General features: G+C 68.6%; 52 protein-coding genes (1 of these 52 running past the window's edge). 20 read left to right on the forward strand and 32 right to left on the reverse strand.

What is annotated here, in order from left to right:
- The 4 genes from ABC304_RS00645 to ABC304_RS00660 all read left to right on the forward strand — a co-directional run.
- Positions 1-1,862 (forward strand): SbcC/MukB-like Walker B domain-containing protein (locus ABC304_RS00645; protein WP_412928414.1); only part of this gene is annotated, 1,862 nt, incomplete at its 5' end.
- Positions 1,859-3,064, forward strand: a complete 1,206-nt coding sequence (locus ABC304_RS00650) for a Wadjet anti-phage system protein JetD domain-containing protein (RefSeq protein WP_274636626.1) — start codon at positions 1,859-1,861, stop codon at positions 3,062-3,064. The genes ABC304_RS00645 and ABC304_RS00650, both read left to right, overlap by 4 nt.
- A 128-nt stretch (positions 3,065-3,192) precedes the next feature.
- On the forward strand, positions 3,193-3,654 hold the full coding sequence (locus tag ABC304_RS00655; RefSeq protein ID WP_138174597.1) for a zinc ABC transporter ATPase: 462 nt from the start codon (positions 3,193-3,195) through the stop codon (positions 3,652-3,654).
- Positions 3,655-3,734: 80 nt separating this feature from the next.
- Positions 3,735-4,535: a metallophosphoesterase gene (locus ABC304_RS00660; protein ID WP_274636627.1), complete on the forward strand. Its 801-nt coding sequence runs from the start codon at positions 3,735-3,737 to the stop codon at positions 4,533-4,535.
- Here the strand turns inward: ABC304_RS00660 and ABC304_RS00665 are convergent.
- From ABC304_RS00665 to ABC304_RS00690, 6 genes are all read right to left on the reverse strand, one after another.
- On the reverse strand, positions 4,532-4,921 hold the full coding sequence (locus tag ABC304_RS00665) for a hypothetical protein (RefSeq protein WP_175987719.1): 390 nt from the start codon (positions 4,919-4,921) through the stop codon (positions 4,532-4,534). The genes ABC304_RS00660 and ABC304_RS00665 overlap by 4 nt on opposite strands.
- Before the next feature lie 252 nt (positions 4,922-5,173).
- Positions 5,174-7,264: a TniQ family protein gene (locus ABC304_RS00670; protein ID WP_412928411.1), complete on the reverse strand. Its 2,091-nt coding sequence runs from the start codon at positions 7,262-7,264 to the stop codon at positions 5,174-5,176.
- Positions 7,261-8,418 (reverse strand): AAA family ATPase, encoded by a 1,158-nt coding sequence (locus ABC304_RS00675; RefSeq protein WP_138174604.1) that lies wholly within the window; start codon positions 8,416-8,418, stop codon positions 7,261-7,263. Before ABC304_RS00675 ends, ABC304_RS00670 begins: the two co-directional genes overlap by 4 nt.
- Positions 8,415-10,550 (reverse strand): DDE-type integrase/transposase/recombinase, encoded by a 2,136-nt coding sequence (locus tag ABC304_RS00680; RefSeq protein WP_171024260.1) that lies wholly within the window; start codon positions 10,548-10,550, stop codon positions 8,415-8,417. The genes ABC304_RS00675 and ABC304_RS00680 overlap by 4 nt, the downstream gene beginning before the upstream one ends.
- Before the next feature lie 60 nt (positions 10,551-10,610).
- Positions 10,611-10,922, reverse strand: a complete 312-nt coding sequence (locus ABC304_RS00685; protein WP_138174608.1) for a hypothetical protein — start codon at positions 10,920-10,922, stop codon at positions 10,611-10,613.
- Positions 10,919-11,641 (reverse strand): TnsA-like heteromeric transposase endonuclease subunit, encoded by a 723-nt coding sequence (locus ABC304_RS00690; protein WP_363344458.1) that lies wholly within the window; start codon positions 11,639-11,641, stop codon positions 10,919-10,921. The genes ABC304_RS00685 and ABC304_RS00690 overlap by 4 nt, the downstream gene beginning before the upstream one ends.
- Before the next feature lie 281 nt (positions 11,642-11,922).
- Between ABC304_RS00690 and ABC304_RS00695 the strand changes: the two genes are divergently transcribed.
- The 3 genes from ABC304_RS00695 to ABC304_RS00705 all read left to right on the forward strand — a co-directional run bounded on the left by ABC304_RS00695 (position 11,923) and on the right by ABC304_RS00705 (position 13,379).
- Positions 11,923-12,246, forward strand: coding sequence for a hypothetical protein (locus tag ABC304_RS00695; RefSeq protein WP_138174610.1), 324 nt, complete (start codon positions 11,923-11,925; stop codon positions 12,244-12,246).
- A 178-nt stretch (positions 12,247-12,424) separates the two neighbouring features.
- Positions 12,425-12,751, forward strand: coding sequence for a MarR family transcriptional regulator (locus ABC304_RS00700; protein WP_138174612.1), 327 nt, complete (start codon positions 12,425-12,427; stop codon positions 12,749-12,751).
- A 31-nt stretch (positions 12,752-12,782) separates the two neighbouring features.
- Positions 12,783-13,379 carry a hypothetical protein gene (locus tag ABC304_RS00705; RefSeq protein WP_138174614.1) on the forward strand — a complete coding sequence of 199 codons (597 nt, stop codon included), beginning with the start codon at positions 12,783-12,785 and terminating at the stop codon, positions 13,377-13,379.
- On the opposite strand, the gene ABC304_RS00710 is transcribed toward ABC304_RS00705, so the two are convergent.
- The 3 genes from ABC304_RS00710 to dnaB form a co-directional block, all read right to left on the reverse strand.
- A complete protein-coding gene (locus ABC304_RS00710; RefSeq protein ID WP_412928412.1) occupies positions 13,330-14,475 on the reverse strand; it encodes a hypothetical protein in 1,146 nt (381 codons plus the stop codon). The two genes, ABC304_RS00705 and ABC304_RS00710, sit on opposite strands and share 50 nt — an antisense overlap.
- Complete coding sequence (locus tag ABC304_RS00715) at positions 14,472-15,515, reverse strand: helix-turn-helix domain-containing protein (protein WP_171024262.1); 1,044 nt, start codon at positions 15,513-15,515, stop codon at positions 14,472-14,474. Before ABC304_RS00715 ends, ABC304_RS00710 begins: the two co-directional genes overlap by 4 nt.
- 223 nt (positions 15,516-15,738) lie before the next feature.
- Positions 15,739-17,118, reverse strand: coding sequence for a replicative DNA helicase (gene dnaB / locus ABC304_RS00720; RefSeq protein ID WP_412928415.1), 1,380 nt, complete (start codon positions 17,116-17,118; stop codon positions 15,739-15,741).
- Positions 17,119-17,905: 787 nt separating this feature from the next.
- Here dnaB and ABC304_RS00725 point away from each other — a divergent pair.
- Both ABC304_RS00725 and ABC304_RS00730 read left to right on the forward strand, forming a co-directional pair.
- Positions 17,906-19,039, forward strand: a complete 1,134-nt coding sequence (locus tag ABC304_RS00725) for a hypothetical protein (protein ID WP_412928416.1) — start codon at positions 17,906-17,908, stop codon at positions 19,037-19,039.
- An 84-nt stretch (positions 19,040-19,123) separates the two neighbouring features.
- Positions 19,124-20,761, forward strand: a complete 1,638-nt coding sequence (locus tag ABC304_RS00730) for a chaplin family protein (protein ID WP_412928417.1) — start codon at positions 19,124-19,126, stop codon at positions 20,759-20,761.
- 131 nt (positions 20,762-20,892) lie between these two features.
- On the opposite strand, the gene rplI is transcribed toward ABC304_RS00730, so the two are convergent.
- From rplI to rpsF, 4 genes are all read right to left on the reverse strand, one after another.
- Positions 20,893-21,345, reverse strand: coding sequence for a 50S ribosomal protein L9 (rplI, locus tag ABC304_RS00735; RefSeq protein WP_127097070.1), 453 nt, complete (start codon positions 21,343-21,345; stop codon positions 20,893-20,895).
- A 9-nt stretch (positions 21,346-21,354) separates the two neighbouring features.
- Positions 21,355-21,609, reverse strand: a complete 255-nt coding sequence (gene rpsR, locus ABC304_RS00740) for a 30S ribosomal protein S18 (RefSeq protein ID WP_127097071.1) — start codon at positions 21,607-21,609, stop codon at positions 21,355-21,357.
- 74 nt (positions 21,610-21,683) lie between these two features.
- Positions 21,684-22,196, reverse strand: coding sequence for a single-stranded DNA-binding protein (locus tag ABC304_RS00745; protein ID WP_412928418.1), 513 nt, complete (start codon positions 22,194-22,196; stop codon positions 21,684-21,686).
- Between the two features lie 5 nt (positions 22,197-22,201).
- Complete coding sequence (gene rpsF / locus ABC304_RS00750; protein WP_127097073.1) at positions 22,202-22,588, reverse strand: 30S ribosomal protein S6; 387 nt, start codon at positions 22,586-22,588, stop codon at positions 22,202-22,204.
- Between the two features lie 203 nt (positions 22,589-22,791).
- Between rpsF and ABC304_RS00755 the strand changes: the two genes are divergently transcribed.
- Together ABC304_RS00755 and ABC304_RS00760 are read left to right on the forward strand one after the other, a co-directional pair.
- Positions 22,792-23,784 carry a hypothetical protein gene (locus ABC304_RS00755; RefSeq protein ID WP_412928419.1) on the forward strand — a complete coding sequence of 331 codons (993 nt, stop codon included), beginning with the start codon at positions 22,792-22,794 and terminating at the stop codon, positions 23,782-23,784.
- The gene (locus ABC304_RS00760) at positions 23,781-24,995 is read left to right on the forward strand and encodes a hypothetical protein (protein WP_412928420.1); all 1,215 of its coding nucleotides are present in this window, start codon (positions 23,781-23,783) and stop codon (positions 24,993-24,995) included. Before ABC304_RS00755 ends, ABC304_RS00760 begins: the two co-directional genes overlap by 4 nt.
- A gap of 15 nt (positions 24,996-25,010) precedes the next feature.
- Here ABC304_RS00760 and ABC304_RS00765 read toward each other — a convergent pair whose 3' ends face one another.
- The 10 genes from ABC304_RS00765 to ABC304_RS00810 form a co-directional block, all read right to left on the reverse strand.
- Complete coding sequence (locus ABC304_RS00765) at positions 25,011-25,673, reverse strand: TMEM175 family protein (RefSeq protein ID WP_412928421.1); 663 nt, start codon at positions 25,671-25,673, stop codon at positions 25,011-25,013.
- A gap of 9 nt (positions 25,674-25,682) precedes the next feature.
- Positions 25,683-27,392, reverse strand: coding sequence for a dipeptide ABC transporter ATP-binding protein (locus ABC304_RS00770; RefSeq protein ID WP_412928422.1), 1,710 nt, complete (start codon positions 27,390-27,392; stop codon positions 25,683-25,685).
- On the reverse strand, positions 27,389-28,513 hold the full coding sequence (locus ABC304_RS00775; protein WP_412928423.1) for an ABC transporter permease: 1,125 nt from the start codon (positions 28,511-28,513) through the stop codon (positions 27,389-27,391). Before ABC304_RS00775 ends, ABC304_RS00770 begins: the two co-directional genes overlap by 4 nt.
- Position 28,514: 1 nt before the next feature.
- Complete coding sequence (locus ABC304_RS00780) at positions 28,515-29,588, reverse strand: ABC transporter permease (protein WP_412928424.1); 1,074 nt, start codon at positions 29,586-29,588, stop codon at positions 28,515-28,517.
- A 75-nt stretch (positions 29,589-29,663) separates the two neighbouring features.
- Entirely contained in the window at positions 29,664-31,301 is a 1,638-nt protein-coding gene (locus tag ABC304_RS00785) for an ABC transporter substrate-binding protein (protein ID WP_412928425.1), read from the reverse strand.
- Positions 31,302-31,695: 394 nt separating this feature from the next.
- A complete protein-coding gene (locus ABC304_RS00790; protein ID WP_412928426.1) occupies positions 31,696-32,097 on the reverse strand; it encodes a DUF779 domain-containing protein in 402 nt (133 codons plus the stop codon).
- Between the two features lie 85 nt (positions 32,098-32,182).
- Positions 32,183-33,730, reverse strand: a complete 1,548-nt coding sequence (gene exaC / locus ABC304_RS00795; protein ID WP_412928427.1) for an acetaldehyde dehydrogenase ExaC — start codon at positions 33,728-33,730, stop codon at positions 32,183-32,185.
- A gap of 209 nt (positions 33,731-33,939) precedes the next feature.
- Complete coding sequence (locus ABC304_RS00800; RefSeq protein ID WP_412928428.1) at positions 33,940-35,262, reverse strand: sigma-54-dependent transcriptional regulator family protein; 1,323 nt, start codon at positions 35,260-35,262, stop codon at positions 33,940-33,942.
- Positions 35,263-35,342: 80 nt separating this feature from the next.
- On the reverse strand, positions 35,343-36,770 hold the full coding sequence (locus ABC304_RS00805; RefSeq protein WP_412928429.1) for a CCA tRNA nucleotidyltransferase: 1,428 nt from the start codon (positions 36,768-36,770) through the stop codon (positions 35,343-35,345).
- Positions 36,771-36,887: 117 nt separating this feature from the next.
- The gene (locus tag ABC304_RS00810; RefSeq protein WP_412928430.1) at positions 36,888-38,438 is read right to left on the reverse strand and encodes a DUF7059 domain-containing protein; all 1,551 of its coding nucleotides are present in this window, start codon (positions 38,436-38,438) and stop codon (positions 36,888-36,890) included.
- 153 nt (positions 38,439-38,591) lie between these two features.
- Here ABC304_RS00810 and ABC304_RS00815 point away from each other — a divergent pair, with 153 nt between their 5' ends.
- The 3 genes from ABC304_RS00815 (at position 38,592) to trxA (ending at position 42,198) form a co-directional block, all read left to right on the forward strand.
- The gene (locus ABC304_RS00815; RefSeq protein WP_412928431.1) at positions 38,592-40,751 is read left to right on the forward strand and encodes a DUF6049 family protein; all 2,160 of its coding nucleotides are present in this window, start codon (positions 38,592-38,594) and stop codon (positions 40,749-40,751) included.
- A 53-nt stretch (positions 40,752-40,804) separates the two neighbouring features.
- Positions 40,805-41,782 carry a thioredoxin-disulfide reductase gene (gene trxB, locus ABC304_RS00820; protein WP_412928432.1) on the forward strand — a complete coding sequence of 326 codons (978 nt, stop codon included), beginning with the start codon at positions 40,805-40,807 and terminating at the stop codon, positions 41,780-41,782.
- Between the two features lie 92 nt (positions 41,783-41,874).
- The gene (gene trxA / locus ABC304_RS00825) at positions 41,875-42,198 is read left to right on the forward strand and encodes a thioredoxin (protein ID WP_127097090.1); all 324 of its coding nucleotides are present in this window, start codon (positions 41,875-41,877) and stop codon (positions 42,196-42,198) included.
- 111 nt (positions 42,199-42,309) lie between these two features.
- On the opposite strand, the gene ABC304_RS00830 is transcribed toward trxA, so the two are convergent.
- The 9 genes from ABC304_RS00830 to rpmH form a co-directional block, all read right to left on the reverse strand.
- Positions 42,310-42,657, reverse strand: a complete 348-nt coding sequence (locus tag ABC304_RS00830; RefSeq protein WP_412928433.1) for a tryptophan synthase subunit alpha — start codon at positions 42,655-42,657, stop codon at positions 42,310-42,312.
- A 103-nt stretch (positions 42,658-42,760) separates the two neighbouring features.
- A complete protein-coding gene (locus ABC304_RS00835; protein WP_412928434.1) occupies positions 42,761-43,774 on the reverse strand; it encodes a ParB/RepB/Spo0J family partition protein in 1,014 nt (337 codons plus the stop codon).
- Positions 43,774-44,721, reverse strand: coding sequence for a ParA family protein (locus ABC304_RS00840; protein ID WP_412928435.1), 948 nt, complete (start codon positions 44,719-44,721; stop codon positions 43,774-43,776). The genes ABC304_RS00835 and ABC304_RS00840 overlap by 1 nt, the downstream gene beginning before the upstream one ends.
- Positions 44,722-46,777: 2,056 nt before the next feature.
- Positions 46,778-47,413, reverse strand: coding sequence for a 16S rRNA (guanine(527)-N(7))-methyltransferase RsmG (rsmG, locus tag ABC304_RS00845; protein ID WP_412928436.1), 636 nt, complete (start codon positions 47,411-47,413; stop codon positions 46,778-46,780).
- A 13-nt stretch (positions 47,414-47,426) separates the two neighbouring features.
- Positions 47,427-47,936, reverse strand: coding sequence for a Jag family protein (locus ABC304_RS00850; RefSeq protein ID WP_412928437.1), 510 nt, complete (start codon positions 47,934-47,936; stop codon positions 47,427-47,429).
- Between the two features lie 80 nt (positions 47,937-48,016).
- Entirely contained in the window at positions 48,017-49,114 is a 1,098-nt protein-coding gene (gene yidC, locus ABC304_RS00855) for a membrane protein insertase YidC (RefSeq protein ID WP_412928438.1), read from the reverse strand.
- Positions 49,115-49,117: 3 nt separating this feature from the next.
- Positions 49,118-49,474 (reverse strand): membrane protein insertion efficiency factor YidD, encoded by a 357-nt coding sequence (yidD, locus tag ABC304_RS00860; RefSeq protein WP_412928439.1) that lies wholly within the window; start codon positions 49,472-49,474, stop codon positions 49,118-49,120.
- The gene (gene rnpA / locus ABC304_RS00865; RefSeq protein ID WP_412928440.1) at positions 49,471-49,809 is read right to left on the reverse strand and encodes a ribonuclease P protein component; all 339 of its coding nucleotides are present in this window, start codon (positions 49,807-49,809) and stop codon (positions 49,471-49,473) included. Before rnpA ends, yidD begins: the two co-directional genes overlap by 4 nt.
- A gap of 8 nt (positions 49,810-49,817) precedes the next feature.
- Complete coding sequence (rpmH, locus tag ABC304_RS00870) at positions 49,818-49,955, reverse strand: 50S ribosomal protein L34 (RefSeq protein ID WP_013584598.1); 138 nt, start codon at positions 49,953-49,955, stop codon at positions 49,818-49,820.
- 306 nt (positions 49,956-50,261) lie between these two features.
- Here rpmH and dnaA point away from each other — a divergent pair, with 306 nt between their 5' ends.
- The 6 genes from dnaA to gyrA all read left to right on the forward strand — a co-directional run.
- The gene (gene dnaA, locus ABC304_RS00875) at positions 50,262-51,686 is read left to right on the forward strand and encodes a chromosomal replication initiator protein DnaA (RefSeq protein WP_412928441.1); all 1,425 of its coding nucleotides are present in this window, start codon (positions 50,262-50,264) and stop codon (positions 51,684-51,686) included.
- A 447-nt stretch (positions 51,687-52,133) separates the two neighbouring features.
- Positions 52,134-53,285, forward strand: a complete 1,152-nt coding sequence (dnaN, locus tag ABC304_RS00880) for a DNA polymerase III subunit beta (RefSeq protein WP_412928442.1) — start codon at positions 52,134-52,136, stop codon at positions 53,283-53,285.
- Positions 53,286-53,337: 52 nt separating this feature from the next.
- Positions 53,338-54,498, forward strand: coding sequence for a DNA replication/repair protein RecF (gene recF, locus ABC304_RS00885; protein WP_412928443.1), 1,161 nt, complete (start codon positions 53,338-53,340; stop codon positions 54,496-54,498).
- Positions 54,491-55,021: a DciA family protein gene (locus tag ABC304_RS00890; protein WP_412928444.1), complete on the forward strand. Its 531-nt coding sequence runs from the start codon at positions 54,491-54,493 to the stop codon at positions 55,019-55,021. The genes recF and ABC304_RS00890 overlap by 8 nt, the downstream gene beginning before the upstream one ends.
- Positions 55,022-55,141: 120 nt before the next feature.
- Positions 55,142-57,181, forward strand: a complete 2,040-nt coding sequence (gyrB, locus tag ABC304_RS00895; protein WP_412928445.1) for a DNA topoisomerase (ATP-hydrolyzing) subunit B — start codon at positions 55,142-55,144, stop codon at positions 57,179-57,181.
- 42 nt (positions 57,182-57,223) lie between these two features.
- Positions 57,224-57,671, forward strand: partial view of a DNA gyrase subunit A gene (gene gyrA, locus ABC304_RS00900; protein ID WP_412928446.1) — the start only. Its footprint extends 2,153 nt past the window's final position; 448 of the gene's 2,601 nt are visible here — the first part of the coding sequence; it begins with the start codon at positions 57,224-57,226; its stop codon lies beyond the right edge, outside the window.

The raw sequence follows: 57,671 nt of genomic DNA on the forward strand, positions 1-57,671 counted from the left end.
TGCGCGGCGTCGCCAAGGATCTCGTCGTCGATCAGGAACACTTCATCACCGTTCGGCGATTCATCAATGAGCATGACACCCGGATGCACGTGTCGCTCGTTCCCGTTCGCGAACAGGGCTCTCAGCGCGAGCCGGTACCCGGCACCGTACCGGCGATTGTCGAACTGGCGGACTCACCGTTCGCCCCGTGGGTACTCAACGAGCTCGTCGACCGATTCTCCTACCAGCTCGTGGAACGCGACTCGGATCTGGACACCAAACGTGCGTCACACCTCAACGGCGCCGTCACCCGCGCAGGGATGCGCACCGCAGCATTCGGACGGTTCGTGAAGGACGACTCGGTACAGAGGTACTCGTTCATCGGCTGGGACACCGCCGATCTACGCCGCGACCTTGAGCAGAACCTCGCGTCGCTTACCGCGGAACTGGCACCCGCTGACGCCGCGTCCAACACCGCTCAAGCCACACGCGACGACGCACGCGATCGGGCACAGCGCCTCACGACACTCCTCGAAGAACTCGACTGGTCATCCATCGATACGGCACCTGCAGCCGACCAGGTGCGACAGCTCCAAGAGGAGATCGCCGAGGCCAACACCCCCGAAGTCACCGAACTCCAGAAGCAACTGGACGACGCGCGAACAGAAATGACCGAGTCGGAGCTGCACGCACGCGAGATCGAGACGAAGCTCACGACTCTGAACGCAGCGTGGGGAGTGCTGGTCGACCTGGAAGACGAGTCATCTCTTCTCATCGACGACTCCGCCGTGTTGGACGCCGACGAACGCGAGGCCACCGGCACACTCGGATTCCTCGCACCTCCCGTCGATGTCACGACGGCGACGGGTCGCGCGCTCCGTGCGGCAATCGAAGCCAGCTACGGGCAAGCGGCCACGGATCTGCAGAACCAGCTCGTCTCACTCAGGAAGGAACGCGAAGCACTCGAGACCGCTGTCCTCGCCACCATCCGTGCATTCCGCGGCCTGGAGGATCGAAACCAGAGGGAAATCGACGAGAGCATCGACAGCCTGCCGGCGCTGCTCTCCATTCACGACCAGCTGCTCACCGATGACCTCCCCCGCACCAAGCAACGCTGGCTCGAGCAGGTCGACCAGGACATGAACACACAGCTGCGAGGACTTCTCGTCCAGATCGATGACGATCGCCGCTCAATCGTCCGAGGCCTCGCCCCCATCGATAGGGTTCTCGAGCGTGTGGCGTTCCGCGTCGACTCCACCCTCACGATCGACGTCTCCGACAAACCCAGCGGTGAGCTCAACGAGTTCCGCTCCACGATCTCGGAGTACACCAGCAACACCCTCCACCAATCCATCGAACGCGACGCGGAGAAGATCGAACGCGACTTCAACCGGCTGCGCCGCAAACTGGCCCTCCTCGACGACCTCACCCGAACCGGCGAGAGCTGGCGTCGCCGCGTATTCGACGCGCGCGAACACGTCGAGTTCAAGGCAATCGAGAAGAGAGCCGACGGCGTCGAAATCGTGCACGACGGTGTCTCCGGGATGAGCGGCGGGGAGGGGCAGGAACTCATCGCATTCATCCTCGGCGCAGCCCTGAGATATCGGCTGGGCGAAGGAACGGACGCCCCTCCCACCTACGCGTCGATCGTGCTCGATGAAGGATTTGTCAAAGCCGATAGCGACTACACCGGACGGGCCCTCGCCGCCTTGTCCGCGCTCGGGTTCCAGCTCATCATCGGCGCGCCGCGTGAGAAGGCAACGGCGTTCGAGTCCCACGTGGAAACCGTCGCATACATCAACTCCGACCCAGCCAACCCGCAGGGCGTGCGCATCTTCGAGATGACGATCAGCGAAGCGCTCAGTATCGAGGAAGCCGCGTGAGGAGCCCCGCAGACGTTGAACGTCTTATCACCACCCGCTACAAGTCGTCCTGGCGCGCCTGGCTCACACAATCCTCCCCTGAACAGATCACCTTCCCCCTGCAGCCACCCACCGCGTCAACCATCCCCGCACAAGAAGAGGCCGTCCGGACGTGGCTACATGCGTGGCGTGCCTGGCACGACCTGCACCCCGCTACCAGCCTGCGAACCGCGACCGTCCGCACGGCCGCTGGCGCTCAGGTCGTCTACACACACATCGACATCCCTGGGCCAACAGCGCTCGCTGGACTCGACCCCGCGACCGCTAACCACTGGCAGACCGCGATTTCCCGCTACCCCCAACTGGCAGACCTCGACGTCTCCACCGACCAGCTGCGGCCGATCCTGCCCCGCATTGTCGACCTCGACGATTACGACTTCGAACTGCTCCTGCGCGTCGTGGAATGGTTCCGCAACAACCCCGCATCCGGGCTCACCGCCCGCCAAGTCCCTGTCACAGGTCTCCACACCAAGTGGCTGGGACGGCACAAGGCGATCGTCATCTGCCTGCTTCGAACCGACATCCCCAACCGGGTGGCTGATCTTGGCGCAGAAGCCGTCGACCCTGAACTCGACATCAACGACCTCGATCTACTCGGACTGCGGCGACTGCCGAACCACGTCGACGTCATCCTCGCCGACCCCGCCGACCGCCGACTCGTGGGCGGCATCCGCCAACTCCGAGCACCCGTCGAAGAAGTCGCCGGCCTCCCCCTCACCCCCGATGACGTCCTGATCATCGAGAACAAGGAGGCCGCGACGCCAATAGAGGACCGAGCAGGGCTTGTAGTGATTCATTCGCTTGGCAACTTTCTCGACGTGCTCGACGCGCTCCCATGGCTGCGGTCCGCACGCACCTGGTACTGGGGAGACCTCGATCGAGCCGGGATCACACTGCTGTCGCGTGCCCGGGCTAGGGTGCCCGAGATCGCCTCCCTACTCATGCACGCCGACACTCTCCGGGAGTTCGAACCACTCGCGAACGCCGACCCGAGCGGTCGCGTAGACCCACCCGAACCAGTCCTCACGCAAGATGAACGTGCCGCGCTGGAATATCTCGACGCTGGACAGCCGCCGCTCCGCCTCGAACAAGAACGCATTCCATGGCACACAGCGCAAACCACCATCAACCTGGCGATCGACCAGGCCGCTGTCCTCGATTAGCGCTCGTGTGGCACCATCCCAGACCACCTCGAGGACACCCCGACGTGGACGGGCTCTGATCCCCGATGCCGTGGACACCGCGTCATCGGCATGACAGACTGCTCTGTTCTGCTGGAAGGGGAACCACCGTGCCGCACACAGACGACCACACCGACTGGGAACAGATCATCCGCGACATGATCGCGCGGAGCAGCGAATCCGCACCTACCGAGCCAGGCGTGTACCGGATGCCGTGCGGGAACTGCTACGTCGACTTCTTCCGCACCTCGGACGGCACCGAAAGTTGGCTCGTCCCCGGCGACGAGCGCAGCTACACTCGCGACACTGTCGCCATCGACCGGCACGGCGACCACCCGTGGGAGCGGATGTACACCCTCGGCCACGCCGCCGCCGAGATCCGACGCCGCGCGACCGCCGACGATACGCCCGTCGAGGTGCTGGTCGAGCAGCTGGCGGCGATCGCCGCGGTGGAGGACGCGGCCGAGGCGGAGGAGATCGCCCGCATCGCCCGGGAACGTCCCGCCGACAGCCCGGACGTCCCGCTCGCCGATGTCGCTCGGAAGTTCGGGATCGATCTCGACGAGCTCTAGCGATACCTGTCGTCGCCTACTGGCACGCTAGAGACACCAGATCATGCGAGACACCGATCACCTGCGAGAGGGGCGTCGTCGTGAACCTGTATCCGCGGTTCGACTTCGACCAGGTCGACTTCGTCACCGCGGACACCCACTTCAGCCACGCGCGGATCAGCGAACTCGCGGATCGCCCGTTCGCAACGGTCGACGAGATGAACGCTGAACTCATCCGCCGCTGGAACGAAACGGTCAGTCCGACAGAGGTGGTGCTCCACCTCGGAGATGTCGCGCTCGGCCCGATCGAGGAATCGATCGGTATCACCGCGCAACTGCACGGCCGCCGATTCCTGGTCCCCGGAAACCACGACCGGGTGTCACCGGCGACGCAGTCGAAGAAGGCGATCGAACGGTTCGCGGCGCTCTACGAAGCGGCCGGTTGGACGATTCTGCCGGAGGTCATCGAAGGCACCCGACGCGGGTATCGGATCCTCGCTTCTCACTACCCATACAAGGGCGACTCGCAGGAGTCGGATCGGCACACCACCCATCGACCGCGCTGGGACGACGGGATCCCACTCCTACACGGCCACACCCACGCCCGCGACCACGGACCGAACGGGCACCAGTTCCACGTCGGCGTCGACGCCCACGGCTACACGCCCGTCCCCTTCACCGAAATCGACGCGTGGATCCGCGGCCTCCCAGACGCCGAACCATGGCTCGACATCGCAATCCGTGAGGCCCGCCAGACCATTACCGACCTCGACGGCAGCGAAACCTCAAACTCCGACGCGCTGTTCTACACGATGGGCTACAACGAGCTACGGGTCGCGCTGGAAGAACTCCTCGGCGCGTTCGACTCCGCCCACCCCGACTCGCCCCCGGGGACTGTCTAGGCGCGGGACTTCCGCGTCGGCGTATACCGCGTGGGCCCGAGTGTAAACAGTTCGCCTGCCGCGGGACCTGATCGGAGGGTACGCGGTTCCCGTCGGAAGCGGATCCATCCGCGACGCCGCCAGTGCACCATCGTCAGGTACCGCACCGACGCCGAAGACCACGCCTCCTGACGCTCCGCGGCGTCGGGGTCGTGGGCGGCGAGCTCCGCGAACACCTCACGGAAGGTCGGCGGCTGACCACGCTCGCGGGTGTGGCGGTGGATGAACCTCACGGCGCGGCGCGCCCACACCGGCGCTGTCTCATCAGCGGTGAGTTCAGTGAACAGCGGCACGAGGTGCGGTGCCGACCACGGCTTCTCGTACACTTCACCGTCGTTCGACACCACCCTGCAGCTCCCCTCAGCGGTCATCCCAGATATACCGCCGCCGAGCCCAGCCAGGGGCGCGGGCGTCGTCAGAAGGATGATCCTCGCCAGGGGAGGATGTCAGTGTCTCGCGTGGGGCGGTCGGCGAGGATGTGCTCGGCAACGGCGCCGCATCGATGAGTGCTTGCAGTGCCGTGGTGTACTTCTCTCCGGTCGCCTTCATGCGTTCCCTGGCGGCTTGCTGCAGCCGACGGGAGGTTCGCTTCTCAGTTGTCATGACGTCCCTGCTTTCCCGCGGGGGCGGACGGTGATGCCGGCGGCGTGCAGGTGCCGGTTGATGGTCATCTCGCTGCATCCGGCAAGGTGCGCGATCTGTGCCATAGTCCTCCCTTGCGTCTCATAGTGGTCGCGTAGCCAATCGGAATCGAGGGTGAAGGTGGGGGGTCGTCCGCGACGCGACTTGGTGCCCGTGTCGGCGAGGATGCGGCCCACGGTCTGCCGGGACACGTTCACGTCCGCGGCGATCTCGTACGTCGACTCCCCCGCCGCATACGCCCGCGCTAACACATCGGGAGGCATCACGTCCGCGGCCGTTGATCGTGCTGGGCGGCTCCGCGCCCACGCCGCAGGCGCGTCCGGGACACCGTCCGAAGGCTCGGGTGTCCATGTGACGGGCTCATCGATGCCGTTGACGAGAAGGAAGTCCGCGGCGAGCTGGTCGAGTCCCGTCCGCACCGCTGACGGCAGTCCATCGGCGAAGCGGGCGACGGCCGGCGCGGTCACCCCTGCCTGATCCCACTCCGGCGGGATCGAATGGATCGGATTCCCCGACAGTGTCCGGTGCAGGAGCGCCCGGGCCAAACGCCATCGTCGTCCACCCCCAGCCAATACCCCCGCCACCCGGCACACCTCCTGCCACTGGGATTCGAGGAGGATCCCGCTGTAGTCGAGGGCGCGACGTCGGGCGTAGTCAACGGGCACGTCATGCGTATCGAGGAACGCGGCCAGCCGGAGGATCGCGTGCAGGGTGCCCACGTCATGAGAGCTGCGACCGAGGTCACGCATCACATGGGTCACCTGGCGGGCCGGCGCCTGCGGATCGAGCAATGCAAGAGCGGCGGAGTGTGTGAGCCTCGTGCCCGTGAACACCACCGCCGCCGCCAACGCCGACGCCACCACCTCACTGCCGACCCGTTGCGGCGCGTACCGGGTGATCCACTCGCCCCACAACTGTGCCGGTACCTTTCGCGCTCGTTCGACCGGGCTGACCCCTGACGGTGGTGCGGACTGCAGGAACACCGTCGGCCGGCGACGACGCCCCAGCGCGGCCGCGATCAGGGTCTGCAGTTGCGGCGTGTGCGCCGTGTACGACGAACTCTGAGCCAGCCGCCCCTGCAGCAGCGCGGCGACACTGCCCGGCTTCGCCAGTGCGGTGACGGCGAGGGTGGTGCCGACGGCGGCCCCGACGGCAGAATCCGGTCGTGCCCGTACTGCCGTCGTCCAATCCTCGCTCGCCCTAAACAGCGCCACGAGCTCCTCACCAAGCGGACTGATGTCGAGGCGATCGCCGGCGGCAATCGCGTGCCGGGCGGTACGGGACAGCAACCGAGTGTCTTCCAGCACCGCGACCGCCGGCTGCGGCGCCTCCGCATAGATCCCGAACCCTGCCCCGCCGGTGGAAACGATCCGCATCAACGCCCGCTGCGCATCCAGGACCGCCCGCGACACTGGAGTGCGGGTCGGGTCGGCCGTGAGGTCGGCCCGACACCGGTTCGCTTGCGGGCCCCGTCCCGGCCCTTGGACGGGATTGTGGCACCGGCCAGGAACGGGAACAAGCGCGAGCGGGTGGGCACGGTACCGGGCAGGACGATCACACACGGGGCACCGGTCCACGAGCAGGCGGCGGTGGCGAAAACAGGCGAACCCGAACGGGAACTGCCACGACATCCGCCACCGGCCACCCGAATCGACCAGGCACTCCGGGCAGTAGCGTCCCGCGGTCCCCGCCGCCGGGCATTGCGAACTGATCCGCCCCCGCCGGGTGTACCGGATCGCATGGTGCGCGAACCGCATTCTCGTCATCTCCTGGAACTGATCCGCCGGAATGCCCGTCGACGCCTCGAGCCGCGACGCCTGCTCATCAGTCAGCGCGGTGGCCCAACTGTCCGCCATCCACGCGGTCGCCGACACCGCCACACCCTCCTGCTGCTCGATGAGGCCGAGCGCGCAGGCCATCTCGTTCATCGTCGCCCCATAGGTGGCCGCCATCTTCTCCAGCCAAGAGTCGAACGGCTCATCAGGCAGCGGCCGCACCCGAAACGGCAGCACCCGCACCTCATAGGAAATCGTCGACGTCGTGGTCATGCGGCGGCCGCCTCGCCGTCCTGGTTCTTGCGGCGGCGTGCCTGGTGGTTTCGCAGCTGCTGATCCAGCTTCGCCTCAAGCTCGCGGCGCTCCGTCTCCGCGCCCTCATCGATGCGGATGTCGTCGAGCAGTTCCCGATCGATGACCTCCCGCCCTGTGCGGATCGCGCGGGACGCGCCGCGACGGATCAGGTCCATGAGGGATCCGATGTTGCCGGTGGTGCGGGCGAACAGGTACCGGGACAGGTCGACCAGCATCCCGGGGCGAGCACCGGTGAGGACGAGAGCTTGTTCGACGCCGAATAGCAGCCGGTCCCACTCCTCCCTGCCCCTCTTGTGGGTAAGCGTGAAGGGGCTGAGCCCGAGGACGGTCCATCGGCGGAAGGTCTGCGCCATCGCCGCCTCCCGGCCGGTCTCCCCTTCACCCACCAGGCCGCGGGCGCGGAGGGCGACGCCGGCGAACAAGAACGTCGCGTTGTATTCGTTTGCGAGCCACTTCAGCTGGTTGGCGACTTCGACCCCGTCGCGGGTGCGCATGTTCAAGAAGTGCAGGTCGTCAACGATCACCAGCCGGGTGTCATGCCGTTCGATGCACTCCGCCGCCGCCCGGGCCAGGTCCCGGCCGGCCATGGAGCGGTGCAGGATGCCGGCGGTGGCGGGGTGGGCGTAGAAGCCGAGGATCATCATGTGCAGGCCCTTGATCGTCAGCCGCCCCGTCAGCGTCACATGACACACCGGCAGGTGCCGCACGTCCCTGTCCGCGTCCAGCCATCCCCCGGCCTCCGCGATCCGCTGCTGGTGGAACACGCGGCCGAAGTTGTTCACCACGGTCGACTTCCCGAGCGCCGGCGGGGCGTCGATCGCTGCGGCTGACTTCACCCGGTCGGAGTCCTGCAGGTTGGAGTCGAGGATGTCCGCCAGCTGCAGTTCGATGTCCTCTACCTGCCGTGTGCGCAGCAGGATGTTCGCGTGCCACACCCGCCGCTCCAAGTCGTAGACGACGCGATCGCGAGCAGGCAACGACTCCAGCTGGGCGCGCGAGAGCTCCTCAGGGCGAGCGCGGGGAGGCCGTTCGGCGAAGTCTGTCCAGCCCTCGTAGGTGGAGAGGCTCCGTTGGCGGGGCGGCTGCTGCGGGGCGCTCGTCGGGCTGGTCATCGGAGCATCTCCATCGGTTCGAAGTGGTAATCGCCGCGGATGGTGGGCTCGTCGATGTCGTCCTCGTCGTCATCATCACCGGTCTCGGGCGTGTCGACGCGTCGGCGCGGGTCGCGGACGGAGCCGGTGAGCTCGGTTCCGAGATCAGACGAGGCGGTCAGTTCCGCGTCGAGCATCCGTTGCACGGTGCGTAGCGACCACACCCCGTCCGGGTCCGGTTCCTTGTCGTTCAGCTGTGCGGCCATCCGGGCGCTCATCCGCCGCTCCGATGGCGTCAGACCACGGCCGGCGCCCCAGTCCTCCAGCAGCTGCGCGGCGACGTCGTCAACCTGGGAGGGGCGACCCTGCCGGATTGCGATCTTCTTCGCGTACTCCAACGCGTCCAGGCTGAACGGGGTGTCGAAGCTGCCCTTGTGCTCCCATTCGAGGGTGTGCCAGGTGTGGTCCTCGGGGTCGTGGAAGTAGATTCTGGTGAGGTCGTCGGGGTTGACGAAGAATGGCCACTCCGTACCCTTGTCGCGGTGGATCGACCGGGCCCGGTTGCGGTACTTCGCGACCGACTCGCCGGTGTAGCGGAGTTTGTGGATCTCCACCCCGTAGTGGTTGAACTGCCGCTTCACCACCGGCAGCAGCTCCAGCAGCACGTTCCGGTCGGTGGGCAGACGCAGCTGTCCCGCGACAGCCAGGCCCTGTTCGTATCGTTGCGCGGGGCTGAGCTTTACCCCGGGCAGGTTTGGATCCTCCAACGAACTGTGGGGACGAAGGTGGTAGACGGTGGCTACCCATTCCCGGATGATCTGCTCCAGCTGCGGCACCGTGTAGACGGCCTCTGCTTCGGGGTCCTCGCCGCGTCCGGCGACGTCCGCGCCCTTGTAGCCGGGCAGCTCTTGCAGCAGGTCGTCGAGGGTGCGGAAGAATCGTTCCACGGGGCTCTTGTCGGTGGGCTGGTAGATCCGGGCGGGTTGGATCGAGATCCCCAACCGGGCGCACCCGCTGGTGAGATGCTCCGACAGGTAGGCGGCGCCGTGGTCGACGACCAGCGTCTCCGGCAGGATGCCGGCGCGGGTGAACCGGGACACCTTCGTACGGGTCGGGTCTACCAGCAGCGTGTCGGGCAGACCGTGGTACGGCCAGCGAGCGGACGTGCCCCAATCCGTGGGCGTATCAAACGGTTGCAGCGCCTCCATCAGCACGCCGGCGACGTCGATCGATTTCGTCGAACCCGGCGTGAGCCGCAGTCCGAGGATGCACCGCGAGTACAGGTCCATCGCGATCGTGAGATCCGCTGACACCCATTTCCCGGTCACCGGGGCGACGGCGAACACGTTCAGCGGCGTGGTGTCCATCAGCACGTACTCGCCCGGCCGGACCGCCGACAACCGCCCGTAGGGTGCGGAGGGTCGGTTCGCGGTCGACCGTTTGCGTTTGGTGGGGCCGGTGAATGTGGCCCGGCCTCGATCCAGCTCAGCCAGCGCGTTGTACGCGCTCGCGCGCGAGGGGCGCTTCACTGTCCCCGGGCCGTGGACGCGCTCGGTGCGTGCATTGATCCGGTCGATGATGATCTTCTTGGAGACCTTCGCTTCGGGGGTCTGCTCATCCAGGACCGTCTGCGCGGTAGCGATCCACCGCGGGTCGAACCCGGTCAGCGCGTTTCCGGCTTGGGAGGACCGGTAGTCCATCAGGCCCGCCTCCCCGGACTCCCGGTACTGCGCCACCCAGCGGCGCACGGTCCGTTCGCCCTTCCCGAGTTCGGTCGCCTTCGCCGCAGTCCGCTGTCGCAGACTGTGCTGCGGGTGGTATTCCAGGCGCGGCTCACCCTCCCGCGGGATCTGCGGAGTGCCGGACTTGTATCCGGTGAGCACCTCGCGGACGTGGTCGGCGCGCTCCATGGTGCGTGCCTTCGCGGAGTCGGTAGCGTCCGCCCACAGCACCCCCAGCGGAGTAGCATCCCTTTCCCGCGTGTGGCCAGGGATGTGGGCCTTGCCGCCCTCGGCGGCGGGGCGCAGCACGTCGACCATCCGGAGTCGGCGGTGCCGGCCCGTGCGGTCGCGGATGATCACCGCCCCGTCAGCGATCTCCGCGACCGTGCACGCCTCCCCGTCGTAGACGAAGTCCATCCCAGGTCGCAGCATCCAGCTATCCATCATCATGCTTCCTCTCAAAGTGAGTAGTCGGGGATCGGGTGCCGGGACTCAGGCCGTGTCACGGAGGGATGAGCCGCTCTCCGCCGTCACGCGAAGATGCCGCGCCGGTGGCTGCACGACGCGCGTACCGAGCACTTGCCGCAGGTACTCCTCAACGGCGCGCAGCAGCTGGGCTGCCGCTTCCTTGTCCGCTCTCGGTGACTGCGGGGGCACCGGCAGGGCCACGGGGATGCCCAGCGCCTCGCATGCTCGCGCCGTGTCGGCCTCGCGGTCGCGCTCCGATCTCGTCGACCGCTCCGGGCCAGCCTCCTCGAAGAGCAGGGAGGGAGTGCCAGGTCGAAGGTCGTCTCGTGCGCTCATGTCAGCTCCAATACGCTCGTCGTGCTCAACAGGTGGGACAGGTCCGTGCGCAAACGCTGTGTCCACAGCAGGTGCAGCACGAGGGAACGGGCGAACCGCTGCTCTCCCGCGATCGGAGTCACGGCACGCACCGCTTCCCCGAACGTCACAGCGGCTCCCAGCACGGTCGCCGCGGCATCGACCTGCCCGGGATCGAACTGGAAGCTGCGCCGGTACCCGGCGAGGAACTGCACATTCGCCAGCAGCACCGGATCGGGCTCGGAGCACACCCGGTACTCCCAGCCATGCGCCTCGACCTCCCGCCGCGTCCAGTCCAGCGAGTCCCGCACCGCCGGGACCTGCAGCTTCGCCGCCGGCTTCACATCGACAACGCACACCAACCGGTCTGTGTGCGAGATCAGATAGTCCGGGATGTGCCTGCGGGTCGTGCCGTGATCGTCGCCCTCCATCAGGAACGGCTGGGACAGGATCCAGTCCACTCGCGGGTCGAAGTCGCACAGCAGCAGGTTCGCGTACTCCAGCCGCGACTCGTACCCCACGGGCGCCTGCATCGTCGCGGACCAGTACGAGCCGGAGAAGTGACGCTGCTTGCGGTACCAGCGGAACTCACGCCACGGCACCGCCGCCGCGAACACCCCCAACCGGGCATCCGGCAGCGAAACGACGTCGACGTGATCCTGCATCATACGGATCCGGATCGTCGACGCCACCGCGATCATCCCCGACCCGGCTCCCCGGCCCGCAGCTCACCATCGCCCGTGTCCCCGGTCGGAACCTGACAGCGGTGCGTGCGCATGAACACATGCTGTTGCCCCGCGACCGCGCAGCGGAACTCACCGACGCCACAGAAAGAAGTGAGCAGCTTTGTACTAAATCACTAAACAGCTAATCACTAGTAAATGTCACATTCACTACCAAGCGCGATGTTGCGCCTGTCAGATACACAACAAACCTCCGCCGACCAGTCGGCGGCGTCCGACGCATATGAGACACTCGGAGCATGACGGCGATCCACCCGATTGCCCCCGAAGACTCCAAAGCGCTCTTCGGGAACAGCTACATGCACACCGTGCTGGTCGAGATCACCCGGCACGGCGATGAACCGTTCTCCCCGAAGCAGATCATCGACGCCACCGGACTGCCCGGCGGGATCATCCACCCGCTCATCAAGAGGCTGAAGTCCAGGCATTTCATCGAGTACCTGGGCCGTGTGCCCGGGGAGAAGACCACGCTGTACCAGGTCCGCGACAACCCCTACATGCGCGCCGCCCGCGAGTACGCCGAAGCTGCGCCCGAGATCCCGCAGCATCGAGCCGCCAGCTAACCCACGGCGCCCCGGATCGACCCACAGCTCGGTCGCGACCGACCGGTGAGCGACGTGTTCGACGTGCGTCGCGCCACCACGTGCCACCGCTGCCGAATTCGCAAGGTGCGGCGTCCAGAGCACACACTGGTGCGTTCTCCATGTTTCATGAATCTTGAATTTGATCTAGACTGGGTAGGTGCCAACCCTTGCCCGCGCGGCCGAGCTGTCGAAGGCGGTCTTCGGCAGCGAGCACATGCTTTCCGTGATGTGGCAGATCTCGCAGGCACCGGACGCAACGTTCAACGCTCCCGCCATCGAACGGGCCACGGGCCTGGCCGGGAGCATCGTGCACGGCATGCTCGCACGACTCAAACGCGCCGGCCTCATCGAGGTCGTGGGCCATCTCGAGGGAGAACGCACCCTCGCCTACCAGCGTCGCGACCATCTCGTATGGCAGGCGGCATCTCAACTCACGTCCGAGGTGACTGACACCCTGGGCATCGGAGGCCCCTATGACAGCTAGCCCCTCCACGACCGTCGCCGGGACGTCCGGGGTGAGTTGGCAAACCGGTGCCCATCGCGTCCACGTCGACCTCGAGCTTCACCTCCCGGAGATCCAGCGCCGCCGCGCCACAAACGCGGCGGGGTCTGTACAAGACCTGGACACTCTGCGGTTCCTGCTGACGCTCCCCGTCGATCAGCCCACCGCCCTCGCGGGCCTCGATGCGTACGAGCGGCGCCTGGCTCGGCGAGCCGTCCGCTGCGGGTTCGCCGAAGAGCGCGCCGTCGCCCGCAGCCAGTCCACTCTCATCCGAAGAGCGGAGCCTCCCGTGACGGTGCGGCTGATATCGGTGTTCGGCCCGTTCCGTCGCAGCACCCTGCAGTTGGCGACGACATTCGCCCCCTACGGGCGTCGTCGACTCGTCGTCCCCTCTGGACGGCTCGACGAGATATTGTTGCTCGAAGCAACCTTCTACGGTGTCGGCGTTACGGTGGCCGACGCCAACGGCGAGCGGACCGTCGCCGCGTCGGCGCCCTTCCAGCCCGCCCGGTTCACTGGCGCCTCCTGGCTGTTCGCTGAGCGCATCTACGGCCAGGCGCTCAGCTCAGCGACCGCCACCGGGCAAGTGTCGGCGGCATCGAGATCATGACACCCGTGTGCTGGGCGAGCCGAACATGCTCCGCTTCAGCCTCCGCCAGACGCTGATTCCACCACCGTGCCACTTGAGAGGTCCCCATCGAGGTGACGATACCTGCGATCTCGTCCAGCGCGGCCAGATTGTGCAGGTGAGCCCGGAGCCGATCCTCATCGGAGCCGGTGAACGAGTCCACCGCGCGTCCCTCACAGTGGCGACACGGGCACGGCCACGGAGTCGCACTGGCGAACCACTTCAGGTGCATCTCGCTGGACCGGGCGAATCGCATCAGCTCCGGCATCAGCACGTGCGGCGTGCGATCACCAGGGCGACTCGAGTACGGTCGGCTGCCCGGCACCGGCAGGCGCCGCAGGCTCGGGATCTGCCCGATCACGGCCGCGCGAGCGCCGGACGCGAACGCATCGATGCCAGCGAAGTCCGCCCGCCACGGCACCGCACCCTTCACCTCGCCGAAGAACCGGCGATACGACTCCGGCGCCCCCTTGAGATTCAGAGGATCACCCGCCTTCGCTCCCAGCGCCAACGCCACCGGATGACGGCTCCGCGCGGCGACCGCGATCAACTGCGAGATGTGATCCGGCGTCGACCACTTCTGATGGACGGCCAACGGGAGGATCACGTCGTCGCGGTCGATATTGTCCGCAGCCGCGAGGACCGCCTTAAGCGCCCCCGGGTCTGCGACGTCCACAAACCCCGCTGGGATCACCGCGACCGCCGCGCCTGCATCGCGCTGCGCCTGGAGAGTCTCCTCCACCGTGGGCGCGATGAGCGCATCCACCGGTTCATCGATAATCAACGGGCGCTCGGCCGTCGCCGGAGCGAGCACCGAAGTCGGCTCGATAAGGAAAACCAAATCCTGATGCCGCGCCCGCCGGCGCCAGGCGGTCTGAAGAGCCGTCGGCCCCGACAACACCATGCCGCCGTGTTCCATGTTCACGTGCGGGGCGGTCTGCATCGTCTCACCGCCAGCCATCGTGAACACTCGCCCGCCCAAAGTGCGCTCGACCAGCGTGGCACCGGCGAGCGACTCACGCGTCGTCCGCGAAACCAGAGAGCTGTCGACCACCTCGATGTTGGCCCGATCGGTCATGCTGCGCTCCTCACGTAAAGGTCTTCGAACTCGTCCTGAACCAGGAACGCGTCGCGCGCGAGCTCTGCGACGCTCTCACCCTCATTCAGCCGCTGCTGCACCACCCGGTCGATCAGACCAGGATGTTCCTCGGCGATCGCTACCGGCTCTACGCTCCGATATCCGGCGCGGGAGAGCTCGATGTTCAACTGCCGGTAACGGCCCTCGCTGATCACATCCAGATCCACCGCACGCCGCAGCAGCGCCGCGATCGACACCCGCCACTTCGACTTCAACCGTGCCAAGCCCGGGATCGTCACCGGTGCCGCCGCCAGATCCATGCGCACATCCTGCGCCGGCATCAAGAACTCCGCCGCGAACCGATCCGCCTCAGACTCCTGCGTCTCCGACGGCACCTGATGCATCACCGCGTGCGCAAGCTCATGCGCCAGCGAGAACCGCTGCCGATCCGGCGGAATGTGATCTCCCAGCAGCACCACTGGTCGCTGTCCTTCCGGCCAGCTCACCATCGCATCGATCCGCTCCGACCCCAACGATCGCTTCACCACCACAACCCCGGCATCCTCCAGCGAGCGCACGAGGTCTTCCAGCGGACCGGACGCGATACCGATCGACGCACGCACCTCCTGCGCGATCTCCTCCGGAGTATCGAAGCCATCGGGCGGAAGCGGGTGCCGCACAAGCCGCACCGGCGTGTCTCCCGCGACGAGCCCCGTCACTTGCAAGTGCAGCAATTCCAGTTCTGCCCGCAACCGGTTCGCCACCGACAGGGGCAACGTGGAGCGCTTGCGATGGAACACATACGGCGCCGCTCCCTCATCCACCGGGACCGTCAGCAGCACCGGTGGAACACGCAGCACACCGCTCAGCTTCTCCAGGCGGTCGGGATCCAACTCCACCAGCCCGGATTCCGCCTTCGACAGCACCGCTTGCGAGATCCCCGTGGCTTCGGACAACGCACCCTGCGTCCACCCACGCGCAACTCGGACCGTGCCGAGCATCACCCGGCCGGTCCGGCGATCAGAAGCAAACTCTGCCATGACTCCCATCTTAGTCAGCGCCTCCGACAATCGCGCGATCCATGTGCAGAAATATTCTCGCGTGTTGGATGTGAACAGCCCACTCTGACCGCGACCCCACGCCAGACCGGGTCGACGGAGATGAGCCGCCCGATCACGTCGATGCCAAATCCATCCACCGCACTTGGCCGAATGGCCAAGTGCGGGCCAAGTTGACATAGAAACGGCCATCTTCACGTGGAACCTACAACGCGAAGTCCCCGACCGGCGCCATGTCGGTGAAGCGGGAGAAGTGCCCCTGGAAGGCGACCGTGATCGTGTCGGTCGGGCCGTTGCGGTGCTTGGCGACGATGAGGTCGGCCTCGCCGGCGCGGGGGCTGTCCTTCTCGTAAGCGGCCTCGCGGTGCAGCAGCACCACCATGTCGGCGTCCTGCTCGATCGAGCCCGACTCGCGGAGGTCGGAGAGCGCGGGCTTCTTGTCGGAGCGCTGCTCGGCGCCACGGTTCAGCTGCGACAGCGCCACCACCGGCACACCCAGCTCCTTGGCGAGCAGCTTGAGCGCACGGGAGAACTCCGAGACCTCCTGCTGGCGCGACTCGACGCGCTTGCCGCTCGTCATGAGCTGCAGGTAGTCGATGACGACCATCTTCAGGCCGACACGCTGCTTGAGGCGACGGCACTTCGCGCGGATCTCGACCAGCGTCATGTTCGGGCTGTCGTCGATGTAGAGGGGTGCGTCGTTGATGCGTCCGCGCACCGAGGCGATCGTGGTCCAGTCGCGCGAGTCGAGCGTGCCCTTGCGCATGGCCTGCAGGGGGATCGCACCCTCGGCGCTCATGAGGCGCATGGCGATCTCGCTACGGCCCATCTCGAGCGAGAAGAAGATGGTCGGCATGTCATTGCCGATGGCCGCGGTGCGGGCGAAGTCGAGCGCGAGCGTCGACTTACCCATGGCCGGACGTGCGGCGATGATGATCATCTGCCCCGGGTGCAGCCCGTTCGTGAGCTGGTCGAGGCCGGCGAAGCCGGTCGGGATGCCGGTCATCTGACCGTCGCGACCCCGGGCGGCCTCGATCTCGTCGACGGCGGCGTCGACGGCGACCGTCAGCGGCACGTAGTCCTCGACGGCGTCGGCGCCGGTGACGCCGTAGATCTCCGCCTGCGCGTTGTTGACGAGGTCGAGCGCCTCACCCTCGCCCTGGTAGCCCATCTGCACGATGCGCGTGCCGGCCTCCACGAGACGACGAAGCAGCGCGCGCTCGGAGACGATCGACGCGTAGTAGCCCGCGTTGGCGGCCGTCGGGACGATCGAGGTGAGGGTGTGCAGATAGTCGGCCCCGCCGGCACGCTGAAGCTCGCCGGTCTTGATGAGCTCGTCGGTGACCGCCACGACGTCGGTCGGCTCACCGTGCGAGTACAGCGAGAGGATCGCCTCGTAGATGAGCTCGTGCTTCGGCACGTAGAAGTCCGCGCCGCGCAGGCTCTCGATGACGTCGGCGACGGCGTCCTTCGAGAGCAGCATGCCGCCCAGCGCGCTCTGCTCCGCCAGCACGTCGTGCGGAGGCGTCCGCTCGTACTGCCGGGGCCCGCCCAGACGCTCCTCCGAGATGTCGGCGATCGACATGCTGCCGTCCTCTCCTGTCGTCTTCACCCTCGTCGCGCGTGCCCGTGAGGGGCGCGCGCGAACAGCGCCGATCCGAGATGCGCATGCCGCGGCATCCACTCCCCGATCGAGCACAGCCCACCACGAACCGCCGACATCGCATCACCCCCGATGGATGACGGCGCAGTCGTCCGATGGGCCGGACCCCACGCTATGGAGGGTGATTCCGAGGTGCAAACAGCCCTGTGGATAACTATGTGGAGAACATGGGCGAAACGCCGCGGACCCTGTGCACAACGGATGTGGACAACCTTCTTTGCGCAGGCGAGTGTCGACATTTTTATGGCGCTTGATCTCGGCTTTCATTGTCGATGAGGGTGTGGAGGAAGAAAGAGGTGAACTCGGGATTGAAGGTTCGGTCTGATAGGAGCGGCTGTGTACAGATCTGGGGATGACTCGCGGCGTCATGATCTCGATCGGTACGCGACCGACAGCGCCCGTTCGGCGACAGCCGGCCCACAGGGGCACCCCTGAGGCGCGCAGGGCACGACTCCGCCTCCAAGCGGCCTCGCCGGTCCCGCGAGCGCGCACAGCGCCTTCCTGGAGGCCTGTCATCTCGCGCAGGTCGACCAGCGTCTCGACGACGGATCCATACGCGACGCGACGACGGCCGACGCCCGTCGCGACGAAAAGGCGACCTCACCTACACACGTCGCCGCTATGGGTCTAACTTGTCATCACCAGGCACCCCTAGATCTGCTCCTCACGGACGGATCTCCTTTTACGTCGTCGTATTCGGGAGGTGAACATGGACGCCATTCATCCGCAGCGCTTGTCGAGGATCTCCACGCTGCTGATCGCCTCTCTCGGCGTCGCGTTCGCCTGGGTGCTCCTGTCCCTCGTCCTCGGTCTCTCCGCGTCTCAGGCGCGCGCCGACGACGACGGCCTGCTCGGCACGGTGACGTCCGCCGTGGCGCACACCGCCTCCTCCGCGACCGAGATCGTCTCCGATACCACCTCGGCCGCGTCCGACTTGGTCGCCGACACGGCCGCCGCGGTCTCCGAGCCGGTCGCCCCGCCCGCTCCCGTCGCGCCGGTCATCGAGCACGTCCAGCCCGTCGCGGCTCCTGTCGTGGAGACGGTCGCTCCCGTGATCGCCCCGATCACGGAGGTCGTGACTCCCGTTGTCGAGAGCGTGACTCCCGTTGTCGAGACGGTCGAGTCCACCGTCAGCCTCGTCACCACGGGTGTCACGGAGATCGCCGATGCCGGCGTCGTCAGCCCCGTCGTGGATGCGGGCGTCGAGGTCGTGACGTCGCTTCCGATAGCGGGTGACGCTGTCGCTTCCACCGGCGTCGATGACGCGCTCTCGTCCGTCGGCCACACCGTCGACGGCGTGCTGCAAGGGACGACCGACGCGGTCATCCGTCCCGTGACGGAGATCGTCGACACGGTGACCGGCCCGGTGGAGGGTGTCGTTGACGGCACCGTCCCCGCCGTGCTGACGCCTGTCCCGCCGGTCACCGGCGGCCTCACGCCGCCGTCGCCCGCGCTCGTGGCGGAGCCGGCCTCTTCTCTCTCGCGCTCGCCTGTCCACGCCGCGTCGTCCGCGTCCGGACCACTGGACTACTTCGCGCGCGCGGCGGTGCTGAGCGGCACCGCCCTGTGGATGGCCGTCGCGCCGTCCGCGAGTACCGTCGTGACGTCGGCGGATGCCGCGGCTCTCGGTGGCGGCGCTTCGAACGACCCGATCTCGCTGCTGCGTGCGACGCTGCAGAGCGAGTCCTCCTTCGTGGGACCCGGCGGTGCGGGTCCCGGTGCCTGGGCGCTGATCGCCCTCGCGTTCGTGTTCGCATACCGTGCCTGGATGCGACGCACCGGACTCGAGGATGACGCGACGCCCGTCGCACCCACCTACTCCACCGACGTCTCTCCCGACTGATCGGACCTCGTCGCCCTCTCGGCGACCGAGCGTCATCGCGCATTCCCGCGCACCCGATCAATCGATACATCTCAAGGAGAGATCATGAACACCTTCATCACGCGCGCCTTGATCGGCACGCTTCTCGCCGGCGGCGTCACGCTGCTCGGCGCGACGGTCGCCAACGCGGCCGAGACCACAGGCGAGGACGGACTGCTGTCCGGCACCCAGGCCCTCATCGACGTGTCGGCCCCCGTCGACGTCGTCGGCGACGCGGTGTCGCTCATCGGCGACAGCTCGTCCACCACGACTGCGGCAGCGCCGGCGGAGGCCGCACCGGCTCCCGCGGCTGAGGCTCCGCCCGCGACCACGACCAGCGGCCTCGACGGCGTCCTGTCGGGCGAGCAGGCCATCGTGAGCGTCGACATCCCGGTCACCGTCACCGACAACGCGGTGTCCGTGATCGGCGACAGCACCGTCCAGGACGCGGCTCCCGCAGCGCCGGCCGAACCGACTGCGCCCGCCGAGGCTCCCGCAGCCGAGGCGAGCACGAGCGGCGAGGACGGCATCGCGTCGGGCAACCAGGCGGTCGTCGACCTCGACGTGCCGGTCACCGTCGACGGCAACGCCATCTCCGTCATCGGAGACAGCAACGTCATCGACACCGCACCCGCGGCTCCGGCAACTCCGGCGGCCCCGGAGGCCGGAGGCACCACGTCGGCACCCGTCACCACCGGCGAGGACGGCATCCTCGGCGGCAACCAGGTGATCCCCGTCGTCGACGTCCCCGTCACGGTCGGCGGCAACGCCGTCTCCGTCATCGGAGACAGCAGCGTGACCGACACCGCCGCGGCTACCCCGGCAGCCCCCGCGGCTCCGGCGGCGCCGGCTGCCCCGAGCGGCGGCACCACGACGGCACCCGTCACCAGCGGCGAGAACGGCATCCTCGGCGGCAACCAGGTGATCCCCGTCGTCGACCTCCCCGTCACCGTCGGCGGCAACGCCGTCTCCGTCATCGGAGACAGCGACGTCACCGACACCCAGACCGCACCCGCAGCCCCGGCTGCCCCGGCGACCGGCGGCACCACGACGGCACCCGTCACCAGCGGCGAGGACGGTATCCTCGGCGGCAACCAGGTGATCCCCGTTGTCGACGTCCCCGTCACGGTCGGCGGCAACGCCGTCTCCGTCATCGGAGACAGCAGCGTCGTGGGCGGCACGGGCACGGGAACCGGCCTGGGCGGTGGATCGCCGCTCGCACCGATCACCTCCGGCGAGGACGGCATCCTCGGCGGCAACCAGGTGATCCCGGTCGTCAACCTTCCGATCACCGTCGGCGGCAACGCGATCTCGGTCGTCGGAGACAGCACCGTCACCACCCCGGGCACCCCCGGCACCCCCGGCACGCCCGGCACCCCCGGAGCGCCCGGCACCCCGGGAACCCCCGGCACGCCCGGCACCCCCGGAGCGCCCGGCACCCCGGGAACCCCCGGCACACCCGGCACCCCCGGCAACCCGGGAACCCCCGGCACACCCGGCACCCCCGGCACCCCGGCCACGGCCGGAACGCCCGCGGGCTCGACCGTCTACGCAGCCGCGTCGAGTACGAACGCGTCGGCCGCGAACGCCGCGGCCGCGCGCCTGGCGACCACCGGAGGAGAGAGCGCCCTTCCGGCACTCCTGATGGCACTCGTGCTGTTCGGAGCCGGCGCGGCGTTCCTGCTGCGGCGCCGCACCGCCTGACGCGCGCGGAGCGGGTCGGCCGTGCCTGGTCCGGCCCGCTCCGTCGCCGATGCGGTCGGTGAAACGACGGATGCCGCGACCCGAACCCCTGTGGAGGGGCCGGGCCGCGGCATCCGTCTGCCTTCTGCGCCTTACTTGGCGGAGACCACCTGAAGGGTGATCACAGCGGTCAGGTCGTCGCGGAGACGGACCGTGGCCTCGTGCTCGCCGATCGACTTGATGGGCGTGGTGATGTGGATCTTGCGCTTGTCCAGGTCGCCCAGGCCGGCCGCCTTGACGGCGTCGGCGATGTGGTCGGTCTTGACCGAGCCGAACAGACGGCCTTCGCTGCCGGTCTTGACGGCGAGCTTGACCTTGTTGGACTCGAGCGTGTTCTTGAGCGCCACGGCCTCTTCGTGATCGTGGATCGCGCGGGAGTCACGGGCGGCGCGAATCGACGCTACCTGCTTCTCGCCACCGCGGGTCCACGCCACGGCGAAGCCCTGGGGGATGAGGTAGTTGCGGGCGAACCCGTCCTTGACCTCGACAACGTCTCCGGCGCCGCCGAGACCGGCGACCTCGTTCGTGAGAATCAGCTTCGACATCGGTGCCCCTTAACGGCCAGCGCCGGCGTAGGGCAGGAGTGCCATTTCGCGCGCGTTCTTGATCGCACGGGCGATCAGACGCTGCTCCTGCACCGAGACTCCGGTGATACGGCGGGCGCGGATCTTCCCGCGCTCCGAGATGAACTTGCGAAGCGTGGCGACATCTTTGTAGTCGATGAGGCCGACGCGGGTCGGCTTCGCGGGAGCGGTGACCTTGCCGCCCTTCCGCGGCTTCCGGCGGTCGCCGGTGGACTTTCCAGCCATGGTTCTTCCTTACTGAGTGTGTAGATCGGATGCTGCGACCCGGCCTGCGCCTGACGGGCGGCCGGATTCGCGGATCAGAACGGGGTGTCGTCTCCGTAGGAGCCGGGAGTGCTCCACGCGTCGGCGCCGCTGTTCGAGGAGCCGTTGCTCGACCCGGGGGTCGACCACGGCTGGTCGGCGACCTGGCCGCGGGACTGCCCGCCGCCCTGTCCGCCGCCGGAGGAGGCCGCACGCGTGATCTGAGCCGTCGCATATCGCAGCGACGGGCCGATCTCGTCGACCTCGAGCTCCATCGACGTGCGCTTCTCGCCTTCCTTCGTCTCGTACGAGCGCTGCTTCAGGCGACCGCTCGCGATGACGCGGCTGCCCTTGGTCAGCGATCCGGCGACGTGCTCGGCGAACTCGCGCCAGACGCTCGCACGGAGGAACAGCGCTTCGCCGTCCTTCCACTCGTTCGCCTGACGGTCGAAGGTGCGCGGCGTCGACGCGATCGTGAAGTTCGCGACGGGGAGTCCGTTCTGCGTATAGCGCAGCTCGGGATCAGCCGTGAGGTTTCCCACGACGGTGATGATCGTCTCGCCGGCCATGACCCTTACGCGTCCTGCTTGACCGCGGGCTTGGCGGGACGGGCTGCCTTGCGGGCGGCCTTCTCGTCGGCGCGCTGCTTCTCGGACGCGATCATCGCGATCGCCTCTTCGGCCCGGAGGACCTTGGTGCGCATGATCATCTCGCTGAGCTTGAGCTGACGGTCGAGCTCGCGCGTGGCGTCACTGGATGCCGTGAAGCTGACGACGGCGTAGATGCCCTCGTTCTTCTTCTGGATCTCGTATGCCAGGCGGCGCTTGCCCCACACGTCGACGTTCTCGATGGAACCGCCGTCGTTGGTGATGACCTTCAGGAACTTGTCGAGGTTCGGAGCGACCTGGCGCTCGTCGATCTCGGGGTTCAAGATGACCATGAGTTCGTACTGGTGCGTCACTGACCCACCTCCTTCGGACTAGAACGGCTGTCGGGCATTTCCCGGCAGCAGGAGGGTGTGTGCACGTGTCCGGCCGGTTTCGGGCTGGGCCGAGGCCGGACAACCTTCACAGTGTACCGGATGCCGCGGCATCCGCCGGAATCGGGATGCCGCGCCCGCGCGACGACGGGGCCGGACGCCCTCCCGCAGGTAGCGTGGCGGCCATGGAATGGACGGCGGACGGGGCGGCGGGCGACTGGATCCGCGACAGGGTCGATTCGCCCTGGCGGGGGACGATCCACGACATCGTGCCGCGCGGCTTCGCCGAGTACGTGCGGATCTTCCACCCGGCCACCCGCGACCGTCCGGTCGGCGAGCGCTGGCCCGGTCTGCCGTACGCCCGCCACCGCCGCGAGTGGGAGGACTTCCAGCGTCGCGACCCCGAGATCGACGTCGAGCGCGTGTCGTGGGCGCAGACCGCCGCGGCACTCGGCACGACGATGCACGCCCGAGCCCAGTGGGACGCCCTCGTCGCCCCCGGTCGGCTCGTCGAGAACGAGGACGGACCGCGCGACGCGGCCGGCTGGCGCTACGGCACCCCCGACCTGGGAGATCTCCCGGCCGACCTCGTCGCCGTGGTGGCCGGTCACGCCGCCGCACACACGACGACACCGGACGACGGCTACGTGGCGGTGTGGGAGGGCTTCGGAGGCCTGGTCGGCTTCATGGGGCCGGCACCCTCGCGCACGTTCATCCAGTTCACCCCCACCCCCTCCGAGGAAGTGACCGCGCACAACGAGATGCTGTCCCGTTCGGTGCGCGACCCGTACGACAAGGGGTTCCGCAAGGACACCCGGCAGGACGGGATGCTGGACCGTACGATCTCCGAGGGCCCGCGGCTGCGGCTGCTCAATCGCGACCACGTCCTCTTTCGGGGAGGAGTGGTGGAGCTCGCTCGTCCGGATTGGTTCCTCGACGTGCCCTGGCGCGACCGCGAGGCCGAGGAGCACGGGTTCCCCGCCACCGCCCACGCTCCCACTCTCGTCTGGCCCGACGACCACGCCTGGATCATCTCCACCGAGGTCGACTACGACTCCACGATCATCGGCGGCAGCTCGGAGCTCGTGCGCGCGCTGCGCGCCGACCCGCGTCTCGAGGCGATCCCTATCCGCGAGGGCACCGCCCTCACGTGGGACGCAGACGAGGTGAACCGGTGAGCGCCGGCATCCCGGCGAGCGGCGGCAGCGCGGCATCCCTCCCCTTCGACACCCGCGCCCTGACCGACCCGGTCGACAAGGCGGAGCTGCGCGCCTACACCGCGCAGCTCAAGGCGCGCGGTGAGGCCGGCACGACGTTCGCGCAGGTCCTCACCGTCGTCGTGGTGGTGTTCGTCGCGGTCATCTTCCTCACCGTCTTCGGGTCGATCGCGACGGTCGCGGTGTCGATGTTCTCGCGGTCGGGTGCCCGCGGCGCCCTCGGCATCGTGGTGTTCGTCGTCATCATCGGTGTCGTCGCCGCGGCGGTCGTCGCGCTGGTCCGGGGCATCGCGAACGGGTCAAAGCGCCGGTTCCGCCTCGCGCGCTTCGCCGTGTCGAACGGCATGTCCTACCTGCCGAGGCTCAGCAGCCCGGCACTCCCGGGCATGATCTTCGGTCGCGGCAGCTCGCGCCAGGCGAGCGACCTCGTCCGCGGCGAGCGACCGCGGTTCGTCGAGTTCGCCAACTACCGGTACACGACCGGCTCGGGCAAGAACCGCACCACGCACCGCTGGGGCTACGTCGCCATCAAGCTCGACGTGCCGCTGCCGCACATCGTGCTCGACGCGCTCAGCAACAACGGGCTCTTCGGGTCCAATCTGCCCTCGAGCTTCGACCGCGACCAGCGCCTCAGCCTCGAGGGCGACTTCGACCGGCACTTCGCGCTGTACTGCCCGAACGGCTACGAGCGCGACGCTCTCTACCTCTTCACGCCCGACATCATGGCGCGGTTCATCGACAACGCCGCGGCGCTCGACGTCGAGATCGTCGACCAGTGGCTCTTCCTCTACGCCAAGCGCGACATGTCCACGCTCGACCCTGCCACGTGGGCGTGGCTGTTCGGCGCGGTCGGAGCGCTGCTCGACAAGCTTGCGCAGTGGGGCCGCTGGCGTGACGAGCACCTGCGAGCGGATGCCGCGGCATCCGCTTCTCCGCTCGTCTCCGGTGGCTCGCCCGCCCCCGGGGCCCTGCCCGCCGGAGCGGTGACGCCCGGTGCCGCCGCGCTGCCGTTCGCCGCACCGCCGCAGCTGCTGACACCGCCGCCCGGAGTGGCGCCGCAGGGCCGGCGGCTGCAGAAGCGCGTGCCGGTGGCCACGATCATCGTCATGGTGATCTTCGGCATCGTGTGGCTCGCGATGCAGTCGGGTCTGCTCACGCAGCTGATGCGCTGACGCTGTGGTGCGCGTTCAGCGCTTCGCCGCGGAGGCGCGGAGCCGGCGCACGCTCAGACTGTGGATCGGTCCGACGAGCACCATGAGGAACAGCGCCGCGTAGCCGATGTTCGGCACCAGCACGGCGACGCCCAGGCTGACCAGGAAGAGGGCGGTGGTGATGATGTCCGCGAGGATGCCCGAGCGGAGCTGGTCATCGGAGATCTCGTGCAGGCGGGGGTTCGCGCGCAGGTAGAGCCGCGTGCACACCTGGAGCACGGCCGTCAGCGCCATGCTGCCGATGTAGAGCACGCGCTGCAGGTCGTCGGTTTTCATCTGGCCGATAACGGCGGTCGCCACGGGGAGCCAGACGATCGTCAGCGCCCACACCATCGTGATCCAGACGAGGGCCTCGGTCACCCGCTCCACCTTCGAGAAGACTCGATGGTGCGTCATCCAGAAGTTCGCGATGATCACGAAGCTCAGGACGAACATGATGATCGGCGAGAACTCCTCGTGGAGCCACTCCAGCGTCGTCAGGTTCTCGGACCCCGCGTCGCTGACGCTCTCCAGCAGGGGCAGGATCAGCAGCGTCATCGCGATGGCCACCACCGCGTCGGTGAAGGCCTTCAGCCGCTCGGCCGAGGGCAGCCAGGTCTTCGCGTCCGCGCCGCGGGCCGTCCGGCCGGCTCTGTCCATGGCCAGATGCTAGCGGGTGGACCGCCAGAGCTCGCGGCGCGATTCCTGCTGCACCGGGTCGGGCACGGGCAGCGACGCCAGCAGCCGCTCGGTGTAGTCGTCGGAGGGGCGGCTGAGCACCTGCACCGTCGTGCCCTGCTCGCGGATGACGCCCTGACGCAGCACGATCACGCGGTCGGCGACCTCGTCGACCACCGCGAGGTCGTGGCTGATGAACAGGCAGGCGAAGCCGAACTCGGCCTGGAGGTCGGCGAACAGCCGCAGCACCCGCGCCTGCACCGAGACGTCGAGCGCGGAGGTCGGCTCATCGGCGATGAGCAGCTTCGGGTCGAGCGCGAGTGCGCGCGCCAGCGACGCGCGCTGGCGCTGGCCGCCGCTGAGCTCGTGCGGGTAGCGGTCGCCGAACGCCGTCGGCAGGTTGACCGCGTCGAGCAGCTCGTTCACCTTGCGCCGGGCGGTGCGGGCGTCGCCGGCGCGACGGTGCACGATGAGCGGTTCGGCGATGCACTCCGCGATCGTCAGCAGCGGGTTGAAGCTCGTCGCCGGGTCCTGGAAGACGAACCCGATGTCGGGGCGCGTCTTGGCGAGCTGACGGTTCTTCACGCCGCGCATCTCGGTGCCGAGCACGCGCAGCGAGCCGCCGACGACCTCGGTGAGCCCGACGATGGCGCGGCCGATGGTGGTCTTGCCCGAGCCCGACTCGCCGACGAGGCCGAGCACCTCGCCGGGCGCGATCCAGAAGTCCACGCCCTTCACGGCGATGACGCCGGCGGCGCCGAAGCGACCGGGGTAGCCGATCTCCACCTTCTCCGCGACGACCAGGCTGCCCTCCGGCGGCGCGGTCGGGGCGGGGGTGTCGAGCGACTGGGTGGCGCTCTTGCCGCGGCCGACGTGCGGCACGGCGGCGAGGAGCTCGCGCGTGTAGGCCTGCTGCGGCGCCGCGAAGAGCTCGCGCACCGGCGCCTGCTCGACGATGTCGCCCTGATACATCACCACGACGCGGTCGGCGAGGTCGGCCACGACGCCCATGTTGTGGGTGATGAGCACGATCGTCGCGCCGAACTCGTCCCGGCAGGTGCGCAGCAGCTCGAGGATCTCGGCCTGCACCGTGACGTCGAGCGCGGTGGTCGGTTCGTCGGCGATGATGAGGCCGGCGTCGAGCACGAGCGCCATCGCGATCACGACGCGCTGCTTCTGCCCGCCGGAGAACTGGTGCGGATAGTCGTCGACCCGCTTCTCGGGGTCGGGGATGCCGACCCGACGCAGGATGTCGACGGCCTTGGCCTTCGCCTCCGCGGCCGAGAGCTTCTCGTGGGCGCGCAGGCCCTCCGCGATCTGCCAGCCGACCGTGTAGACCGGGTTGAGCGCGGTGGACGGCTCCTGGAACACCATCGCGGCGTCCCGTCCGCGCATCTCGCGCAGCTGTGCCGCGGTCGCGTGCACGATGTCGGTCTCGTCGCCCGCGCGGCCCCGCACGATGACCGCACCCGAGAGGGTGGCCGTCTCGGGCAGCAGTCCGAGCAGCGTGTTGGCGGTCACGGTCTTGCCCGATCCCGACTCGCCGACGATGGCGAGCACCTCGCCGGCGCGGGCCTCGAGCGAGATGCCCGAGACGGCGACGACGGGCGGGCCGTCGGTGGCGAAGGCGACGCGCAGGTCGTCGACGCGGGCGACCGGCGCGCCGACGGAGCGTCCGGGGCGGGCGGCGGTGGGGGTCATGACGTGCTCCCATCGGAGGCGCGAGGATCGGTGGGCCGGCCGGTCTCGGTCACCGGTGCGATGACGTCGTCGGCGGATGCTGCGACCCCGGCGACCGGGACGGCAGCCGTCGCCGCGGCGGGCGCGGGAGCGCCTCCGGCGCGGCGGCGCGTGCGCAGACGGGGGTCGCTCAGGTCGTTGAGGCTCTCGCCGACGAGCGTGATGCCGAGCACCACGAGCACGATGGCGACGCCGGGCGGGATCGCCGTCCACCAGATGCCGCTGGTCACGTCGGCCACCGAGCGGTTGAGGTCGTAGCCCCATTCGGCTGCCGCCGTGGCCTCGATGCCGAAGCCGAGGAAGCCCAGGCCCGCGAGGGTGAGGAGGGCCTCCGAGGCGTTCAGCGTGATGACGACCGGCAGCGAGCGGGTCGAGTTGCGCAGCACGTGGCGCACGAGGATGCGACCGGTGGGCACGCCGATGACGCGGGCGGACTCGACGAACGGCTCGGCCTTGACGCGCACGACCTCCGCGCGGATTACCCGGAAGTACTGCGGCACGAACACGACGGTGATCGAGATGGCCGTGGCGAGGATGCCGCCCCACAGCGTGGACTGGCCGCGCGTGATCGCGATCGACATGACGATCGCCAGCAGGAGGGACGGGAACGCGTAGATCGCGTCGCAGACCACGACGAGGAGGCGATCGAGCCATCCGCCGAAGTAGCCGCCCACGAGCCCGAGGAAGATGCCGAGGAAGATCGAGAACAGGATGGCGCAGACGATGACCAGCAGCGCCGTCTGGGCGCCCCAGATCACGCGCGACAGCACGTCGAACCCGCTCACCGTCGTGCCGAGGAGGTTGAGGGCGTTCGGCGCCTGCTGCGTGCCGAACTTCACACCGTCCGCCGACTGCTGCGCGAAGCCGTAGGGCGCGATGAACGGAGCGAAGATCGCGGTCAGGATGAACACCGCGGAGATGACGAGGCCGATGACGAGCATGGTGCGCTGGAGCCCGACGCTGCGGCGCAGCTGCGAGACGACCGGCAGGCGATCGCGCAGGGGCACCTTGCGGGTGGTCAGAGCATCCGCGGGCGCGGTGGCCGCAGCATCCGATCCGCTGCTTCTGCGGGTGTCGGTCATGTCAGTACCTCACTCGCGGGTCGATGAGCGCCGCGATCACGTCGACGACGAAGTTGGTCAGCGCCACCACGACGGCGATCATCACGACGATGCCCTGCACGGCGACGAAGTCTCGGGCCTTCAGGTATTCGCTGAGCATGAAGCCGATGCCCTTCCACTCGAAGGTGGACTCCGTCAGGACGGCGCCGGAGAGCAGCAGGGCGATCTGCAGGCCGATCACGGTGATGATCGGGATGAGCGCCGGGCGGTACGCGTGCTTCGTGACCAGACGGAACTCGCGCACACCGCGGGAGCGCGCTGACGTGACGTACTGCGCGCCGAGGGTGCCGATGACGTTCGTGCGCACGAGGCGCAGGAAGATGCCGGCGGTCAGGATGCCCAGCGCGAGCCCCGGGAGGATGGCGTGGGTGAGCACGTCGCCGATCGCCGCGCCGTCGCCGAGGCGGAGCGCGTCGATCAGGTAGATGCCGGTCGGGGCGTCGAGCGACTGCAGCTTCAGTTCGGTGCGCGTGCCCGCGCGGCCGGCGACCGGGAGTACACCGAGCCAGATGGAGAAGACGAGCTTGAGCAGCAGGCCGACGAAGAAGATGGGGGTCGCGTAGCCGAGGATCGCGCCGATGCGGAGCACGGCGTCCTGCCAGCGGTCACGGCGGTAGGCGGCGATGAGACCGAACGGGATGCCGATCAGGAACGCGACGATGAGAGCGTAGAACGCGAGCTCCAGGGTGGCGGCGCCGTACTGCACGAGGATGCCGATCACCGGGCGGTTGTCGGTGAGGGTCGTGCCGAAGTCGCCGCGGAACACTCCGCCCAGGTACTCGAGGTACTGGATGATGAGCGGCCGGTCGTAGCCGGCGGCGGCGATCCGCTCCGCGAGCTGGTCGGCCGGGAGCCGGCCGCCGAGGGCGGCGGTGATGGGGTCTCCGGTGATCCGCATGAGGAAGAAGACCACCGTGACGAGGATGAACACCGTCGGGAGGATCAGCAGGAGTCGGATGAGGATGTAGCGCCACAGGCCGCCCCGGCGAGGGGTGACGGGGGTGGCGATCGCGGCTGCGTCGACGGCGGTGACCATGGGGGAAAACCTTACTTCAGCGAAGAAGAACCGGATGCCGGTGGCATGTGCCACCGGCATCCGGTTCCCTGTCTGCTACTTGCTCAGCGGTGCGTAACGGAACTTGAACGAACCGTCGAGGGTGGCGCCGTTGACGGACGCGCCCACGATCGCGACCTGCTTGCCCTGGAGCAGCGGCAGCGTCGACAGGTCGGCGGCCACCTTGTCCTGGATCTCGCCGATCGTCGCCTCACGCGCAGCGGCGTCGGTCTCGGTCGCCTGCTGGGCGATCAGGTCCTGGACCTCGGCGTTGTCGTAGTGGTTCGCGAGGAAGTTGTCCTTCGTGAAGAACGGCGCCAGGTAGTTGTCGGCGTCGGAGTAGTCCGGGAACCAGCCGAGCTGGTACAGCGGGTAGACGTCGGACGTGCGGTCCTTCGAGTACTGCACCCACTCGGTCTGCGCGAGGTTGACGGTGAACAGGCCGCCCTCCTCCAGCTGCGCCTTGACCGCGGCGTACTCGTCACCCGACGAGGGGCCGTAGTGGTCGCCGTTGTACTGCAGGTTCAGCACTACCGGCGTGGTGACGCCGGCGGCCTCGAGCGTGGCCTTCGCCTTGTCGACGTCGGGTCCGCCCTGGCCGTCGCCGTAGAGGCCCTTGAGCGCCTCGTTGGCACCGGTCAGGCCCTGCGGGACGTAGGAGTAGAGCGGGGAGAAGGTGTCCTTGTACACGTCGGTCGCGATGGCCTCGCGGTCGATGAGGTCGGCGGCCGCCTGGCGCACGGCGAGCGACTTGGCCGCGTCGGCCTCGCCCGTGGTGGCGCCGAAAGGCATCGTGTCGAAGTTGAACACGATGTAGCGGATCTCGCCGCCGGGGCCGTCGACGACCTTGACCGCGTCGTCGCCGGACAGGTCGGCCACGTCGGTCGCGCTCAGGCTGCGGAAGGCGACGTCGATCGCACCGCTCTGGATGTCGAGCTTCAGGTTCGACGAGTCGGCGTAGTACTTCGCCGTCACGCCGCCGTTGGCCGCGGCCGGCAGGCCGCCCTTGTAGTCGGCGAAGGGCACGTAGGAGATCAGCTCGTTGACCTTGTACGAGTCGATCGTGTATTGACCGGCGAACGCCTTGCCCGAGACGATGTCGTCGTCGGGGGTGACGGCGTCGGCGGAGAAGACCTCTTCGTCGACGATCGGTGCGGCGGGGCTCGACAGGATCTGCGGCCACACCTGGTCGTTGCCGTTCTTGAGCGTGAACACGACCGTGGTGTCGTCGGGGGCGGCGACGCTGTCGAGGTTGTAGAGCAGCGACGAGGGGCCGTTCTCATCGGCGATGGCGACCTGGCGGTCGAAGGAGAACTTGACGTCCGAGGAGGTCAGCGCGTGCCCGTTGGCGAAGGTGAGGCCCTCCTTGAGCGTGACGGTGTACTCGGTCGGCGAGGTGAAGTCGGCCGACTCGGCGATGTCGGGCGTGACGTCGGCGGTGCCGTACTGGCTGTTCAGGAGGAACGGGTAGACCTGGTTCATCACGGCGAACGAGCCGTTGTCGTACGAACCAGCGGGGTCCAGCGACGTGATCTTGTCGGTCGTGCCGACGATGAGGGGCTCGTCCGAGCCGCCGCCGCCGTCGCTGGCGGTTCCGCCGCCGCCGCCGGCGCAGCCGGCGAGGAGAAGGGCCGAGGCGCCGAAGGCCCCGAGGGCGAGGCCGAGGCGGCCGCGACCGGTGTGGTGCAGTGACATGTGTTACCTCTGCTGTGAAGGAATGAGCCGCGACGGGTGCGCGCGGCCCTCCGCATATCTTGGTGCCCGACCCGGTCGGGGCCAACTCACGGCGCCAATTCGTGACGAGACCGAAACCCGCCCGACGCGGGACCCCGTGTCGCGGAGACGTCTCGCGAGGGGTCGAGGCATGACGGATGTCACGGGCAGGTCGTGACGGAGGGGCGAGGTGCGCGCACGCGGCCGCGGCCACGCTGGATGCATGCAGACCAGCACTGAGAACGCGGCCGGAGCCGCGGCATCCCTCGCTTTCGACCGCGAGACTGCATCCGGGCGGCGAGACCACGGGTATTACCCGCTCCCTCGCGCGCCCGTTGCAGTCTCGCGGTCAAAAGGGCTCAGCCGGCCGCGGGGCTCAGCCCGCCGCGGGCTTCAGCCCGAAGTACTCCAGCTCGGCGTCGTTGAGCATGCGCGACCTGATGATGAAGCGCATCCCCGTCGGACCCTCGACCGAGAACCCCGCTCCGCGCCCCGGCACGGCGTCGATGGTGATGTGCGTGTACTTCCAGTACTCGAACTGCGCCTCCGAGATGAACACCTCGATCGGCTCGAGGCCCTCCACCTCCAGCGTGCCGAGCTGCACGTCGCTCGGACCGGTGATGAACATCCCGACCGGGTAGCACATGGGGGCGCTGCCGTCGCAGCATCCGCCCGACTGGTGGAACATGAGCGGACCGTGCGTGACGGTGAGGTCACGGAGGAGGGATGCCGCAGCATCCGTCAGATCCACGCGCTGGTACGTGCCGATCGAGACCATTTCCACTCCTCCACAACGATGGCATCCACGAACGATGCGCCCGTGCCCGTGCGCGCAGTCACGGGCACGGCCGCGCGTGGCGAGCTCAGAAGAAGCCCATCGGGCCCTCGGCGTAGGACACCAGCAGGTTCTTCGTCTGCTGGTAGTGGTCGAGCATCTTGAGGTGGTTCTCGCGGCCGATGCCGGACTGCTTGTAGCCGCCGAACGCCGCGTGGGCGGGGTACTGGTGGTACGTGTTCGTCCAGACGCGTCCGGCCTGGATGGCGCGGCCCGCACGGTACGCGGTGTTCATGTCGCGGCTCCACACGCCGGCGCCGAGGCCGTACAGCGTGTCGTTGGCGATCGAGATGGCGTCGTCGAAGTCGGAGAACGACGTGACCGACAGCACCGGACCGAAGATCTCCTCCTGGAAGATGCGCATGTCGTTCGTGCCCTCGAAGATCGTCGGCTGCACGTAGTAGCCGTCGGTGAGGTCGCCGCCGAGGTCGGCGCGCTCACCGCCGATGAGCACCTTGGCTCCGCCCTGCCTGCCGATGTCCATGTACGACAGGATCTTCTCGAGCTGGTCGTTCGAGGCCTGCGCGCCGATCATCGTCTCCGGGTCGAGCGGGTTGCCCTGCTTGATCGCCCGCACGCGCTCGATGCCATCGCCGAGCAGCTGGTCGTAGACCGACTTCTGGATGAGTGCGCGCGACGGGCACGTGCACACCTCGCCGTTGTTCAGCGCGAAGAAGGAGAAGCCCTCGAGCGCCTTGTCGTAGAACGAGTCGTTCGCCCGTGCGACGTCCTCGAAGAACACGTTCGGGCTCTTGCCTCCGAGCTCGAGCGTCACCGGGATCAGGTTCTGCGACGCGTACTGCATGATCAGGCGGCCGGTCGTGGTCTCGCCGGTGAACGCGATCTTGCGGATCTTCTTGTGCGACGCGAGCGGAGCGCCCGCCTCGATGCCGAAGCCGTTCACGATGTTCAGCACACCTGCGGGGATGAGGTCGCCGATGATGTCGATCAGGAACAGGATCGACGCCGGGGTCTGCTCGGCGGGCTTGAGCACGATGCAGTTGCCCGCGGCGAGCGCGGGAGCGAGCTTCCACACCGCCATGAGGATCGGGAAGTTCCACGGGATGATCTGCCCGACAACACCGAGCGGCTCCTGGAAGTGGTACGCGACGGTGTCCTCGTCGAGCTGCGAGATGCCGCCCTCCTGCGCGCGAAGCACGCCGGCGAAGTAGCGGAAGTGATCGATGGCGAGCGGGATGTCGGCGGCCAGGGTCTCGCGGACCGGCTTGCCGTTCTCCCACGTCTCGGCGACGGCGATCCTCTCGAGGTTCGCCTCCATCCGGTCGGCGATCTTCAGCAGCATGTTGCTGCGCTCGGTCGGGCTCGTCTTGCCCCACGTCGCGAACGCCTTCCACGCGGCATCCACCGCCCTGTCGATGTCTTCCGAGGTGCCGCGTCCGACCTCGCAGAACGGCTTGCCGTTGACCGGCGAGATGTTCTCGAACCACTGGCCCTTCACGGGGTCGACGTACTCGCCGCCGATCCAGTGGCCGTAGCGGGTGCGGTACTCGGCGACGGCTCCGCGCGAGCCCGGGGCTGCGTAGACGCTCGAGACGCCCTCATCGACGATGGTCATGCTGTCTCCTTCGACGGTTCATGATTCCGCGACGCGTGACGCCGCGATCGGATGCTGCGACCGTACGTCGCGCGACGTTGCATCCTGTTGCACGCGCACGCCCGCCCCCGCCCCCCGCCCGTTGAGCGAGCGAAGCGAGTCGAAACGCCCGGCCCGCCCGCCCCCGCCCGCCCGTTGAGCGAGCGAAGCGCGTCGAAACGCCCGGCCCCTCAGCCCTCGAGCGTCTCGATCCGCGCGACGAGGCCGGCGCGCCGCGGCGAGCGCGGCGGCAGCTGCTGCAGGCACAGCCGCAGCACCTCGACGTCGTCCGCGCCGTCGTCGGTGTCGGCGTACGCCAGCAGCACGTCGAGCCCCGCTTCGGCGAGCAGCGCTTCGCGCACGGCCGTCCGCACGCTGTCGCGGAGCTCCTCCACACCGGGTGAGACGGAGTCGGGCAGCACCGGTCCGCGATACGCGGCGAGCGCCACACGGTGCGCGCCGCGGTCGAGCAGCGACACGACGTGCTGCGCATCGGTCTCCAGCGGCGCGGTCAGCCGATACGGACGGGATGCCGGCACCAGCTGCGGCGCGGAGCGCTCGAGCACCCGCCGCAGCCGCACCATCTCGGGGCGGAGCGTGTCGACGCTGTCGGTCGGGCCGTAGACGAGCTCGCCCAGCCGCTCGGCGGAGAGCCCCTGCCGGTGGGTGGCGAGCATCAGCAGGATCTCGGCATGCCGGGCGCTGAGGGTGACCACGCCGGACGCGTCGCCCGAGGTCTCCAGCAGCGCCCGATCCCGCCCGAGCACCCGCAGCGTCGCCCGCGGGGTGGCCCGGCGCGCCGGGGCCGACCGGGCGACCGGGCGCTGCGGCTCGGCTCGCGCCTTCAGCCGCGCGATGAGCAGCTCGCTCTCGATGGCGCGGGCCGCGGCATCCACCAGCAGCTGAGCCTGGGGTGTGACGGCCTCGATGCCGCCGGTGACGTCGATCATGCCGACGATGCGGCGCGTCTCGGGGTCGTGCACGGGCGCGGCGGTGCACGACCACGGCTGCACAAGCCGGTTGTAGTGCTCCGCCCCGCGGATCTGCACGGAGCGGTCGAGCGCGAGCGCCGTTCCCGGAGCGGAGGTGCCGACGGCCGCCTCGGACCAGTCGGTGCCGGCGACGAAGCCCATCTCGCCGGTGAGCGAGCGGATGCCGCGGTCGCCCTCGACCCACAGCAGGCGCCCGGCCGCGTCTCCGACGGCCACGACGACCCCGGAGTCCTCCGGTGTGCCGGGCAGGAGGAGTCCGCGCACCATGTCCATGACGCCGGCCAGCGGATGCGTGCGGCGGTACTCCTCGAGCTCGGCCTCGGTGAGGGAGATCGGCGGCGGCGCCTCCGCCCCGACGAGGCCGGCGTAGGCCCGGCGCCACGATTCGCGCACCAGAGGCCGCACGTCGAGCAGGCGCGGATCGGCCGGATTGCCGGCGACGAGCTCCTCGTGCGCGCGCTCGATCATCAGGCGCGAGGTCTCGGCGGAGACGTCGCGCCGCTGCGACCACGGCGATGGCATCGAGCTCCGTTCGTCATCGAGGAGCGATGCATCCAGTGTAGGCACCGGGACGACGGGCGGGGCCGCCGTATGCCCGGGGCTCAGCCGCGGGCGGCCCACCATTCGCGGAGGCGCTGCTCCGCGGCATCCGCGCCGATGACGCCCTCGTCCAGGCGCAGCTCGAGGAGGAACCGGTACGCCTGCCCGACCTCCCGGCCCGGGGGGATGCCGAGGATCTCCTGGATGCGGTTGCCGTCGAGCTCGGGGCGGATCGCGTCGAGCTCCTCCTGACCGCGGAGCTCGGCGATGCGGCGCTCGATGTCGTCGTAGGCGTTCGCCAGCCGCTGCGCCTTGCGCTTGTTGCGAGTGGTGACGTCGGCGCGCGTGAGGATGTGGAGCCGGTCGAGCTGAGCCCCGGCATCCCGCACATAGCGGCGCACCGCCGAGTCGGTCCAGGCGCCCTCGGAGTAGCCGAAGAACCGCAGGTGCAGCTCGATGAGCGTCGCGACGGCCTCGATCGTGTCGGAGTCGAAGCGCAGCTCCTTGAGGCGCTTGCGCGCCATGCGGGCGCCCTTGACGTCGTGGTGGTGGAACGTCACCGCTCCGCCCGGCTCGAGCCGGCGCGTGGCCGGCTTGCCGATGTCGTGCAGCAGGGCCGCGAGTCGCAGCGGCACGTCGGGGGCAGCGCCGGGATTGCGGGCGACCTCGAGCTCGCGCGCCTGCCGCAGCACGGTGAGCGAGTGCTCGTAGACGTCCTTGTGGTGGTGGTGCTCGTCGATCTCGAGGCGCAGCGCGGGGATCTCGGGGAGGAACAGCTCCATCAGCCCGGTCTCGACCAGCAGGCGGATGCCGCGCACCGGGTCGTCGGTCTGCAGAAGTCGTGTCAGCTCGCCCTGGACGCGCTCCGGGCTGACGATCTGAAGCGTGCCGGCCAGGCGTCCCATGGCCTCGACCGTCTCGGGATCGACGTCGAAGGACAGCTGGGATGCGAAGCGGGCCGCGCGCAGCATCCGGAGCGGATCGTCGCCGAAGCTGATGTCGGGGTCGACCGGGGTGCGCAGGCGTTGCGCGAGGAGGTCTTCGACCCCGCCGCTCGGGTCGACCAGGCTCCGGCCGGGCAGACGCAGCGCCATCGCGTTGACGGTGAAGTCGCGCCGCACGAGGTCGTCGTCGAGGTTCGTGCCGAACTCCACGACGGGCTTGCGGGTGATGCCGTCGTAGCTGTCGGCGCGATAGGTCGTGATCTCGACCTGCTCGCCCTGCACGCGCGCGCCGATCGTGCCGAAGTCGCGGCCGATGTCCCAGCGTGCGGTCGAGATGGGCGTGACGATCCGCAGGATGTCGTCGGGCCGGGCGTCGGTGGTGAAGTCGAGGTCGTGCGTCTCGCGGCCGAGCAGGGCATCGCGCACCGGACCGCCCACGAGGGCGAGCTCGAACCCCGCGGCGTCGAAGGCGCGCGCCAGTGCGTCGACGACGGGAGACTGCGTCAGGGCGTCGAGGCGCGCGACACCCTCGGCCATGTTGAGCATCCTCCGAGCCTAACGAAGGCCGGCGGGGTGGCCGCTGCCGCCGGTCAGGTGACGCGATCGGCGAGAACGCGCGGCCCATACCCGCGTGAGCCGTCACCTGAGCGCCGAGGGCCCCGATCAGGCGAAGACGAGGAACCCCGTGAAGAGCAGCTCCCGCACGCGCGGCAGGAGGTCGGCGCGGAGCTCGGCGGCATCCACCTCCATCAGCTGGGCGATCGCGTCGATGAGCACGCCGACCGGCAGATCGCCGTCGCAGGCGCCGACCAGGCCCGCCAGTGCGGGGTCGACCGACAGCGTGCGCGCGAATCCACCGCCCTGCCGGAGCTCGATCACGGTCGGATCCTCCGCCCCCGGCAGCTGATGGCGCGCCTCGGTCACGTCGGGCGCCGCCTTCAGGACGGATGCCGCGATCCCGGCGTCGTCCAGAGCGGTCGCCCGGTCGTGCGCCGCGAGCGCCGCAGCGAGGTGCCCGCCGATCGCCTCATCGCCGAGGCTCTGCCAGACGGCCTCGTAGCGCGACAGGGTCACGGACCCGTCGACAGGGCGGCGGAGCAGAATGTAGCCGAAGCCGACCTCCGGGACGTCACGGCTCGCGAAATCGTCGAGCCACGCGTCCATCAGCCCGGCGAACGCAGGATCGGACGGCACGGTTCCGCCGTCGCGAATCCACAGCTCCGCGTACGCGATCGGGTCGAGGTTCTCGCGCGCCACGACCCACGCGTCCAGCGGCACCGGCGAACGCGCGACCCATTCCCGCACGCGGTCGAGGCCGTCGACATCGCCCCGCGACTCCCAATTGCCCAGAAGCTGCGCCACTCCGCCCGGCTTCAGCCGCTCACCGACGCCCACGATGACCGCCTCCACGAGCGCGTCGCCGACCATGCCGCCGTCGCGGTACTCGTACTCCGGAACGCCGTCGCGCCGAGGGGTGATGACGAACGGCGGGTTGGACACGACCCGATCGAACGTCTCGTCCCCCGCCGGCTCGAACAGCGTCCCGAGCGCCGTCGTGATGCCCGTCACCCCGTTCAGCAGGGCGTTGAGGCGCGTGAAGCGCAGAGCCCGCTCCGAGATGTCCGTCGCCAGCACCGTCTCAGCGTGACGGCGGGCCCGCAGCGCCTGGATGCCGCATCCCGTCCCCATGTCGAGCACAGACCCGGTCGACGTCGGGAGCTGGATCCCCGCGAGCGTGCGCGACGCTCCACCCACGCCGAGCACGTGCTCGACCGGCAGCGGCCCGCCCACGGCCGCCTCATCGAGGTCGCTCGCGATCCACCACTCCGCCTCGCCACCCGCGTCGGCGAACGACTGCGGGCGGATGAGGACGAGGGGACGGATGCTGCGCCCACCCGCCCCGGTTGCATCGCCGGTGGCTGTGGCATCCGCCACGAGACCCAGCCGCGCCAGCCCATCGAGTCCTGCGGTCGGCACAGCGGCGGCGACGTCGGCCTCGGGCTGCGGCACACCGAGCACGAACAGTCGTGCCAGCACCGCCAGCGGATCGCGGCGACCGCCGAGCGCCCGGAGCGCGGGGCGGTGGAGGCCGCGCGCGATGGCGTCGTCGGCGTCGTCCCCCCAGGCCGCGCGGACGGCCGCGGAGGCGTAGCCGGCGGCGGCCAGGTCGTCGGCGAGCGCGGCAGCCGCGTGGGCATCGGGTTCGGGGAGCACGTGTCCATTCAACCCCGCCGCGACGGCGCCCCGGACGTGCTCCGCGACGATGACAACCTGCCCTCCACCCGCGCGCGCTCGGGAGGCTCCGAGGGTCGCGACCGTAGACTCGCACCGGATCGTGCGGTCGCGCATCGCACAGGACGCCGCCCTATGACTCCGCCTCCCGCCCGCACCCGCATGCTCCGCCGCCGCGCGCCGCGGAGCGGCGGCTCCACGCCCGGGTCTGTCGACACGGCCGCGGTCTCCGGCCGGCCCCGGCTGCTCGCCCGCGTCACCGCCGTGCTCCTCGCCGCGGGTCTGGTCCTCGCGCCGCAGGCGGCGACCGCCGCAACGCCCACCCCGACGCCGACGGGTCCGTCCGGCACCGTCTCGGCGACACTCGCACCCGGCTCCGACGGCCTGCTGCGCCCCGACCGCGGCCTGACCGCGACCATCGCGATCGACAACGACACCGCGTCGGATCTTCCGGCCGGACGCGCGTCGCTCCAGCTCGGCGCGACGCCGCTGGTGGATCGCGCAGCCCTCGCCGCCTGGCTGCAGAGCGGCACCGGAGACTTCCCGCTCGCCGAGGTGGGCGCCGCGCAGCTCGATGCCGTCGCCGCCGACACCTCACGCGCCGCCGCCGTCTCGGTGACCGCCGACAACCTCGCACTCGCCGGGCTGGCGCCGGGCGTCTACCCGCTGCTCACCTCCTACTCCACCCCGTCTGGGGCGGTGACCGCGACCAGCGTGGTGACGGTGCCCGCCGTCTCGACCGACGCGGTGCCCGTCGGCATCGTCGTGCCGATCACGGCGGATCCCGCCACACGAGGCCTTCTGACCGCTCGCGATCTGTCCACCCTCACGGCGGATGACGGCTCCCTGACCGCGCAGCTGGATGCGGTGGCGGGGACCTCGGCGATCCTCGCCATCGACCCTTCGATCGCGGCATCCATCCGCGCCCTGGGAACCTCCGCCCCCTCGACCGCGGTCGCCTGGCTGGAGCGGCTCGACGACCTCCCCAATTCGCGCTTCGCCCTCCAGTTCGGCGACGCCGACATCGCGAGCCAGCTGGCCGCCGGACAGCCGGCCCCCGCGCAGCCGACGTCACTCACCGCCTATATGAAGTCCGCTGACTTCAGCTCCCCGTCTTCGGACGGCGCATCGGCACCGAGCCCCGCTCCGACGGGCTCCGAGCCGACCCTCCCGTCGCTCGACGAACTCACGGACGTCGGCGCGACCGTGCCCGTGTACTGGCCCGCGACGGGCACCGCCGGGGGCGACACCGTCTCCGTGCTCAGTGCCCTGGGGACTCCGGATGCCGCGGCCACCACGCTCGTCGCCTCCACCAGCACCACGGCCGGCCAGAACGGCGCCGCCGTCGCCGCGGCGGCACGCACCGGCGATGCTCCGGTGCTCGTCTACGACGCCGCGGTGTCCTCGGCGCTGCGCGACGCCTCGAGGGTGTCGGACGATGCCCTCCGCGGCGCGCCGCTCGCCGCCGCCGGCGCCTATCTGTTCCTCGCCCTGGGCTCCACGGACGGCCGCCCGCTCCTGGTGACGGTCGACCGCGGCTCGAGCCGCGACGGCGAGGGTCTCGCCGACGCCATCACCGCGGTGGAGACGGCGCCGGGTACCACCTCCGCGTCGCTTCCGCAGCTGCTGTCCGCTCCCGCGTCCGACGTCGAGGTGACCGCCGGCACGGTCGACCCGGAGCGGGTGGCCGCGGCATCCGCTCTCTTCTCCGACGAGGCGTCGCTGCAACCGCTCGCGAGCGTCGTCTCCGACCCGCAGCTCCTCACCGGGCCGGCGCGGGCCGAGCTCCTGCAGGTGCTCGGTGGCGGCTGGCTCGATCAGAAGGCCGCATGGGATGCTGCGGTCACCGCGCATCGGAAGGCCACTGCCGACACGATCTCCTCCGTGGAGATCCTTCAGCCGACACCGGTGAGCCTCGCCAGCTCCGGAGCGCCGCTGGGCGTGTGGATCCGCAACGACCTGCCCTATCCGATCGACGTCGACCTGGTGGTGACCCCGGACGATCCCCGTCTGACGGTGCAGCGCACGACGTCGGTGACCGTCCCCGCCTCGAGCAACATGCGTGCGAAGGTGCCCGTGGAGTCGCGCGTGGGCAGCGGCGAGGTGACGCTGACCATGGAGCTCCGCAGCGCCACGGGCGACGTGGTCGGACCGGCGCGCAGCGTCGATGTGACGGTGCGCGCGGAGTGGGAGGGCGTCGGCATCGCCGCGCTGTCGGTGGTCGTCGGAGCGCTCATCGTCTTCGGCCTCGTGCGCACCATCCTGCGCCGCCGGCGGGCCCGCTCCGCGGAATAGCGCGCGACTAGCATGGGTTGAAGGCTGTGGAATCAAACGAAGGGGCCACGGACATGCGTCAGGTCATCATCATCGGGTCAGGACCTGCGGGCTACACCGCCGCCGTGTATGCGGCGCGCGCCAACCTCTCTCCGCTCGTCATCGCGAGCTCGGTCGAGGCCGGCGGCGAGCTGATGAACACCACCGAGGTCGAGAACTTCCCCGGCTTCCCCGACGGCATCCAGGGCCCGGAGCTCATGGAGAAGATGCAGGCCCAGGCCGAGAAGTTCGGCGCGGAGGTCGTCTACGACGACGTCGTCGGCCTCGACATCGACGGGCCCGTCAAGACCATCACCCTGGGCAGCGGAGCGGTGCACGAGACATCCGCTCTGATCTACGCCACGGGTTCCGCGTACCGCAAGCTCGGCCTCGAGGGCGAAGACCGCCTGTCGGGCCACGGCGTCTCGTGGTGCGCCACGTGCGACGGCTTCTTCTTCCGTGAGCGCACGATCGCCGTCGTCGGCGGCGGTGACTCCGCGATGGAGGAGGCGACCTTCCTCACGCGGTTCGCGTCGAAGGTGTACGTCATCCACCGCAAGGACTCGCTGCGCGCCTCGAAGATCATGCAGGAGCGCGCCTTCGCCAACGAGAAGATCGAGTTCGTCTGGAACAGCCAGGTCGTCGACGTCCTCGGCGACGGCGCCCTGACCGGCGTCGTGCTCGAGGACACGGTCGACGGCAGCCGCCGGGAGCTCGCGCTCGACGGTCTCTTCATCGCCATCGGCAACGACCCCCGCACGCACCTCGTGCACGACAAGCTCGAGCTCACCGCCGAGGGCACCATCTGGGTCGACGGCCGCTCCTCGCGGACGTCCGTGCCCGGTGTGTTCGCCGCGGGCGACGTGATCGACCCGACGTACCGTCAGGCTGCCACGGCCGCCGGCAGCGGCACCGTCGCGGCCCTCGACGCGGAGCACTTCCTCGCGGCCCTCGGTGAGGCCGGGGCGCCGGAGCGCTTCGACGACCAGATCGAGCGCCTACCCGTCGCCTGAGCGCGCGCTGTGAGCACGCACACGGCGGAATGAACCCGCTGATCAGGGCGTTCACCTTCGACAGAGACTTCCGACAACAAGGAGAGATGGAAATGACCGCTAAAGCAACCACGTCGGCGACCTGGGAGCAGGACGTCATGCAGGCCGACGGTCCGGTGCTCGTCGACTTCTGGGCCGCCTGGTGCGGACCGTGTCGCATGGTCGCTCCCGTCCTCGACGAGATCCAGTCCGAGAACCCTGAGAAGATCACGGTGCTCAAGCTGAACGTCGACGAGAACCCCGATCTGGCCGCCAAGTACCAGATCACCTCGATCCCCGCGATGAAGGTGTTCCAGGGCGGCGAGGTCAAGACGACCATCATCGGCGCCAAGCCCAAGTACGCCCTCGAGCAGGACCTCGCCGCCTTCATCGGCTGAACATGCTCTCACGACGGCTCGTCCGTCATCCCGAAGCCCCCGTCGACCTCACGGTCACGGGGGCTTCGTCGTTCATGTCACCGCGTCACGGGCTCGTCCAGCGCCGTGTCATCAGGGCGCGTCGGCGCGGACGACAGCGTCCCAGCGGCGGTGGGTGTTGGCGTCGCCCAGCAGACGCCAGACCGCCGGCGTGAGCTCCGGGTAGTCGAGCGAGATCTGCCGCAGCACGCGATAGTGCCGAGCGGACGTCGGCCGCCCGCCCCCGTTCGCGGCGATGTTCTCGGCCCGCAGCACGAAGACCACGAGCTCGTCGACGGACGGCAGGTCCTCCATGAAGTCCCACGGGTCCTCGCCCTCGCGGAGTCTCTCCTCCACGAGCACCGACAGCTCGTCGGCGGCCTCGGCGCGGAGCACCTCGAGGCTCGCCCGACGCTGCGGGTGGTCGTCGCGGGAACTCATACGACAAGCCTACGTCGGCTCACCCGGGGGTGGTCCTGGGTGCGGGGATGCGGTCGAGACGGCGCCCTGTCGTGGACGCGTGCAGGGGGCGCTGGGCTCCTACTCAGCTCGCGCCGTAGCCGTCCTCGCCCAGCTCCCCGAGGATGCGGTTGAGATCCTGTATGGTTGCAAAATCAACGATGACCTGGCCTTTTCGTGCGCCCAGCGCGATGCGCACCTTGGTGTTGAGCCGGTCGCCGAGGCGCTCGGCGACCTCATCGAGATGGGCGCGGCGCGCTCCCGGCTGTGGGATCGGACGACGTGAGCCACCGGCATCCGCCGTCTTGGCAGCCGCTTCGGCCGCGCGCACGGAGAGGTCTTCGTTGACGATCTTGTCGGCGAGACGCTGCATGGCCTCGGGCTCGTGCAGCGAGAGGATCGCACGCGCGTGACCGGCTGAGAGGACACCGGCGGCGACGCGCTGCTGCACGGGCACGGGGAGCTTCAGGAGACGGATCGTGTTGCTGATCTGAGGACGCGAGCGTCCGATACGCGCGGCGAGCTCCTCCTGGGTGATGCCGAAGTCCGCGAGGAGCTGCTCGTAGGCGGATGCCTCCTCCAGCGGATTGAGCTCCGAACGGTGGAGGTTCTCGAGAAGCGCGTCACGGAGAAGGTGCTCGTCGGACGTCTCGCGGACGACAGCCGGAATGGACGTCAGGCCGGCCTCACGCGCAGCGCGCGTACGCCGCTCGCCCATGATGAGCTCGTACGTGCCCTCGCCGGCGGCACGGACCACCACGGGCTGCAGCACGCCGAACTCGCGCACGCTGTGCACGAGCTCCGCCAGGTCGTCGGCATCGAACACCGTGCGAGGCTGACGCGGGTTGGGGACGATCGAGTGAGGGTCGATGTAGGCGAGATGGGCACCGGGGACCTCGACGAGTCCGTCATCGGTCGCGACCGCGGAGTCGGATGCTGCGGCCTCCGCCGACGCATCCGTGTCGCGCTTCGACGCGTCGGTCGTCGGCGCCGTCGAAGACGCGCCGGGGAAGAACACGTCGACCGGGCGAGCTTCGCTCGGTTCGGACGTGGGGATGAGGGCGCCGATGCCGCGGCCCAATCCGGTTCGCTTGGCCATCAGGAGCCTTCCTCGGTGTCGCTCGCCCCAGCGGCAGCGTCACGGTTGATGATTTCGACGGCAGCCTCGCGATAGGCGACGGCACCTGCCGACTGTCCGTCGTAGGAGATGACGGTCTGGCCGAAGCTCGGGGCCTCAGAGACACGCACGGACCGCGGGATGACGGTGCGCAGAACCTCCCGCGGGAAGTGCTGGCGCACCTCTTCCGCAACCTGCTGCGCGAGCCGGGTCCGACCGTCGTACATGGTCAGCACGATCGTCGACAGATGCAGCGACGGGTTGAGGTGCTTCTGGATCATCTTGACGGTGCCCATCAGCTGGCTCAGGCCCTCGAGCGCGTAGTACTCGCACTGAATGGGGATGAGTAGTTCCGTCGCCGCCACAAACGCGTTGATCGTGAGGAGACCGAGCGAGGGCGGGCAGTCGATGAGGACGAAATCGAGCGGCTCCTCAAGCGACGCGAGGTACTCGTCGAGCGCCGTCCGGAGGCGGTGCTCCCGGGCGACCTGAGAGACGAGCTCGATCTCGGCGCCGGCGAGATGTATGGTGCTGGGCGCACAGAGCAGGTTCGGAGATTCCGGGCTGACCTGGACTATTTCCGCGATCGGGAACTCATCGATGAGCACGTCGTAGATGCTGGGGATGTCAGCTGTGTGCGGCACGCTGAGCGCGGTGGACGCGTTTCCCTGTGGATCGAGGTCGATCACGAGCACGCGAGCGCCGACGGATGTGAGGGCCGCGGCCATGTTGACCGTCGTCGTGGTCTTTCCGACGCCTCCCTTCTGGTTCGACACGGTGAGCACCCGGGTGCGACCCGAAAGCGTCACATCGGTCGTCGCCAGCGCGCGGCGTCGGGCAGAGAGATCGGCCAGTTCCCGTGCGAGCGGCGTGTCATCGCCGGCGAGGGAGAAGGGTGCCGAGACGTTCTCGTTCTCGGGCTGTTTCACGTGAAACACTCTCACTTTCGCGTCGATCGGGAGCGTCTCCACTCTAACCCGCGGCACCCCCTCGACCTGGACGCCAGGCGGCCGGCCGCGGGATCTCAAGCAGGCCGGAGCCTGTGCGGTGACCGCCCTTCACAGACCGACTGCGTGCGCACGCGAAACTGTCATTCATCTAACGGATTGTGAGCAGCGCGCATCTCCGCGATTCCTGCCGAGGCGCCGCAAGCGCCAACGGACATTCATGTTTCACGTGAAACCGTATTGAGGGCAGGTGGGAGGCAACCCTGCCACACTCGTCGTGCGCGCAGGCTTCGTTGGTCCGAGCGGGCACGGTCGTGAGGCGCCTCCGACGAAGCGCCGTAGCTCGTCAGACATTGTGTGTGGTGGTCATCGGCGGGCTATCGCGAAGCTCGCGGGACGACGGTGACGGTATTGACTTGAGCATCGTGTTGGTTCGCACCATCCACGCCTGATCTGTGGACACGTGGCACTCTGACGCCGCGCTTTGGCCGCCGCTGCGCTCAGAGGGGTTTCACGTGAAACATGGCTCTGTTGATCCCTGCCTAGGCCGACGGCGCGGCGAGCAGTCGAACCTTGCTCTCGCCACACCCTCGGTTGGCGCGCGGTGGAACACCTCACTCCGTTATGCCAGCGTCGCGGTTGCGCGGATTCCAGGCTCGGCGCGAGCCGGGCAATCGACAGGAGTGCCATGCGCTGGCGGCAGTCGCACGCGGGTTGTCATTGTTTCACGTGAAACGGGGCCTCCCACGGCCTCGCGCCGTTGCCGCGGCTCGAGGAGATCGTCCAAGCCGCGGGATTTGCTTCTGATGCCGTGGGTGAGCGCACTGACTCTGTCAACTGTGGGCGATCAACCCATGACGAAGTACCCCGTCCGCAGTGTTTCACGTGAAACACCGACGCCGCGCCCGCGGATCTACGCACGCACGACGGATTGCGGCGTCGTAGTCAACAGGTGCTGCGGCGACGCGGTTCGACAGCGTTTCACGTGAAACGGAGTGCCTTCGGCAAGCACTGGGTGTATCAGGAGCACGTCGTGATGTGCCCGCAGAAGCGTTTCACGTGAAACGTCGCGTGAGAAGGGCCAGAGTCGGTGACGTGCAAGGTCCTGTTTTCGACGGTGGACGGATGGTGGTCGGTCGAGACCAGCAAGCGCAAGCGGTGCGCATGGCGACGAGGGCGGTTGGCCCGGCCGCCGCGTGCCGCAAGCAAGATCCGCGGTGCGTTGTAAGCGTCATCACCCGGGATGGCTGCCAGGAAATCCCCTGTTCGTAAACGAACACGCTTGTTTCACGTGAAACGTGCTGGCGTGAGGCCGCGAGCGCCGGGTTGCTCGCACGTGGCATCGCGATGCGTCAGCCGCGCTCACCATCCTGCTGCGGTAGCGGCCGGGCCGGGCGGCGTTCAGGCAATCTCATCGACCGTGGAACGAACCAGGTAGCTCGCTCTCACTGCCACCGGCCCACGAGGATGCGTCAGACGGCCGATCACCCGGACGGAGCGGACCCTTCCGCGCGCGAACTCTCAAAGGCTCGCCGTACCGGGCGGACGTATAACTCGTTTCACGTGAAACACGCGCATGGCCATCACGTCGAAAGCCATGCTTTCATCTCCGCCGGCACGCCGCGCAACCCTGCTCTTGTGCGCAGGTACCCCGCGCGGGCACCATCACCCGGCTCGAGCTCTTGGTCCGGATCGGTCCCGTGTCGCGGACTCTGACCTCGACCAGTGGCCCCAGAGATGAAACGGCCGTCTTCGCGGAAGATTTGTCGAGCCGGCTTTCGATGCACGTCGGGAGGGACGTTCCACATGCAACCGTCCAACCGCGGAACGACCGCCCACCGAATGAAGGCGGCATCGCGGGGACACCATCGCTCGCCCCGCGGACCCTGTCGTCGCAACGCCCCGTGTGGTGCACAGAACGCACCACCTCAGATCGGATGAGGGCAGATCGGTCAGGGCAGACCCCAAGCTCAGCCAGGATCACACGATAGACGCGACCCGAACCAGATGTCGGCGTCGAGATCGGATAAAACCCAGATCAGAGTCGCAATCGGCGAACGGTGGCGCGCAACACGCGCGTCGGCTCGGCCACCAGATCCTCGCCGGCGAACTCCACTCGGACATCGGACAGCCCGAACGCCCTGATCTGCTTCTTGGCGGCCTCGATCTCGCCGGCGACACTCGCTCCCTTGAGCAGGATGAGCTCGCCTCCGCTCCGGACCAGGGGAGCCGTCAACGGAATCAGGGTCTTCAGCGCACTGACTGCGCGGGCCGTGACGACGTCGAGAACCCGTCCCCGGGCCCAGTCCTCGGCACGCGCGCGCACGATCTCCACGTTGCTCAGACCCAGTGCGTCCGTCTGCTCGCTCAGCCAGGCGACGCGACGCTCCATCGGCTCGATGAGCACGAGGTGAAGATCGGGTCGGGCGATGGCGAGCACCAGTCCCGGCAGTCCGGCGCCGGAACCGACGTCGCCGACCGTGCCGGTGAAGAGCGGTGCTGTGACAGCACTGTTCAGGATGTGACGCGTCCACAGCCGCGGCAGCTCGAGCGGCCCGATGAGCCCCCGCTCCTCACCATGCGCGGCCAGCGCGGTCGTGAAGGCGCGCGCGACCTCGATGCGGTCGCCGAAAACGGATGCCGCGGCATCCGGCTCCCGTTCGAGCTCGCTCACCACGGGCGAGTTATCAAGAACGACGGATGACCGTGTGACGGTCGGCGCCGTCGCCGTACGACTCCGAGACGAAGCCCTTCTCCGCGACGATGTCGTGGATGAGCTTGCGCTCGTAGCTGGACATCGCGGGAAGCGACGCCTGCGAGCCACCCTCGTCGAGACGAGCGATGGCGCGGTCGACCAGCACCTCGAGCTCGCGCTGGCGGGTGTCACGCGAGCCGCCGACGTCGAGGATGAGCCGGGAGAACCGACCCGTCTTCGTCTGCACGGCGATGCGCGTAAGCTCCTGCAGCGCCTGCACGGTGTCGGGGTCGGCCAGCAACCGGAGAGAGTCCGATTCGTCCGCCTCGACGGACACGTACGCACGCCCGCCGCGCACATCGAGCGCGAGGTCCCCGTCGATGTCCGAGATGTCGAGGAGTCCTTCGAGGTAGTCCGCCGCGACGTCTCCCTCTTCCTCCAGCTGCTCGACGGTGGACGCAGCCCGCTCCGGGGCGGTCTCAGTGGACGTGTTACCGGGCATGTCGGTCATTCTTCCTCGTCAGAACAGGTCGGGGCCGACGTCGATCGGCCGAGATCAGGAGCCGCGCGCGGCGCCGGAGGTCAGGACGTCGCGCCGGCGGCGGGGTCGGTGGGCCGGGGCGAACCCGTCCGCGGCGCGGCGGTGCTCTTGTTCGCGCCCTGCGCCGGAGCAGCCTGCGACTGCTTCTTCGCGCGCTGCTTGCCCACGGGCTGCTGGCGCTTCGGAGCCACGGCCTTGGCGCGCTCGGCCTCTTCCAGGAGGCGCTGCTGCTCGGCCTGGTACTTCTCCATCGAGATGATCTTGCCGCTCGCGTCGAGCGCCTTGCCCTTGCGCGCGAGACGCTCCTCACGGGCCTTGGCCGCGTCGGAACCGGGAGTGGGCATCTCGCGGATGACGATGAACTGCTGCACCATCGTCCACAGGTTGCTCGTGAACCAGTAGATGACGACACCCAGCGGGAAGAAGACACCCGAGAAGATGAAGCCCAGCGGAAGGATGTAGAGCATGATCTTCTGCATCTGGTACGCCTGGCCGGTCTTGGCCTCGGGCGACAGGTTCTTCGAGATGATCTGAAGCTGCGTGAAGAACTGCGACGCGATCATGAGCACGACGAGGACGATCAGGATGACGACCGTGATCTGCCCGTCGGGCTGGCTCCACGCCTCCACCAGGGTGGTGTGCAGGGATGCCACGTCGAACAGCTTCGCGTCGTAGAACTCCTTCGTCAGCTCGGGGTTCAGGAACCCCACGCCGCCGACGTTGTTGACCGCGTTCGTCTTGATGGAGCTCAGCACGCTGTAGAGCGAGAAGAAGACGGGCATCTGCACGAGCAGCGGCAGACAGCTCGACACCGGTGTCGTGCCGTGCTTCTTGTACAACGCCATGGTCTCGCGGCTCATGGCCTCGCGGGAGAGCTGGTCGCGCTTGCCCTTGTACTTCTCCTGCACCTTGCGCAGCTCGGGAGCGATCTCCATCATCTTGCGCTGGCTTTTGATCTGCTTCACGAAGAGCGGGATCAGAGCGGCGCGGACGACGATGACGAGACCGACGATCGCCAGCACCCAGGTGATGCCGGCGGCGGCGGGGAGCCCCACGAAAGTGAGGACGGAGTGCCACGCGACCAGCACGAGCTCCACCAGCCACTTCAGGGGCCAGAGGATGGTACCGAGCAGATCCACGGGTCAGTCCTTTCCGGGTGGCACGACGAAGCCGTGCCGGGTCAATTCGTGGGCGAAACGGGGATGCGGACGTACGTCGTCGATGCCCCCGACCGCCCAGGGGTGGCACCGAGCCAGGCGAGCGGCAGCCAGCGCCGCTCCCTTGACCGCCCCGTGCTGCTGGACTGCGCCGACGGCGTAGGCCGAGCAGGACGGGTAGTACTTGCAGACATCTCCATATGTATGGGAAATCGTCGCACGATAACCATGGAGAAAGGCGAGAGCGGCATTGCGCGGCAGGAGCGGGATCGCCCGCCACGCGCTGGAGGCGTGCAGATGACCATGGCCGACCGATGACATCGGCAGCGTCGCCGAGCTCATGCCGCCCTCCGGGCCAGGCATCGCGAGACCTCCGCACGGAGATCTCCGAACGATGCGGCCGCCGCTGCGGGCAGGGCGCGGATGACGACATCCGTGCCGGCCGGAAGCGCCGGCAGCGCCTCCGCGCAGACCGCCTTGAGGCGTCGCCGCACGGTGTTGCGGACCACAGCGCCGCCGACCTGCTTGCTGACGATGAAGCCGAAGCGTGTCGAGGACGACGGATCCGCCGTCTTCGACACGTAGGTGATCGTGTGCGCGGCCGCGCACCGACGGCCCCTGCGGACGACGGTCTTGTAATCCGTCCCGCGGGTCAGTCGGTTCGGCCGCGCGAGCACCGGTGAGGTCAGGCCGAGAGCTCGGTGCGGCCCTTGGCGCGACGCGCCGCCAGGATGCCGCGGCCGGCGCGGGTGCGCATGCGGGCACGGAAACCGTGCTTCTTGGCGCGGCGACGGTTGTTGGGCTGGAAAGTGCGCTTGCTCATGGGATTACTTCCGGGTCTGGTGTCACCGGGACGCTCTCGACCGGGGACGTGCGGATGTGGGACTGCCGGGAAGGCATAAGTCAACCGATCTAGACTAAGCCGACCCGCGTCATAACTCAAACCCGCGATTCGGGCCTGACATTATCCACAAGCCTCGCACACAGCCTGGCGAGGACACGCGGGGCGGTTCTACAGTGGAGTTTGCTCCCGACGCGCCCGCTGACTAGCGTGGCTCCGGCAGTTATCCACAGGCTCGAGGTCTTCTCGCCGTCGGTCCTGCGGCACATCGATCACCCCGGGGGGGCCATGTCACAGCACGACGCACCAGACGTTCCGATCTGGGCGAAGGTGCTGGCCGAGCTCACCGCCGACGACCGCGTCACGCCGCAGCTGCAGGGATTCCTCAGCCTCGCCGTGCCTCAGGGCGTCATGGGCGGAACGCTCTACCTCGACGTCCCCAACGACCTGACCGCAGCGCAGATCAACAAGCGCATGCGGCTGTCGCTCATGGAGGCTCTGGCCCGCGTCGGCGACGACGACGTCTCCAGCTTCCGTGTGGTCGTGAACCCCGATCTCGTCGATCAGCCGCCCGTCAGCTCCTCCGCCCCGGTCTCGGCTCCCGCGTCGTCGCCGGCACCGGTGCTCGAGCGGCCCAGTCTCGATGAGCAGCCGGATGCCGCGGCATCCGGTTCGCGGAGCGACACCCGTCTCAACCCGAAGTACACCTTCGACAACTTCGTCATCGGTCAGTCCAACCGCTTCGCCCACGCCGCGGCGGTGGCCGTGGCCGAAGCCCCGGCCAAGGCGTACAACCCGCTCTTCATCTACGGGGACTCGGGTCTCGGCAAGACGCACCTGCTCCACGCCATCGGCGACTACGCCGTCAGCATGTTCCCCGGTGTGCGCGTGCGCTACGTCTCGAGCGAAGAGTTCACCAACGACTTCATCAACTCGATCGCGAACAACCGCGGATCGGCCTTCCAGGCCCGCTACCGCGACGTCGACATCCTCATGATCGACGACATCCAGTTCCTGCAGGGGCGTGCCGAGACGCAGGAGGCGTTCTTCCACACGTTCAACACGCTGCACGACCACGACAAGCAGGTCGTGATCACGAGCGACGTGCCGCCCAAGCACCTCACCGGCTTCGAGGACCGGATGCGCAGCCGCTTCGAGTGGGGCCTGATCACCGACGTGCAGGCACCCGACCTCGAGACGCGCATCGCGATCCTCCGCAAGAAGGCGCAGAGCGAGCGGCTGCAGATTCCCGACGAGGTGCTCGAGTACATCGCCACGGTGGTGTCGAAGAACATCCGGGAGCTGGAGGGCGCGCTCATCCGCGTGTCGGCCTTCGCGAGTCTGAACCGGTCGAGCCTCGACATCGCGCTCGCTCAGACCGTGCTGCGCGACATCGTCGATCAGGACGAGGGCAACGTCATCTCGCCGACGGACATCATCACGGCGACCGCGGCCTACTTCAAGCTGACCGTGGACGACCTCTACGGCTCGAGCCGCTCGCAGGCGGTCGCCACCGCACGCCAGATCGCCATGTACCTCTGCCGAGAGCGCACGAGCCTCTCCCTGCCCAAGATCGGCCAGCTCTTCGGCAATCGCGACCACACCACCGTGATGTACGCGTACAAGAAGATCAGCGACCTCATGAAGGAGCGGCGCTCGCTCTACAACCAGGTCACGGAGATCACCACGCAGCTCGGCCGCGCCGGCCGCTGAGCAGCATCCGATCATGCCCTTCCGGGCATCAAGCTCGCCGCGCCATCTTTCGTCGCGCTCCGCACGACGCGGACGCGAATCGTCCTTGACAGCCGCCTCCGCGGACGCCATCATCGCGTTCTGCACAGTGTGGATAACTTGTGGATAAGTGCGACGACGAATCACACGCCTGTGCACGGATGTGGACAGCGCGGGAATCCGCGCCGACGCGTCGATGATCGGTCGTCGACTCATCCGCAGCGCGTCCACATCTCACACACGTGTAGTTCCCAGCGGACGACAACGATCCACCGACTTATCCACACTTTCCACAGCGGTTAAGAAGATGACACTTAACTCTCTGATGAAGCGACGTCGATCACCTGAACGGCGAAGGGCCCGATCCGCTGGCGCCTCCCGGCGCGGGCACTAGCATGGGTAAGCCATGCCGTCGTCGAGGGAGCCCGCGTGAAATTCCACGTCAACCGTGATGTGTTCAGCGAAGCAGTGTCCTTCGTGGTGAAGCTGCTGCCCCAGCGCAACCCCCAGCCGATCCTGGCCGGTGTGCTGATCGAGGCGGGCGACGCCGGGCTCTCGCTGTCGGCCTTCGACTACGAGGCATCCGCACGCACCACGATCGAGGCGACCGTCGACGATCCGGGCACCATCCTCGTGCACGGACGACTGCTGTCCGAGATCGCCAGCCGTCTGCCGAACGCACCGATCCAGATCGAGGTCGACGACGACGGCGGGATCCTCCTGAGCTGCGGATCCGCGCGGTTCACGCTCGCCTCGATGCCGGTGCAGGAATATCCCGCCATCCCCGAGGTGTCCGGCGAATCGGGACTCGTCCCCGCCGAGGACTTCGCCACCGCCATCGCCCAGGTCGCGTTCGCCGCCTCGCGTGACGACGTCACCCCTGTGCTGACGGGCGTGCAGCTCGAGGTCAGCGGCACCAGCTTGAGCCTGGTCGCGACCGACCGATACCGGGTCGCGCTGCGTGAGATCCCCTGGGACGGCGGCACCGCCGCATCCGAGGAGACGATGACGGCGCTGGTGCCGGCACGCACACTGCAGGAGGTCGGCAAGACCTTCGCGCACGGCGGCGACATCTCGATCGCCTTCTCCGGCGCGGGCGACCGCGAGATCATCGCGTTCACCGCCGGCAACAAGACGGTCACGTCGCTGCTGATCAAGGGCAACTTCCCGCCGGTGCGCCGGCTCTTCCCCGAGGCCACCGAGCACGCCGCCGTGGTCAACACGGCAGAGCTCGTCGAGGCCGTCCGCCGTGTCGCGCTGGTGCTGGACCGTTCCGCGCCGCTGCGCTTCACGTTCACGACGGACAGCGTGTCGATGGATGCCTCGGGCACGGAGCAGGCGCGGGCGACCGAGTCCGTCGACGCCAACCTCGTGGGCGAGGACGTGACGCTGGGCCTCAACCCCCAGTACCTGCTGGAGTCGCTCTCGGCTGTCCGGAGCGAGTTCGCGCGGATCACGTTCACGTCGAGCGAGAACGCGAACAAGCTGAGCCCGGTTCTCGTCACCCCGCAGACCTCGGTCGACAAGGGCGGCGACGGCTCGTTCAAGTACCTTCTGCAGCCCAACCTCCTCCTGCGCTGATCCGGTTCCTCGTCCCGGAGCGGGTGTGGGTGGCGCCGAATAGGGTGTCACAGTGATCGTGGAGCACCTGAACCTCGTCGACTTCCGCAACTACGCGGTCGCCGACGTCGCTCTCGTGCCCGGGCCCAACGTCTTCGTAGGCCGCAACGGCCAGGGCAAGACGAACCTCGCCGAGGCCATCGGCTTCTTCGCGACACTCGGCTCCCACCGGGTCTCGAGCGACGCGCCCATGGTGCGCGACGGCGCGGATGCCGCCATCATCCGCGCTCGCCTGCGGCACGGCGAGCGCAGCGTGCAACTCGAGGTGCAGCTCAACCGGCAGGGGTCGAACAAGGCGCGCATCGGCGGGACCCCGGTGAAGCTGACCGAACTGCCGCGCTACGCGCAGGTCGTCCTCTTCGCGCCGGAAGACCTCCAGATCGTGCGTTCCGACCCTTCCGCCCGCCGCCGCTTCGCCGACCAGCTCCTCGTGCAGCGCTCACCGCGACTGGCGGGTGTCTTCGCCGACTACGACCGGGTGCTGCGCCAGCGCACCGCGCTCCTCAAGTCCGCGCGGGCGCGCGGCATCCGAGGAGACGCGCTGTCCACCCTCGATGTGTGGGACGACAAGCTCGTCGCGCTCGGCACCGAGGTGATCGTCGCGCGGCTCCGCCTCGCAGAAGATCTCGCAGAACCCCTGTCGCGCGCCTACACCGCGATCGCCGGTGCCGACCACGAGCCGCGCATCGAGTGGGCGCTGTCGGTCGGCGGCGGCGATCCGGAGGAGGACGAAGCGGGGGCGGATGCCGCGGCATCCACCCCCGCGCAGATCGCCGACCTGTTCCGCGCGGCCCTCACGGCCAAGCGGTCGGCGGAGCTCGAGCGCGGCATCACCCTCGTGGGACCCCACCGCGACGACCTCGTTCTGCGGGTGCGGGGACTTCCGGTCAAGGGATACGCGTCGCACGGCGAATCGTGGTCGGTCGCCCTCAGCCTGCGCCTCGCCTCCGCCGACCTGCTCCGTGCCGAATCGCAACTCGGCGACCCGGTGCTGATCCTCGACGACGTCTTCGCCGAGCTCGACGCCGACCGCCGAGCCCGGCTCGCGACACTGGCCGCCGACTACGAGCAGGTCATCGTCACCGCCGCGGTCGAGGCCGATGTGCCGGCGGGACTCCGCGCCCGGATCGTGCGCGTGGAGGCCGGCCGCATCCTGGAGGCGGCGGATGTCTGACCTCGCAGACGGCGCCGCATCGGCCGCGCCCGCCCAGGCGTCGGGCATGGACGACATCCCCGAGACGGTCGCGACCTACATGCGGCTCCGAGGCATGGCGCCCTCGCCACGTCGCGCGCGACGCAAGCGCGTCCGCGGCGACGAGGACAACGAGCCGTTCAGCAAGGGACGCGACCCGCACGGCGTCGGCGACGTGCTGGCCACCCTGACGCGGAATGCCGGCTGGGACCCGCAGCTGGCGCGGGAGGACCTGGTGCTGCAGTGGGAGGACGTCGCCGGTGCCGACACCGCCCGGCACACGAAACTCGTCGCCCTGTCCGACGGCACGCTGACTGTCCAGGCCGACTCGACGGCGTGGGCGAAGCAGCTCCAGCTGATGCGCGCGCACATCCTCTCCGAGGTGCTCCGGCGCTTCCCGGAGGCGGGGGTCGAGAACATCCGCTTCATCGGACCTGACGTCCCCTCCTGGAAATGGGGTCCCAGAGCCATTCCAGGGCGCGGTCCGCGCGATACCTACGGCTGATCCACGTCCGGACTCCTCCACAGCCATTTGATCGCGGCACAGGGGCGCAGAACCGGTGCCGACCCCACGTCTTTGATAGACTGGACGTGACCGACGAACCGATGTGGAGCGCTCGAACCTATGACGTCACTCACCCCCGACAGCGTTCCTGAAGAACCCGAATCGCAGCCCGCACCGAAGGTTCACAACGAATACGGGGCCGACGAGATCCAGGTCCTCGAGGGACTCGAGGCGGTCCGCAAGCGGCCCGGCATGTACATCGGCTCCACGGGGCCTCGCGGTCTGCATCACCTCGTGCAGGAGATCGTCGACAACTCCGTCGACGAGGCGCTCGCCGGCTACTGCGACACGATCCTCGTGACGATCCTCGCCGACGGTGCCGTGCGCGTCGTCGACAACGGCCGCGGCATCCCCGTCGACATGCACAAGACCGAGGGCAAGTCGACGGTCGAGGTCGTGCTGACCGTGCTGCACGCCGGTGGCAAGTTCGGCGGCGGCGGTTACGCGGTGTCGGGCGGCCTGCACGGCGTCGGCTCTTCCGTCGTCAACGCCCTGTCCACGCGCCTCGAGGTCGAGGTGCGCCGTCAGGGATACGTGTGGCGGCAGTCGTACCGCGACGGCGGTGTTCCGCAGGCGCCGCTCGAGCGTGCCGAGGAGAGCGACGAGACCGGCACCACGATCACGTTCTGGCCCGACGCGTCGATCTTCGAGAGCATCGACTTCGACTACGAGACTCTCCGCACGCGGTTCCAGCAGATGGCCTTCCTCAACAAGGGCCTCCGCATCGACCTGCTCGACGAGCGCCCGCAGGCGGCGATCGACGAAGAGGTCGAGCCCGGCACCAGCGTGCTCGTGCAGCGGCACGACACCTTCCTCTACGAGCGCGGACTCGTCGACTACGTCGAGTACCTCAACAAGGTGCGCCACGCCGAACAGGTGAACGAGGTGATCATCGACTTCGAGTCGGAGGACACCGAGCGCAAGATCGCCCTCGAAGTGGCGATGCAGTGGACGACGAGCTACACCGAGAACGTCTTCACTTATGCGAACACCATCAACACCCACGAGGGCGGAACGCATGAAGAGGGCTTCCGCGCCGCGCTGACGACGCTGGTCAACAAGTACGCGCGCGCGAACGGGCTGCTGAAGGAGAAGGACGACAACCTCTCGGGCGACGACGTGCGCGAGGGTCTCACCGCCGTCATCTCCGTCAAGCTCTCGGAGCCGCAGTTCGAGGGCCAGACCAAGACGAAGCTCGGCAACACCGAGGCGAAAGCCTTCGTGCAGAAGGTCGTGGGCGACCGCCTCGGCGACTGGTTCGACCGCAACCCCGCGCAGGCGAAGAACATCATCCGCAAGGCCATCGACGCTGCGACCGCGCGCCTCGCCGCGCGCAAGGCGCGCGAGACCGCGCGACGCAAGAGCGTGTTCGAGAGCGCCGCGATGCCTGACAAGCTCAAGGACTGCACGAGCAAAGACCCGTCGATCAGCGAGATCTTCCTCGTGGAGGGCGACTCGGCCGGCGGTTCGGCAGTGCAGGGACGCGACCCGCACACGCAGGCAATTCTGGCGCTGCGCGGCAAGATCCTCAACGTCGAGCGGGCACGGCTGGACCGCGCGCTTGGCAACAAGGAGGTCCAGGCGATGATCCAGGCCTTCGGCACGGGCATCGGCGAGGACTTCGACATCGACAAGGCCCGGTACCACAAGATCGTCCTGATGGCCGATGCCGACGTCGACGGTCAGCACATCACGACGCTGCTGCTCACGCTTCTGTTCCGCTATATGCGCGGGCTCATCGAGGCGGGCTTCGTCTATCTCGCCCAGCCCCCGCTGTACCGACTGAAGTGGTCGAACGCCCCGCACGAGTACGTGTACAGCGATCGCGAGCGCGACGCGCTGCTCACGGAGGGCGTCGCCGGGGGCAAGCGCATCCCGAAGGACAACGGCATCCAGCGCTACAAGGGTCTCGGCGAGATGAACGACAAGGAGCTGTGGGAGACCACCATGGATCCGGAGACCCGCACGTTGCTGCAGGTCACCATCGACGACGCCGCCGCGGCTGACGAGATCTTCTCGGTGCTGATGGGCGAAGACGTCGAGTCGCGTCGCTCCTTCATCCAGCGCAACGCCAAAGACGTCCGCTTCCTCGACATCTGATCCCTCGACGAGCTCAGCGCCCGGTACACAGAGAAGAACCACATGACTGACGACGCACGCCCCGACGCTCCCGAGCACAACCACGGCCAGATCGACCAGGTCGACCTGCAGTACGAGATGCAGCGCAGCTACCTAGACTACGCGATGAGCGTGATCGTGGGCCGCGCGCTGCCGCGCGTCGAAGATGGACTCAAGCCCGTGCACCGCCGTGTGATCTACGGCATGTACGACGGCGGATTCCGGCCCGACAAGTCGTTCTCGAAGTGCGCCAGGGTCGTCGGCGAGGTGATGGGTCAGTACCACCCGCACGGTGACGCCCCGATCTACGACGCGCTCGTCCGCCTCGTGCAGCCGTGGTCGCTGCGCTACCCGCTCGCGCTCGGCCAGGGCAACTTCGGCTCGCCCGGCAACCAGGGCGCAGCCGCCCCGCGCTACACCGAGACGAAGATGTCGCCGCTCGCGCTCGAGATGGTGCGCGACATCGAGGAAG

Origin of the sequence: Microbacterium jepli, assembly GCF_047237905.1 — a bacterium.
Classification (GTDB): Bacteria; Actinomycetota; Actinomycetes; order Actinomycetales; family Microbacteriaceae; genus Microbacterium.

Excerpts from the sequence above, each read along its gene's own strand:
- ABC304_RS00670 (WP_412928411.1), bottom strand. The coding sequence starts at position 7,264 with ATGACCACGACGTCGACGATTTCCTATGAGGTGCGGGTGCTGCCGTTT.
- exaC (WP_412928427.1), bottom strand. The coding sequence starts at position 33,730 with ATGACCATCGTCGATGAGGGCGTCTCGAGCGTCTACGCAGCCCCGGGC.
- ABC304_RS00780 (WP_412928424.1), bottom strand. The coding sequence starts at position 29,588 with ATGGTCACCGCCGTCGACGCAGCCGCGATCGCCACCCCCGTCACCCCT.
- rplI (WP_127097070.1), bottom strand. The coding sequence starts at position 21,345 with ATGTCGAAGCTGATTCTCACGAACGAGGTCGCCGGTCTCGGCGGCGCC.
- dnaB (WP_412928415.1), bottom strand. The coding sequence starts at position 17,118 with ATGTCGATCGCCGACATCTCGGAGGAGCGTCTGGGCGGGCCCCGGCAG.
- trxB (WP_412928432.1), top strand. The coding sequence starts at position 40,805 with ATGCGTCAGGTCATCATCATCGGGTCAGGACCTGCGGGCTACACCGCC.
- ABC304_RS00805 (WP_412928429.1), bottom strand. The coding sequence starts at position 36,770 with ATGCTCAACATGGCCGAGGGTGTCGCGCGCCTCGACGCCCTGACGCAG.
- rpsR (WP_127097071.1), bottom strand. The coding sequence starts at position 21,609 with ATGGCTGGAAAGTCCACCGGCGACCGCCGGAAGCCGCGGAAGGGCGGC.
- yidD (WP_412928439.1), bottom strand. The coding sequence starts at position 49,474 with ATGAGCTCGGCGACGCTGCCGATGTCATCGGTCGGCCATGGTCATCTG.
- ABC304_RS00710 (WP_412928412.1), bottom strand. The coding sequence starts at position 14,475 with ATGACCGATCGGGCCAACATCGAGGTGGTCGACAGCTCTCTGGTTTCG.
- ABC304_RS00785 (WP_412928425.1), bottom strand. The coding sequence starts at position 31,301 with ATGTCACTGCACCACACCGGTCGCGGCCGCCTCGGCCTCGCCCTCGGG.
- ABC304_RS00680 (WP_171024260.1), bottom strand. The coding sequence starts at position 10,550 with ATGCTGCGACCTGGGATGGACTTCGTCTACGACGGGGAGGCGTGCACG.
- ABC304_RS00745 (WP_412928418.1), bottom strand. The coding sequence starts at position 22,196 with ATGGCCGGCGAGACGATCATCACCGTCGTGGGAAACCTCACGGCTGAT.
- ABC304_RS00685 (WP_138174608.1), bottom strand. The coding sequence starts at position 10,922 with ATGAGCGCACGAGACGACCTTCGACCTGGCACTCCCTCCCTGCTCTTC.
- ABC304_RS00765 (WP_412928421.1), bottom strand. The coding sequence starts at position 25,673 with ATGGACAGAGCCGGCCGGACGGCCCGCGGCGCGGACGCGAAGACCTGG.
- ABC304_RS00715 (WP_171024262.1), bottom strand. The coding sequence starts at position 15,515 with ATGGCAGAGTTTGCTTCTGATCGCCGGACCGGCCGGGTGATGCTCGGC.
- gyrB (WP_412928445.1), top strand. The coding sequence starts at position 55,142 with ATGACGTCACTCACCCCCGACAGCGTTCCTGAAGAACCCGAATCGCAG.
- ABC304_RS00800 (WP_412928428.1), bottom strand. The coding sequence starts at position 35,262 with ATGCCATCGCCGTGGTCGCAGCGGCGCGACGTCTCCGCCGAGACCTCG.
- ABC304_RS00775 (WP_412928423.1), bottom strand. The coding sequence starts at position 28,513 with ATGACCGACACCCGCAGAAGCAGCGGATCGGATGCTGCGGCCACCGCG.
- ABC304_RS00690 (WP_363344458.1), bottom strand. The coding sequence starts at position 11,641 with ATGATCGCGGTGGCGTCGACGATCCGGATCCGTATGATGCAGGATCAC.
- ABC304_RS00850 (WP_412928437.1), bottom strand. The coding sequence starts at position 47,936 with ATGCCCGGTAACACGTCCACTGAGACCGCCCCGGAGCGGGCTGCGTCC.
- ABC304_RS00730 (WP_412928417.1), top strand. The coding sequence starts at position 19,124 with ATGAACACCTTCATCACGCGCGCCTTGATCGGCACGCTTCTCGCCGGC.
- ABC304_RS00890 (WP_412928444.1), top strand. The coding sequence starts at position 54,491 with ATGTCTGACCTCGCAGACGGCGCCGCATCGGCCGCGCCCGCCCAGGCG.
- ABC304_RS00770 (WP_412928422.1), bottom strand. The coding sequence starts at position 27,392 with ATGACCCCCACCGCCGCCCGCCCCGGACGCTCCGTCGGCGCGCCGGTC.
- ABC304_RS00675 (WP_138174604.1), bottom strand. The coding sequence starts at position 8,418 with ATGACCAGCCCGACGAGCGCCCCGCAGCAGCCGCCCCGCCAACGGAGC.
- trxA (WP_127097090.1), top strand. The coding sequence starts at position 41,875 with ATGACCGCTAAAGCAACCACGTCGGCGACCTGGGAGCAGGACGTCATG.
- ABC304_RS00695 (WP_138174610.1), top strand. The coding sequence starts at position 11,923 with ATGACGGCGATCCACCCGATTGCCCCCGAAGACTCCAAAGCGCTCTTC.
- ABC304_RS00830 (WP_412928433.1), bottom strand. The coding sequence starts at position 42,657 with ATGAGTTCCCGCGACGACCACCCGCAGCGTCGGGCGAGCCTCGAGGTG.
- dnaA (WP_412928441.1), top strand. The coding sequence starts at position 50,262 with ATGTCACAGCACGACGCACCAGACGTTCCGATCTGGGCGAAGGTGCTG.
- ABC304_RS00790 (WP_412928426.1), bottom strand. The coding sequence starts at position 32,097 with ATGGTCTCGATCGGCACGTACCAGCGCGTGGATCTGACGGATGCTGCG.
- ABC304_RS00835 (WP_412928434.1), bottom strand. The coding sequence starts at position 43,774 with ATGGCCAAGCGAACCGGATTGGGCCGCGGCATCGGCGCCCTCATCCCC.
- ABC304_RS00815 (WP_412928431.1), top strand. The coding sequence starts at position 38,592 with ATGACTCCGCCTCCCGCCCGCACCCGCATGCTCCGCCGCCGCGCGCCG.
- ABC304_RS00755 (WP_412928419.1), top strand. The coding sequence starts at position 22,792 with ATGGAATGGACGGCGGACGGGGCGGCGGGCGACTGGATCCGCGACAGG.
- rpmH (WP_013584598.1), bottom strand. The coding sequence starts at position 49,955 with ATGAGCAAGCGCACTTTCCAGCCCAACAACCGTCGCCGCGCCAAGAAG.
- ABC304_RS00725 (WP_412928416.1), top strand. The coding sequence starts at position 17,906 with ATGGACGCCATTCATCCGCAGCGCTTGTCGAGGATCTCCACGCTGCTG.